General features: G+C 71.6%; 49 protein-coding genes, 1 tRNA gene, 1 pseudogene and 1 riboswitch (2 of these 52 running past the window's edge). Of the genes and pseudogenes, 36 read left to right on the top strand and 15 right to left on the bottom strand.

What is annotated here, in order from left to right; genetic code table 11:
- From JD276_RS06325 to JD276_RS06315, 3 genes are all read left to right on the top strand, one after another.
- A protein-coding gene (locus JD276_RS06325) for an IclR family transcriptional regulator (RefSeq protein ID WP_200114816.1) crosses the window boundary here: on the top strand, positions 1 to 403 show its 3' end. It extends 428 nt beyond the left edge of the window; 403 of the gene's 831 nt are visible here — the last part of the coding sequence; its start codon lies beyond the left edge, outside the window; its stop codon occupies positions 401 to 403.
- Positions 404 to 466: 63 nt separating this feature from the next.
- Complete coding sequence (locus tag JD276_RS06320; RefSeq protein ID WP_200114815.1) at positions 467 to 889, top strand: RidA family protein; 423 nt, start codon at positions 467 to 469, stop codon at positions 887 to 889.
- Positions 890 to 918: 29 nt separating this feature from the next.
- On the top strand, positions 919 to 2199 hold the full coding sequence (locus tag JD276_RS06315) for an alanine racemase (protein ID WP_233615406.1): 1281 nt from the start codon (positions 919 to 921) through the stop codon (positions 2197 to 2199).
- A 74-nt stretch (positions 2200 to 2273) separates the two neighbouring features.
- Here the strand turns inward: JD276_RS06315 and JD276_RS06310 are convergent, their stop codons facing one another.
- A complete protein-coding gene (locus JD276_RS06310) occupies positions 2274 to 3719 on the bottom strand; it encodes an L-lactate permease (RefSeq protein WP_200114814.1) in 1446 nt (481 codons plus the stop codon).
- A 158-nt stretch (positions 3720 to 3877) separates the two neighbouring features.
- Between JD276_RS06310 and JD276_RS06305 the strand changes: the two genes are divergently transcribed.
- Entirely contained in the window at positions 3878 to 5878 is a 2001-nt protein-coding gene (locus JD276_RS06305; protein ID WP_200114813.1) for a bifunctional copper resistance protein CopD/cytochrome c oxidase assembly protein, read from the top strand.
- Between the two features lie 39 nt (positions 5879 to 5917).
- Here JD276_RS06305 and JD276_RS06300 read toward each other — a convergent pair whose 3' ends face one another.
- From JD276_RS06300 to JD276_RS06285, 4 genes are all read right to left on the bottom strand, one after another.
- Positions 5918 to 7954, bottom strand: a complete 2037-nt coding sequence (locus tag JD276_RS06300) for an NADPH-dependent 2,4-dienoyl-CoA reductase (RefSeq protein ID WP_200114812.1) — start codon at positions 7952 to 7954, stop codon at positions 5918 to 5920.
- A gap of 120 nt (positions 7955 to 8074) precedes the next feature.
- Positions 8075 to 8680 (bottom strand): dCTP deaminase, encoded by a 606-nt coding sequence (dcd, locus tag JD276_RS06295; RefSeq protein WP_200114811.1) that lies wholly within the window; start codon positions 8678 to 8680, stop codon positions 8075 to 8077.
- 35 nt (positions 8681 to 8715) lie between these two features.
- Entirely contained in the window at positions 8716 to 9486 is a 771-nt protein-coding gene (locus JD276_RS06290; RefSeq protein ID WP_200114810.1) for an SDR family oxidoreductase, read from the bottom strand.
- Entirely contained in the window at positions 9476 to 10444 is a 969-nt protein-coding gene (locus JD276_RS06285) for a sugar-binding transcriptional regulator (RefSeq protein WP_200114809.1), read from the bottom strand. The genes JD276_RS06290 and JD276_RS06285 overlap by 11 nt, the downstream gene beginning before the upstream one ends.
- 193 nt (positions 10445 to 10637) lie before the next feature.
- Here JD276_RS06285 and JD276_RS06280 point away from each other — a divergent pair, with 193 nt between their 5' ends.
- The 3 genes from JD276_RS06280 to JD276_RS06270 all read left to right on the top strand — a co-directional run bounded on the left by JD276_RS06280 (position 10638) and on the right by JD276_RS06270 (position 14516).
- Entirely contained in the window at positions 10638 to 12236 is a 1599-nt protein-coding gene (locus tag JD276_RS06280) for a sugar ABC transporter ATP-binding protein (RefSeq protein ID WP_200114808.1), read from the top strand.
- A gap of 1 nt (position 12237) precedes the next feature.
- Positions 12238 to 13251, top strand: coding sequence for an ABC transporter permease (locus JD276_RS06275; RefSeq protein ID WP_200114807.1), 1014 nt, complete (start codon positions 12238 to 12240; stop codon positions 13249 to 13251).
- Between the two features lie 188 nt (positions 13252 to 13439).
- Positions 13440 to 14516, top strand: a complete 1077-nt coding sequence (locus JD276_RS06270) for a substrate-binding domain-containing protein (RefSeq protein WP_307866485.1) — start codon at positions 13440 to 13442, stop codon at positions 14514 to 14516.
- A gap of 181 nt (positions 14517 to 14697) precedes the next feature.
- Here the strand turns inward: JD276_RS06270 and JD276_RS06265 are convergent, their stop codons facing one another.
- A complete protein-coding gene (locus tag JD276_RS06265; RefSeq protein ID WP_200114806.1) occupies positions 14698 to 15069 on the bottom strand; it encodes an RNA-binding S4 domain-containing protein in 372 nt (123 codons plus the stop codon).
- Between the two features lie 60 nt (positions 15070 to 15129).
- Here JD276_RS06265 and JD276_RS06260 point away from each other — a divergent pair, with 60 nt between their 5' ends.
- From JD276_RS06260 to JD276_RS06215, 10 genes are all read left to right on the top strand, one after another.
- Positions 15130 to 15765, top strand: a complete 636-nt coding sequence (locus JD276_RS06260; RefSeq protein ID WP_200114805.1) for a YigZ family protein — start codon at positions 15130 to 15132, stop codon at positions 15763 to 15765.
- A 114-nt stretch (positions 15766 to 15879) separates the two neighbouring features.
- On the top strand, positions 15880 to 17337 hold the full coding sequence (locus JD276_RS06255; protein WP_200114804.1) for a sensor histidine kinase: 1458 nt from the start codon (positions 15880 to 15882) through the stop codon (positions 17335 to 17337).
- Positions 17334 to 18185 carry a response regulator transcription factor gene (locus tag JD276_RS06250; RefSeq protein WP_372432826.1) on the top strand — a complete coding sequence of 284 codons (852 nt, stop codon included), beginning with the start codon at positions 17334 to 17336 and terminating at the stop codon, positions 18183 to 18185. The genes JD276_RS06255 and JD276_RS06250 overlap by 4 nt, the downstream gene beginning before the upstream one ends.
- Positions 18186 to 18503: 318 nt before the next feature.
- Positions 18504 to 19655 (top strand): DNA polymerase III subunit delta', encoded by a 1152-nt coding sequence (locus JD276_RS06245; protein WP_200114803.1) that lies wholly within the window; start codon positions 18504 to 18506, stop codon positions 19653 to 19655.
- Positions 19652 to 21274: an alpha/beta hydrolase gene (locus JD276_RS06240; protein WP_307866484.1), complete on the top strand. Its 1623-nt coding sequence runs from the start codon at positions 19652 to 19654 to the stop codon at positions 21272 to 21274. The genes JD276_RS06245 and JD276_RS06240 overlap by 4 nt, the downstream gene beginning before the upstream one ends.
- A gap of 228 nt (positions 21275 to 21502) precedes the next feature.
- Positions 21503 to 21574 (top strand) — tRNA-Thr (locus JD276_RS06235).
- 317 nt (positions 21575 to 21891) lie between these two features.
- Positions 21892 to 22914 (top strand): metal ABC transporter substrate-binding protein, encoded by a 1023-nt coding sequence (locus JD276_RS06230; RefSeq protein WP_233615405.1) that lies wholly within the window; start codon positions 21892 to 21894, stop codon positions 22912 to 22914.
- Complete coding sequence (locus JD276_RS06225) at positions 22911 to 23771, top strand: metal ABC transporter ATP-binding protein (protein ID WP_200114802.1); 861 nt, start codon at positions 22911 to 22913, stop codon at positions 23769 to 23771. Before JD276_RS06230 ends, JD276_RS06225 begins: the two co-directional genes overlap by 4 nt.
- Positions 23768 to 24640, top strand: a complete 873-nt coding sequence (locus JD276_RS06220; RefSeq protein WP_200114801.1) for a metal ABC transporter permease — start codon at positions 23768 to 23770, stop codon at positions 24638 to 24640. Before JD276_RS06225 ends, JD276_RS06220 begins: the two co-directional genes overlap by 4 nt.
- 76 nt (positions 24641 to 24716) lie before the next feature.
- Positions 24717 to 25856: an acyltransferase family protein gene (locus JD276_RS06215; protein ID WP_307866483.1), complete on the top strand. Its 1140-nt coding sequence runs from the start codon at positions 24717 to 24719 to the stop codon at positions 25854 to 25856.
- 301 nt (positions 25857 to 26157) lie between these two features.
- Here the strand turns inward: JD276_RS06215 and JD276_RS06210 are convergent, their stop codons facing one another.
- From JD276_RS06210 to JD276_RS06190, 5 genes are all read right to left on the bottom strand, one after another.
- A complete protein-coding gene (locus tag JD276_RS06210; protein ID WP_200114800.1) occupies positions 26158 to 28161 on the bottom strand; it encodes an ABC transporter ATP-binding protein in 2004 nt (667 codons plus the stop codon).
- A gap of 54 nt (positions 28162 to 28215) precedes the next feature.
- Positions 28216 to 28692 (bottom strand): 6,7-dimethyl-8-ribityllumazine synthase, encoded by a 477-nt coding sequence (gene ribH, locus JD276_RS06205; RefSeq protein ID WP_200114799.1) that lies wholly within the window; start codon positions 28690 to 28692, stop codon positions 28216 to 28218.
- Between the two features lie 72 nt (positions 28693 to 28764).
- A complete protein-coding gene (gene ribA / locus JD276_RS06200; protein WP_200114798.1) occupies positions 28765 to 30024 on the bottom strand; it encodes a GTP cyclohydrolase II in 1260 nt (419 codons plus the stop codon).
- Entirely contained in the window at positions 30021 to 30731 is a 711-nt protein-coding gene (locus tag JD276_RS06195) for a riboflavin synthase (RefSeq protein WP_200114797.1), read from the bottom strand. The genes ribA and JD276_RS06195 overlap by 4 nt, the downstream gene beginning before the upstream one ends.
- On the bottom strand, positions 30731 to 31993 hold the full coding sequence (locus JD276_RS06190) for a bifunctional diaminohydroxyphosphoribosylaminopyrimidine deaminase/5-amino-6-(5-phosphoribosylamino)uracil reductase RibD (RefSeq protein ID WP_200114796.1): 1263 nt from the start codon (positions 31991 to 31993) through the stop codon (positions 30731 to 30733). Before JD276_RS06190 ends, JD276_RS06195 begins: the two co-directional genes overlap by 1 nt.
- A 66-nt stretch (positions 31994 to 32059) precedes the next feature.
- Positions 32060 to 32205: riboswitch (FMN riboswitch) on the bottom strand.
- A 211-nt stretch (positions 32206 to 32416) separates the two neighbouring features.
- Here JD276_RS06190 and JD276_RS06185 point away from each other — a divergent pair.
- Complete coding sequence (locus JD276_RS06185) at positions 32417 to 33457, top strand: zinc-binding dehydrogenase (protein ID WP_200114795.1); 1041 nt, start codon at positions 32417 to 32419, stop codon at positions 33455 to 33457.
- A gap of 94 nt (positions 33458 to 33551) precedes the next feature.
- Here the strand turns inward: JD276_RS06185 and trpS are convergent, their stop codons facing one another.
- A complete protein-coding gene (trpS, locus tag JD276_RS06180; RefSeq protein ID WP_200114794.1) occupies positions 33552 to 34562 on the bottom strand; it encodes a tryptophan--tRNA ligase in 1011 nt (336 codons plus the stop codon).
- 10 nt (positions 34563 to 34572) lie between these two features.
- Positions 34573 to 35430, bottom strand: a complete 858-nt coding sequence (locus tag JD276_RS06175; RefSeq protein WP_200114793.1) for an exodeoxyribonuclease III — start codon at positions 35428 to 35430, stop codon at positions 34573 to 34575.
- Between the two features lie 238 nt (positions 35431 to 35668).
- On the opposite strand from JD276_RS06175, the gene JD276_RS06170 reads away from it, so the two are divergent.
- The 16 genes and pseudogenes from JD276_RS06170 (at position 35669) to JD276_RS06095 (ending at position 55283) form a co-directional block, all read left to right on the top strand.
- Positions 35669 to 36769, top strand: a complete 1101-nt coding sequence (locus JD276_RS06170; RefSeq protein ID WP_200114792.1) for a sugar ABC transporter substrate-binding protein — start codon at positions 35669 to 35671, stop codon at positions 36767 to 36769.
- Positions 36770 to 36935: 166 nt separating this feature from the next.
- A complete protein-coding gene (locus JD276_RS06165) occupies positions 36936 to 37943 on the top strand; it encodes an ABC transporter permease (RefSeq protein ID WP_200114791.1) in 1008 nt (335 codons plus the stop codon).
- Entirely contained in the window at positions 37940 to 39457 is a 1518-nt protein-coding gene (locus JD276_RS06160; protein ID WP_200114790.1) for a sugar ABC transporter ATP-binding protein, read from the top strand. The genes JD276_RS06165 and JD276_RS06160 overlap by 4 nt, the downstream gene beginning before the upstream one ends.
- Before the next feature lie 3 nt (positions 39458 to 39460).
- Positions 39461 to 40480 carry an ABC transporter permease gene (locus JD276_RS06155; RefSeq protein ID WP_200114789.1) on the top strand — a complete coding sequence of 340 codons (1020 nt, stop codon included), beginning with the start codon at positions 39461 to 39463 and terminating at the stop codon, positions 40478 to 40480.
- Positions 40481 to 40526: 46 nt separating this feature from the next.
- A complete protein-coding gene (locus JD276_RS06150) occupies positions 40527 to 42020 on the top strand; it encodes a DHA2 family efflux MFS transporter permease subunit (RefSeq protein ID WP_200114788.1) in 1494 nt (497 codons plus the stop codon).
- Between the two features lie 208 nt (positions 42021 to 42228).
- A complete protein-coding gene (locus JD276_RS06145; RefSeq protein WP_200114787.1) occupies positions 42229 to 42549 on the top strand; it encodes a thiamine-binding protein in 321 nt (106 codons plus the stop codon).
- Between the two features lie 49 nt (positions 42550 to 42598).
- Positions 42599 to 44491 carry an ABC transporter ATP-binding protein gene (locus tag JD276_RS06140; protein ID WP_200114828.1) on the top strand — a complete coding sequence of 631 codons (1893 nt, stop codon included), beginning with the start codon at positions 42599 to 42601 and terminating at the stop codon, positions 44489 to 44491.
- A 153-nt stretch (positions 44492 to 44644) separates the two neighbouring features.
- Positions 44645 to 45748 (top strand): histone deacetylase-like amidohydrolase, encoded by a 1104-nt coding sequence (locus JD276_RS06135; RefSeq protein ID WP_200114786.1) that lies wholly within the window; start codon positions 44645 to 44647, stop codon positions 45746 to 45748.
- Positions 45749 to 45797: 49 nt separating this feature from the next.
- Positions 45798 to 46913, top strand: coding sequence for a histone deacetylase-like amidohydrolase (locus tag JD276_RS06130; protein WP_200114785.1), 1116 nt, complete (start codon positions 45798 to 45800; stop codon positions 46911 to 46913).
- A 98-nt stretch (positions 46914 to 47011) separates the two neighbouring features.
- A complete protein-coding gene (locus JD276_RS06125) occupies positions 47012 to 47974 on the top strand; it encodes a sugar ABC transporter substrate-binding protein (RefSeq protein ID WP_233615404.1) in 963 nt (320 codons plus the stop codon).
- 30 nt (positions 47975 to 48004) lie between these two features.
- Entirely contained in the window at positions 48005 to 49516 is a 1512-nt protein-coding gene (locus tag JD276_RS06120) for a sugar ABC transporter ATP-binding protein (protein ID WP_200114783.1), read from the top strand.
- Entirely contained in the window at positions 49513 to 50544 is a 1032-nt protein-coding gene (locus tag JD276_RS06115) for an ABC transporter permease (RefSeq protein WP_200114782.1), read from the top strand. The genes JD276_RS06120 and JD276_RS06115 overlap by 4 nt, the downstream gene beginning before the upstream one ends.
- A pseudogene (locus tag JD276_RS06110) lies at positions 50541 to 52223 on the top strand (amidase); the annotation flags it as partial. The gene JD276_RS06115 and the pseudogene JD276_RS06110, both read left to right, overlap by 4 nt.
- 447 nt (positions 52224 to 52670) lie before the next feature.
- On the top strand, positions 52671 to 53897 hold the full coding sequence (locus JD276_RS06105) for a pyridoxal phosphate-dependent aminotransferase (RefSeq protein ID WP_200114780.1): 1227 nt from the start codon (positions 52671 to 52673) through the stop codon (positions 53895 to 53897).
- 138 nt (positions 53898 to 54035) lie between these two features.
- The gene (locus tag JD276_RS06100) at positions 54036 to 54302 is read left to right on the top strand and encodes a Rho termination factor N-terminal domain-containing protein (protein ID WP_200114779.1); all 267 of its coding nucleotides are present in this window, start codon (positions 54036 to 54038) and stop codon (positions 54300 to 54302) included.
- 99 nt (positions 54303 to 54401) lie between these two features.
- Entirely contained in the window at positions 54402 to 55283 is an 882-nt protein-coding gene (locus JD276_RS06095; protein ID WP_200114778.1) for an SDR family oxidoreductase, read from the top strand.
- 35 nt (positions 55284 to 55318) lie between these two features.
- Here the strand turns inward: JD276_RS06095 and JD276_RS06090 are convergent, their stop codons facing one another.
- Positions 55319 to 56443: a carboxylate-amine ligase gene (locus JD276_RS06090; RefSeq protein ID WP_200114777.1), complete on the bottom strand. Its 1125-nt coding sequence runs from the start codon at positions 56441 to 56443 to the stop codon at positions 55319 to 55321.
- 6 nt (positions 56444 to 56449) lie between these two features.
- Complete coding sequence (locus tag JD276_RS06085; RefSeq protein ID WP_200114776.1) at positions 56450 to 56662, bottom strand: hypothetical protein; 213 nt, start codon at positions 56660 to 56662, stop codon at positions 56450 to 56452.
- Between the two features lie 349 nt (positions 56663 to 57011).
- Here JD276_RS06085 and JD276_RS06080 point away from each other — a divergent pair, with 349 nt between their 5' ends.
- Both JD276_RS06080 and JD276_RS06075 read left to right on the top strand, forming a co-directional pair.
- Positions 57012 to 57275 carry a GlsB/YeaQ/YmgE family stress response membrane protein gene (locus JD276_RS06080; protein WP_200114775.1) on the top strand — a complete coding sequence of 88 codons (264 nt, stop codon included), beginning with the start codon at positions 57012 to 57014 and terminating at the stop codon, positions 57273 to 57275.
- A gap of 1 nt (position 57276) precedes the next feature.
- Positions 57277 to 57450: the 5' portion of a hypothetical protein gene (locus JD276_RS06075; protein WP_200114774.1), read on the top strand. It continues 66 nt past the right edge of the window; the window shows 174 of its 240 coding nt (coding positions 1–174); it begins with the start codon at positions 57277 to 57279; the stop codon falls past the right edge of the window.

Raw genomic sequence — 57450 nt, 5'->3', positions numbered from 1 at the left:
GCGCATGGTGTCGCGCGTCGGCGGCACGAACCCCGCCCTCACGACGGCGATCGGGGTGTCGATCCTCGCCGCATCCGATCAGGAGACGATCGACCGCACCGTCGAGCTGTCGCGGGTGCAGTACGCCGACGCGATCTCGCCCGACCGGTTCGAGGCCGCCCTCGACGCCACGCGCCTCCGCGGCTACGGCACCGACCTCGAGGTGAACGAGCCCGGCATCTGCTGCGTGGGGGCCGCGATCTTCGACATCACCGGGGCTCCCGTCGCCGGCATCAGCGTCTCCACGCCCACGCTTCGCTTCGACCGCGACCGGGTGGAGGATCTCGGGCGCACGGTGAGCGGGGCGGCGGCGGAGATCTCCCGACGGCTGGGGTACCGGCCGCCGACCGGAGAGTCGGCCTGACCCGGGCGCACCGGCAGGGCCGCACCCTCGAAGACCACTGGAATAACAGGAACGGAGCACACGATGAACGAGCAGCGCAGCGGCAAGAGCGAGGTCTCGACGCAGAACGCCCCCACCCCGATCGCGCCCTTCTCGCAGGCGGTGAGGGCGGGCGACCTCGTCTCGATCTCGGGTCAGGGCCCGCAGGATCCCGCGACCGGGGCCTACCTGCACCAGGGGGACCTCGCCGCGCAGACCCGGAGAACCCTCGACAACATCCGCGCCATCGCGGAGGCCGCGGGCGGCGGCTTCGACGACATCGTGTCCCTGCGCGTGTTCCTGACCGAGCGCGAGCACTTCGCCGGTATGAACGAGGCGTACGGCGAGTACGTGCGGGAGTTCTGCCCCTCGGGGGTGTTCCCCACGCGCACCACGATCTTCGTGACGCTGCCCCACGAGGACATGCTCGTCGAGATCGACGCCCTGATGGTGCTCGAGGCGCGGTAGCGACCAGGACCGACCCGAAGGAGATCCCCATGCCGGTCATCGTTCCCGACCCCGTGATCACCCCGGCCGCCAAGGGGTTCCCCGAGGAGCTCTGGGGCCGGCGCCTCTCCCGGGTGGGGGAGGCCGGCCTGCGGCGGTCGCGGTTCCAGACGCCGGTGATGACGCTCGACGTCGCGGCGGTGCGGCGCAACGAGAGGCGCCTGCTCGACTGGGTCGGCGAGCACGGCGCGCAGCTCTTCCCGCACGGCAAGACGACGATGGCGCCCGCCCTCTGGGCGAGCGCCATCGAGGCCGGGGCACGGGGGATCACCTTCGCGACGCCCTGGCAGGCGCGCGCCGGCTTCGAGCACGGGGTGCAGCGCGTGCTGCTCGCCAACAACCTCGTGGACCCGGTCGCGATCCGCGGTCTGTCACGCTGCCTCGACGAGTCGCCGGACCGCCGGCTGACGGTGTGGGTCGACTCCGAGCGCGCGGTCGGGATCCTCGAGGAGGAGCGCCTGCGCGCCGGGGCGCGGGCCCCGATCGACGTGCTCGTGGACGTTGGCGGCCCCGGCGGCCGCACCGGGGCCCGCGCCCTCGACGAGGTGCGCGCCGTCGCGGCGGCCGCGGCGGCGAGCTCGACGCTGCGTCTAGCGGGGGTCGCGGGGTGGGAGGGGCACTTCGGGGCCGACCGCGCCCCGGCCACGCTCGAACGGGTGCGCGGGTACCTGCGTCGCGTCGGGGAGGCCGCCTCGCGGGTGGTCCGGGACGGTCTCGTGCGCGACGGCGTCCCGATCGTCTCGGCCGGGGGCAGCGCGTACCCCGATCTCGTGCTGGAGGAGCTCTCGGCGCTGGTGCCGGAGGCGACCGTCGTGCTGAGGTCGGGCGCCGCGCAGATCCATGACGACGGGCTGTACTCGCGGGTCTCGCCCCTGCGCGGGGGCGGCCGCGCGCTGACGGCGTCGATGCGGGTCTGGGCGCGCGTCCTCAGCGTTCCCGAGCCGGAGCTCGCGCTGCTGGACGCGGGCAAGCGCGACCTGGCGTTCGACGTCGACCTGCCCGTCCCGCTCGGGATGGCGGCGGGCGCGGCGCCGGGGGCGGAGCCGGGCTCTTCCGCGGCGGGCGTCCCCGCCCTGAGCGTCTCGGCGCTGAACGACCAGCACGCCTTCCTCCGCGGCGCGGGGGTCGCCGATCTGCGCCCGGGAGACGTCGTGCCGCTCGGCATGTCGCACCCCTGCACCGCCTTCGACAAGTGGCCGATCATCGCGACCGTCGAGGGCGCCGACGATCCGGATCCGCTGATCACGGGCGCCATCGCCACGCTCTTCTGAGCCCCGGCGCGCCCCGGCGGTGAGCCCCGGCGAACCGCCGAGCCCCGGCGACTCGGCGAGTAGGGCGCCGCCCGCTAGAGCAGCCCGGCCGCGAGCGCGGTGGCGGGGGCGAGCAGCACCGCGACGCCGACGTTCGCGAGGAGCACGATGCGCACCACCCGGGGCACGTCCACGGCCCGAGCGCCCGCAGACCCCGAGAGCTCGCTCACCTTCGCCGCGAGGGCGACCCTGGACGGGGAGGCCATGATGGACGCGCCCGAGGAGGCCGTCATCGATCCCACGACGAGACCCGGGTCGAGCTGCAGCGAGCCCGCGACCGCGGCGAGCCCGGGTGTGGTCAGCGCCGCCGTCGCCGTGGTGGACGCCGTGATGTAGCCGACGAGCGCGCCGACGACGGGGATCAGCGGGAGGAACCAGCCGCGCAGGCTCGCGGCGGCGGCCGCGAGCGCGTCGCTCATCCCGTTCGAGGCCAGGAGGGCCCCGAAGACGAGGAAGAGCGCCGTGACGAGGAACACCGGTGCCCACTGGGTCACGCCGCGGCGGAGACTGCGGCGGAGCGCCGAGCCGGAGAGGCCCGTGATCCGCGGAGCGAGCGCCACCGCCACGCCGACCCACGGCGCGGGGTTCCCGAGGAGCCAGGCGAACGCCTCGAGCAGCGGAAGCCGGGCCGCGGTCACGCCGATCAGGATGGCGCCGACCAGGATCCCGTAGGGCGCGAGCGCCCGCGCGGCGACGCGATCGAGTCGGGGGAGCCCCCGGCTCGACGCCGCGGCGAATCCCAGCAGGCAGGCGATGCCGGCGAAGGAGGCGAGCACGCCGCCGAGCGCGGGCGCGATCCAGGCGTTCGCCGCCGTGAGGACGAGCCACATCGCGAGCACCGCGCAGAGGAACTCGGCGAGCAGGCGCCCGGAGCCCCGACGGCCGAGGCCGACCGCGAAGATCGCGGAGCCCATCACGAGGTACACCGGGAGGTTGAACACCGCGACCCATGGCCCGAGCTCGGCCAGCGGGAGCCCGCCGAGCTCCGCGACGACGAGGAGGCCCGTTCCGAGAGTGCCCCACGGGCACACGAGGAGGCCGAGCAGGGCGACCGCGCACGCCCGGGTCGGACTCAGCCCGGCCCTCACGAGCAGGGGAGCCCCCACGATCACGCCGACGCCCCAGCCGATCACCGACTCCACGAACGGCGTGATGCCGAGGCCGATGAGCAGCACGGCGCGGCCGGGATCGGCGGCGGCGCGGTTGAGCCACTCGCTGATGGCATCCTGCGCGCCGGACGCCGTGAGGATGTTGGAGAGCAGGATCCCGCCGAGCATGATCGCCGCGACCGTGAGCGTCACCCCGGCGAGCGAGGCGCCCGCCGCGGCGAGGGCGGGGCCGTCCAGGGGGAATCGGAAGCTCAGCGCGAGGGTGAGGAGCAGGGCGATGGCCACCGCCCGCAGCGGAGGCACCCGCAGCGCGAGAGCCGCGATCAGCGCCGCGACGGGCAGCGCGGCGAGGACGAGATCGAGGGGATCCATCGGCCTCCTTCGCGGTCGGGTGTCGCTGCCGCGGGCCGCTCCTGCGCCGGGCTCGTCCGTTTATGAAAGACTATTCCATAAAATGGGCGAGTCGGGGCCACCGAGCTGCGCGGCCGCGCCCCAGCGCTTCCCCACCGGCCACGGCGTAGGCTGGAGCGGTGCCTCGTTTCCTCCGCGTGATCGCCCCCGCCGCGCTGCTCGCGGCGACCCTGGCGGCGCTCCTGCTCGGCCTCGGGATCGGCGGCGCCTCCGCCGAGCGGGCGGTGCTCGATCCGGGAGCCGTCGTGCGCTTCGGCATGCCGATCGGGCGCACGCTCGTGAACCTGACCATGGCCGGCCTCATCGGATCGCTCGTCATGACGGTGTGGGCGCTGGCCTCGGAGAAGACGGAGTCGCGGGTCGCGCTCGACTTCGCCGCGGCGTCCTCCGCGGCGCTCACGGTGGCGAGCGCCGCGACGCTGATCCTCACCTACGTCGACGTGTCGGGGCAGCCGTTCTCGGGCGACGCCGCCTTCGGGGCCGGTCTCGCCATGTTCGTCACCGAGATCGAGTTGGGGCAGCTCTGGCTGATCCAGCTGCTGCTCGCCGCCGTCACCACGGTGCTCTGCTTCGCGGTGCGCGGGCGCCGTCTGACGCTGCTCGTGCTCGTCGCCGGTCTCGCGACCGCCCTGCCGCTGGCGCAGCAGGGCCACGCGGCCGGCGCCTCCGGCCACGCCCAGGCGGTGAACTCGCTGCTGGTGCACCTCATCGGCGCGGGCGTGTGGCTCGGAGGCCTGCTCACGCTCGTCGTGCTGGTGAGGGTGGTCGACCGTGCGCGGCTCGCCGTGCTGGTCTCCCGCTACTCCTCGCTGGCGCTCTTCGCCTTCGTCGGCGTCGCCGCCTCGGGGGTTGTGAGCGCGTGGCTGCGCATCGGCTCGCTCGACGCGCTGCTCGGCACGGGGTACGGCCGGCTGGTGATGCTGAAGACGGCCGCGCTGCTGGTGCTCGGCGCGTTCGGCGCGCTCCAGCGCCGGCGGCTGATCCCGCGCATCGCCGGCGAGGATCGCGGCGGCCGCGTCTTCGCCTGGTTCGTCGTCGCCGAGCTCGCGGTCATGGGCGTCGCGAGCGGGATCGCGGGAGCCCTCGGTCGAACCGAGACGCCGGTGGCGCTCGAGCCGGTCAGGGATCAGGGCGGCAGGATCACCCCGGCGGAGTGGCTCACGGGCGATCCGCTCCCGCCCGAGCTCACGACGACGAGCTACTTCACAGAGTGGAAGTTCGATCTGGCCTGGAGCCTGGTGTGCCTCTTCGGGGCCGCACTGTACGTCGCGGCCGTGATCCGGCTCGCGCGGCGCGGCGATCGCTGGCCCGTCGGCCGCACGATCGCGTGGCTGCTGGGCCTCGCTCTGCTGTTCTACACGACCAACGGGCCGTTCAACGCCTACGAGCAGTACCTCTTCAGCGTGCACATGCTGGGGCACATGATGCTCACCATGCTCATCCCGCTGGTGCTGGTGCTGGGAGCCCCCGTCACGCTGCTGCTGCGGGCCGTCGAGAAGCGGCGCGACGGATCCTGGGGCGGTCGCGAGTGGGTGCTCTGGGCGGTGCAGACCCCCTACTCGAAGGTCATCACGCACCCCGCCGTCGCGGCGGTCGTCTTCGCCGGATCGCTGTGGGTGTTCTACTTCACGCCCGTCTTCCGCTGGGCCATGGTCGAGCACCTCGGGCACCAGTGGATGATCGTGCACTTCCTGATCTCGGGCTACCTCTTCTCGCTGTCGATGATCGGGATCGACCCCGTGCCCTACCGCTTCCCCTATCCGCTGCGGCTCGTCACCCTGTTCGCCACGATGGCGTCGCACGCCTTCTTCGGGGTGACGATCATGACGGGCGACAACCTGATGCTCGCCGACTGGTTCGGGGCGATGGGGCGCACGTGGGGGCCGCCGCCGCTGGAGGATCAGATGACCGGCGGCGGGATCGCGTGGGGCATCGGCGAGCTGCCGACGCTCGCGCTCGCGCTCATCGTCGCGGTGCAGTGGTCGCGCAGCGACGCGAAGGAGCAGAAGCGGAAGGACCGGGCGGCGGATCGCTCCGGCGAGGCGGAGCTCCAGGCGTACAACGAGATGCTGGCCTCGCAGGCCGAGCGGGATCGGCGGCTGGACACGCGACGCCGATAGGCCAGCCGGGCCGGGGTCGCCCCGTCTCCCGGGCCGCTCCTACAGGGCCGCCGCGACCTCGGTGCCCTCGCGGATCGCGCGCTTCGCGTCGAGCTCGCCCGCCAGGCGCGCGCCGCCGATCACGTGCGCGGCGATCCCGATCCCGTCGAGCTCGTCGGCGAGCCCCCGCACCGACTCCTGGCCCGTGCACAGCACGACCGTGTCGGCCGGGATCAGCCGGCTGGAGCCGCCGACCGAGACGACGACCCCCTCGGGCACGATCTCCTCGTAACCGACCCCGACGACGGTCTCGACGCCGCGCCTGCGCACCTCGGTGCGGTGGATCCACCCCGTGGTGAGCCCGAGCCCCGCGCCGGCCTTCGAGGCCTTCCGCTGCAGCATCGTGACGCGGCGCGCGCTGGGCTCCGCGGCGGTGCCGACCAGCGCGCCGGGGATCCTCCCGTCGTCGGTCACGCCCCACTCGCGCATGAAGCGCGAGACGTCGAGCGAGGCCGGCGGCAGATCCTGCGTGAGGAAGGTCGCCGTGTCGAAGCCGATCCCGCCGGCGCCCAGGATCGCGACGCGCTCGCCCGCCTCGTGCTCGCCCCGCAGGATCCGGGCGTAGTCGGCGACGAGCGGCAGGTCGACGCCCCGCAGCGCCGGCACCCGGGGAGCGACGCCGGTCGCGACGACGACCTCGTCGAAGCCCCCCTCCGCCAGCTGCGCGGCGCTCGCCGCGGCCCCCAGGCGGGTCTCGACGCCGAGCCGGTCGAGCTCGCCCCCGTAGTAGCGGAGCGTCTCGGAGAACTCCTCCTTGCCCGGGATGCGCCTCGCGAGGTCGAACTGGCCGCCGAGGCGATCCCGCGCCTCGAAGAGCACGGCCGCGTGCCCCCGCTCGGCGAGGGCGGTGGCCGCGGCGAGCCCCGCGGGGCCGGCGCCGACGACGGCGATCCGCTTGCGCCGGCGGACGGGGCCGAGCACGAGCAGCGTCTCGTGGCAGGCGCGCGGGTTCACGAGGCACGAGGTGATGCGCCCCGAGAGCGCGTGGTCGATGCAGGCCTGGTTGCAGCCGATGCAGGTGTTGATGCGCTCGGGCTGCGCGGCGGCCGCCTTCCGCACGAACGCCGGGTCGGCGAGCAGGGGCCGGGCGAGCGAGACGAGGTCGGCGTCGCCGCGGGCGAGCACCGCTTCCGCGGCGGCGGGCGTGTTGATGCGGTTGGAGGCCGCGACGGGCACGGACACCGCCTCGCGCAGGCGCCCAGCGAAGGCGGCGAAGGCCGCTCGCGGCACTCCGGTGGCGATCGTCGGCACGCGCGACTCGTGCCAGCCGAAGCCCGTGACGAACAGGTCGACGCCCGCGCCCTCCAGCTCGCGGGCGAGGTCGAGGGCCTCCTCGGCCGTGGCGCCGCCGGGTACGAGATCGGCGAGCGAGATGCGGAAGGAGAGGACGGGGGCCGGGGCGTCGACGGCCGCGTCCATGCCCTCGCGGACGGCCCGCGCGACGGCGAGGGGGAACGCCCGCCTGCGCTCCGCGTCGCCGCCCCAGGCGTCGTCGCGGCGGTTCGTCGCGGGCGCGAGGAACTCGTTGACCAGGTACCCCTCCGACCCCATGACCTCGACGCCGTCGTAGCCCGCGTCCATCGCGAGCCCCGCCGCCCTGCGGTAGTCCTCGATCGTGCGCCTGACGTCGGCGTCGTCGAGCTCCCGCGGGGTCAGCTCGGCGATGGGCGCCCGCAGCGCGCTCGGCGCGACGAGCCCGGGGTGCGACGCGTAGCGTCCGAAGTGCAGCAGCTGCAGCAGCACGAGCCCGCCCTCGGCGTGCACCGCCTCGGTGATGAGGCGGTGGTCCGCGAGCTGCGAGGGGTCGTCGAGCACGGCTCCGTGCGGCGAGGGGCGCCCCTCCCGGTTGGGCGAGATGCCGCCCGTGACGACGAGCGGTGTTCCGCCCCGCACGCGCTCGGCGTAGAACTCGGCCATGCGGGGGAAGCCCTCCGGGTGCTCCTCGAGGCCCAGGTGCATGGACCCCATGATCGCGCGGTTCGGGATCGTGCGCGCGCCGATCCGGATCGGTGAGAGGAGGTGCGGGAACGGGTGCATGGGGCTCCAGACGCTGCGTCGTCGCTTCGTGGCGCCACCGACACTACCGCGGGCCCGACGCCGTTCCCAGGCCGTTGTGGCGATCCTCAACTGCCGCGGGATCGCGGGCCGGATCGGCGGCTATCCTCCGATATGGCCGCTGTCGGTGCGGGTGACGTCCGCCCGATGGAAGTTCTGGAACGAGCGGGAGGCCGTCGGGCCGCGCTGACCGAGATAGCGGGAGTGCGTCGCGCCCGAGCCGTAGGGGCGCTCGGCCGAGGAGGAGAGGCGGAAGAAGCAGAGCTGGCCGATCTTCATCCCCGGCCAGAGCCGGATCGGCAGCGTCGCGACGTTGGAGAGCTCGAGGGTGACGTGCCCCTCGAACCCCGGATCGATGAATCCGGCCGTGGAGTGGGTGAGGAGGCCCAGGCGTCCCAGCGAGCTCTTGCCCTCGAGGCGCGCGGCGATGTCGTCGGGGAGCTGCACCTGCTCGTAGGTGGAGCCGAGCACGAACTCGCCGGGGTGCAGGATGAAGCCCTCCGCGGGGTCGACCTCGATGAGGCGGGTGAGCTCGGGCTGCTCCTCGGAGGGGTCGATCACCGCATACTTGTGGTTGTCGAAGAGGCGGAAGTAGCGGTCGAGGCGCACGTCGACGCTCGAGGGCTGCACCATCGAGGACTCGCTCGGGGCGAGTCCGATGCGGCCGGATTCGAGTTCTGCGTTGATATCGCGGTCTGAGAGCAGCACGGGTCCATCCTACGGCCCGCGCTGCTCCCGCCGGATCAGATCGCGGTGTAGCCGCCGTCGATGACGACCGACTGCGCCGTCAGGTACCGCGAGGCGTCGGAGGCGAGGAAGGCGACGAGTCCGTGCAGATCCTCGGGCTCGCCCATCCGCCCCATCGGGATCCTCGAGACCCAGTCGGCCGCGAGCTCGGGGTTCGTCTCGGTGAACTGCTTCGTCATGTCCGAGAGGAAGTAGCCGGGCGCGATGGCGTTGACGCGGATGCCCTTCGGGGCCCACTCGACGGCGAGCGACTTCGCCAGGTGCCCCACGGCGGCCTTCGAGGTGTTGTACGCGGCCTGGTTCTGCGGAACGTTGACGATGTGCGCCGACATCGAGGAGACCAGCACCGCCGAGCCGGGCAGCTCGGCCCGGATGAGCTCGCGCGCGAAGGCCTGCGCGGTGAAGAAGGTGCCGTCGACGTTGATCGACTGCAGCCGTCGCCACTGCTCGGGGGTGATGTCGGTGCTCGGCTCGAGCAGCGTGACCCCGGCCGCGGTGAGCAGCGCCTGGGGGGTGCCGAGCTCCGCCGAGACGCGCGCGAAGGCGGCCTCGAGCTGCGTCGTGTCCGTCACATCGGTGCGGATGCCGAGCGCCGAGACGCCCGAGTCGGCGGCGATCTCCTCCGCCGCCGCTTCGACGCCGTCCAGCACGTCGAGCAGGGCGACGTTCATCCCCTGGGCCGCGAAGGCCTCCGCCAGCGACCGGCCGAGTCCGCGGCCGCCCCCCGTGACCACGGCGGTGCGTCCGCGCAGATCCTCAAACTCCATCTTCCGTGTCCTCCGTAGATCCGTGTGATTCGTCTTCGTCCAATAACAATTGTGTTGCGGTTGCGGCGTCGCACACGAGCGTGGTGACGAGCCCGCTGCGCAGCGCCGCGCGGATGGCCGCAGTCTTCCGGGGGCCGCCGGCGACCGCCACGACCTCCGGGATCCGGCGCAGCGTCTCCCCGTCGATGCCCACGCGCTGCTGCTCGGCATCCGAGATCTCCGCGCCCCGGCCGTCGAGCAGCACGGTGCCCAGCTCGGCCTGGACGCCCCGCTCGAGCAGCCGGTCCAGCAGGCCCACGCGCTGCGCGTTGAGGTACACCTGCGAGTCGGGCGGATCCCAGCTGCCGACGCCGACGTAGGCGCAGGTCACCGTCTCGAACCTCGAGATGGTGTCGCGGACGCCGGGCTCCTCCCTCAGGTGGCGCGCCGCCTCCGGGCTCTGGGTGAGCAGCGGCGTCAGCAGCGGGTAGGGGGTGCCGCCGGAGATCCGGGCGATGCGCCGCACGAGCTCGACCCCGCTCTCCTGCAGGCCCGCGGCCACGCCGCCGAGCTGCACGACGTCCGCCTGGGCGAGCGCGCCGAGCCTCGCGGCCATCTGGCGCAGCGTGCGCCCGGCCGTCACGCCGATGACATCGCCCTCGGCGGTGATCTCGGACATGAGGTCGGCGGCGGCTCGGCCCAGGGCCTGCTGGATCGACTCCGGGGCGGTCGTGGGGGCGAACACGACGACCGCGCGGCGCAGGCCGAAGCGGCTCTGCAGGGCGAGCGACCGCTCGAGGTCCAAGCCCCCGGGCGAGCCGATCTCGAAGCGCACGACCCCCTGCTCCCGGGCCTGGGCGAGCAGGCGGGCCACGACGAAGCGGGAGACGCCCATCTCCTTGGCGATATCGACCCGGGACCGGCCGTCGACGTAGTGACGGCTGGCGACCTCGGCGAGGCGAGTGTCTTCGGTGCTCATCGGGTCTCTTCCGGAGTCTTCGGAGGCGCCGGAGAATCGGCGTCGGACGAACCAGACTCTAACACCGCTCATATGTGCAGACGATTTCCACATGTGAGGGATTTCGTGGTAGACACGTTGCATTCTGGAAACATCCCGGACACACGAGGATCGCGACGCCGCGCTGCGCGTCGCCGGTGGAGAGGACCGAGCTATGGCCGAGCACGGAAGAGACGCTTCCGAAGCTGGCGGTGCGCCGCAGCAGGCGGGAACGGCACTGCTTGAGTGTCGGAACATCACCAAGGGGTTCGGCGGGGTGCCGGTGCTGAAGGGCGTCTCGCTGCACCTCGAGCCGGGGACCATCACGGCGCTGGCGGGCGAGAACGGCGCCGGCAAGTCGACGCTCATGAAGATCGCCTCGGGCCAGTACCGTCCCGACGGCGGGGAGGTCTTCGTCGGCGGCCAGCTGCTGCCCGCGGGCAACCCGCAGGCCGCCCACAAGCTCGGGGTCGCGATCGTGCCGCAGGAGCTCGCCTCGATCCTCGAGCTCTCGGTCTACGAGAACCTCTTCGTGGGGCGCGAGCTGCGGGGTCCCTTCGGCCTCCGTCGCAAGGCCATGATCGAGGAGGCGCGGAAGCAGCTCGAGGTGTTCGGCCTCGACCTCGACCCCCGCAAGCGCATGGGCGACCTCGCCGTGGGTGTGCGGCAGATCATCGAGATCGTGAAGGCCACCAACACGGGCGCGGGCGTGATCCTGCTCGACGAGCCCTCCAGCGCGATCTCCGAGCGCGAGGTCGGGCGCCTCATGGCCGTCATGCGCAAGCTCCGCGAGGACGGCGTCGCCCTGCTCTTCACCACGCACAAGATGGAGGAGATGCGCGCGCTGGCCGACCGGGTCGTCGTGCTCCGCGACGGCAACCTGGTGGTCGACCTGCCGCTCTCCGAGCTCAGCGACGACGACATCGTCACCGCCATGATCGGGCGCGAGCTCGAGGACCTCTTCCCCGATCGCGGCGGCCACTCCGACGAGGTGCTGCTCGAGCTCGACGAGCTCCAGGTGCCGGGCGCCTCCGAGCCGATGTCGCTCACCGTCCGCCGCGGCGAGATCGTGGGCCTCTCGGGTCTCGTGGGCGCCGGTCGCACCGAGCTCATGGAGACCATCTTCGGCGTCCGCACCTCCCAGGGCGGCTCCGTCAAGGTGCGCGGCAAGAAGGTGAAGCCGGGCGAGCCCGCGGCCGCGATCGGCGCGAACATCGCCCTCGTCCCCGAGGACCGCAAGGGATCCGGCGCGGTGCTCACCATGTCGGTGCTCGACAACGCCACCCTGCCCGACCTGCCGATGTTCTCGACGGCGGGCATGCTGCGCGGCGGGTTCCGGCGCTCCAAGATCCGCGAGGTCATGGACTCGGTGCGGCTGCGCAGCCGCGGCCTCGACCAGAGCATGGGCACCCTCTCCGGCGGCAACCAGCAGAAGGTCGTCCTGGCCCGCTGGCTCACCTCCGACGTCGACGTGCTGCTGCTCGACGAGCCCACCCGAGGCGTCGACGTCGGCGCCCGCAGCGAGATCTACCGCATCATCACCGACCTCGCCGCAGAGGGTATGGCGGTGCTGATGGCGTCGAGTGACATGCCCGAGATCCTGAGCCTCTCGCACCGCGCCCTGGTGCTGCGCGAGGGCGCCGTGGTCGGCGAGCTCTCCGCCGACGACCTCGCCGACAGCGGGGTGCAGGACCGGATCTTCCGCCTCGCCAGCGGGCTCGACTCCGAGGGCAATGAGACCAACGCGGCTGAACCCGCTCGAAAGGACGCGTGAGATGTCGAACCCGACAAACACCCAGGCCATGAAGACCGTGTCGGAGGGGGGTGAGGTCCGCCGCTTCTCGGGCACCTGGTTCATGGATCTGGCGATCCGCTACGCCATGGTGATCGTGATGCTGCTGATCATCGCCTTCTTCCTCTACCGGAGCGCCCGCTTCGGCACCGTGGACAACGTCGTGACGATCCTGGTGGCGGCGGCGCCGTTCGCGCTGATCGCGATCGGTCAGACGCTCGTGATCCTGACGGGCGGCATCGACCTGTCGGTGGGCAGCGTCATCGCCGTGAGCGCGATGGCCGCGGCGGTCACGGCCAAGGAGATGCCCGACTCGCTGTGGCTCGCGCCCATCGTGGCGGTGGCGGTCGGCTTCATCGCCGGATCCATCAACGGCCTCATCGTCTCGCTCGTCAACGTGCCGCCGTTCATCGCGACGCTCGGCATGATGACCCTCGCCAGCGGCCTCGCCTTCGTGCTCGGCGACGGCGCCCCGATCAACGGCCTCCCCGCGGGCTACGGCGACTTCGCGAACACCCGCGTCTTCGGCCTCACTCTCCCCGTGATCCTCATGATCATCGCGATCGTCGTCTTCGGCATCCTGATGAAGCGCTCGAGCTACGGCCTCCGCGTCTACGCGGTGGGCGGCAACCCGCTCGCCGCCGAGATCGCCGGCGTGAAGACCAAGCGCGTGCTCTACAGCGTCTACGCCTTCAGCGGCGCGCTCGCCGGCCTGTCGGGCATTATGCTCTCCTCCCGCGTCATCAGCGGCTCGCCCAACCTCGGCCAGGGCTACGAGCTCGACGCCATCGCGGCCGTCGTCATCGGCGGTGCGAGCCTCATGGGCGGACGCGGCACCATCTGGGGCACCGCCCTCGGCCTGCTGCTGATCCAGACGCTCAACAACGGCCTCGACATCCTGACCGTCCCGGCCTACTGGCAGGACGTGATCAAGGGCGTGCTGATCGTCGCGGCCGTCGCCGTCGACGTCTGGGCCACGAAGCGACGACGATCCTGAACCACCGGTCCGGGTCGGGCCGATCCCCGAACCGGGCCGCACGGCCGGGCTCGGACCGAGCCCCGAGCCGGATCATCCGGTCCGCGTTCGGCCCAGCCCGACCGGACCACTCGACCTCGCTCCGTCGCTCCTCCGACTTCGCGGAGGGGCGGCGGGGCAACGGAACCCCTCAACATAAGGAGAAACTCGTGAAGTTCAACTCATGGGCAGGCCGCACTCTCGCCGGCGTGGCGGCAGGCGCCGCGACGCTGTCGCTCGCTGCCTGCGGCGCAGGCGACCCCAGCGCGCAGGGCGGCGCGGACGAGAGCGGCAAGGAGCGCGTCACCGTCGGCGTGACCGTGTACAACATGTCCTCGTTCATCACCGAGGGCAAGGAGGGCATCGACCGCTACGCGGAGGACAACAACATCGAGATCCTCTGGAACTCGGCCAACATGGACGTCTCCACCCAGGCGACGCAGGTCGACCAGTACATCCAGGCGGGCGTCGACGCGATCATCGTCGTCCCCGTCCAGGCCGACACCCTGCAGCCGCAGGTCGCCGCCGCCAAGGCCGCCGAGATCCCCTTCCTCGACGTCAACGCGACGCTGAACAACGAGGACGTCGCGGGCAGCGTGCAGCCCGACGACGTGGCCGCCGGCGCCCAGGAGGCGCAGATGATGGTCGACGAGCTCGGCGGCACCGGCAACGTCGTGATCCTGCAGGGCCCCCTCGGCGGCTCGGGCGAGATCAACCGCGGCGCCGGCATCGACGAGGTGCTCGCCGAGAACCCCGACATGAAGGTGCTCGCCAAGGACACGGCCAACTGGAACCGTGACGAGGCCGTCAACAAGATGAAGAACTGGATCTCGGCGTTCGGCGACGACATCGACGGCGTCATCTCCCAGAACGACGACATGGGTCTCGGCGCCAAGCAGGCGCTGCGCGAGGCCGGCATGGAGGACGTCCCGGTCGTCGGCATCGACGGCATCGAGGACGGCCTGAACGCTGTCAAGAACGGCGACTTCATCGGCACCTCGCTGCAGAACGGCACCGTCCAGCTGCCGACCGGCGTGGCCGTGGCCGCGGCGATCGCCCGCGGCGAGAACGTCGACACCGAGCTCGTCTACACGATGCCCGCCATCACCGCCGACAACGTCGACGACGCGATCGCCCACGTGGTGACCGAGCGCGACGCGTTCCTCGACGGGCTGTCCGAGCTGATCGAGGGCAACCTCAAGACCGGCAACATCGCCTACGAGGGGCTGCCCGGCCAGGAGCAGTAACGCTCCGCGGCAGCGCTCGCGTCGCGGAGCCGCCGGGCCGAAGCCCCGGGGCGACGCGCGACGGAGACGAGGGGCGCGGGATCCGATTCGTCGGGTTCCGCGCCCCTCGTCGTGTCCGCGTCGTCGCGGGGCCCGCGCTTCGCGGTTCCCGCGTCTCGCCGTCTCCGCGCGGCGGGGAGCGCTACTGCTCGGCCCGGCCGCGCAGGCGGTCGATCTCGCGGCGCTCGCGCTTCGTGGGGCGCCCGGCGCCGCGATCCCGGATCACGGGGGCCGGCCGCTCGGTGCGGGGCGGTGGCGGTGGCGTGAGATCCTCGTAGTGCTGCGCCGCCTCGGACGCGCTGCCGCGTCGCGTCGCGAGCCCCGTCACCCGGTACACCCGGTCGAAGCCGTGCAGGCGCACCCGCACCACGTCGCCGACGGCCACGGGCTGCGCCGCCTTCGCCGTCTGGTCGTTGACCCGGACGTGCCCGGCGCGGCAGGCGGCGGTCGCCTGGCTGCGGGTCTTCGTGAGCCGCACGGCCCAGACCCAGCTGTCGACGCGCACCGAGCTCATGCGTCGATGCTATCGGGCGGCGCGGAGCCGGGTCCTCGCCGCGTGCGGGAGGATGGACGCATGGCGCAGGAGTACGAGACCGTCGCGGGGCCGATCGACACCGAGATCGAGATCAGCCGATCGCGCTTCCTCACCCGCCTGGAGCGCGTCGACGACGAGGAGGGCGCCCGCGCCGTCATCGCGGCGGCGCGGGCGGAGCACCCTCGCGCCCGGCACCACTGCTCCGCCTTCGTGCTCGGCCCCGACGGGCGGGTGCAGCGCTCCAACGACGACGGCGAGCCGAGCGGCACGGCAGGCGCACCCATGCTCGACGCGCTCGTGTCGGCGGGGCTGAGCGACGTGGTGGTCGTGGTGACGCGCTACTTCGGAGGAGTGCTGCTCGGCGCGGGCGGCCTCACCCGCGCCTACCGGGCCGCGGTGGCCGAGTCGGTGCAGGCGGCGACCCGGGTGCGGCGGGGCTTGCGGCGCGAGGCGGCCGTCGCCGCCGCCTACGACGTCGCCCCGCAGATCGAGGCGGAGGCGAGACGACGCGGCCTCGCGGTGGGGGAGGCGCAGTACGGAGCGCAGGTCTCCCAGACGTATCTCGTGCCCGAGGACCGGGTGCCCGAGCTCCGGGCCGTCGCGGCCGAGCTCAGCGCGGGATCCGCCGAGGTGACCCTCGGAACCGCGACCTACGTCGACCTGCCGGTGGGCTGAGCGGCCGGCCGGGGCCCGATTCCGGCACCTCGGTACGACGCGCGGCACGGGCCGCCTTGTCTAGTCTTGAGTGTGCGGTGCGGTGCGGTGCGACCGCCCGCCAGGAGGAGGACGATGAGCGAGCGTGCGGTGGCCCCCGCCGGCGACGCCGAGCTGCGCCTGCCCAGGCCGCCCGGCATCTTCCGCCGCTGGCTGGCCGCGCACCCGTTCGCGGTCGACGTCGCGATCGTCGTCTGCTACCTCTTCGGTTGCGGGCTGATGCTCGTGATCGATGCGGCCGGGGCGACGAGCGCGGGAACCGCCGCGCCGACGCCCGTCGAAGCGGGCCTGCTGGGGTTCTACCTCGGCATGCCGAGCTATCTGCAGTGGCCGCTCGTGCTGCTGTCGCTGCTGCGCACCGGCGCCGTCGCGACGGCCCTGCTGCTCCGCCGCCGCTTCCCGCTGGCCGGGCTCATCGTGACGGTGCTCGCCCTCTTCGGCGACCAGTCGGCGCAGAGCGTCGCCAACTCCGTCGCGCTCGTCTTCCTGCTCTACGCGGTGCCGGTGTACCGCAGCGTCCCCGCGGGGTGGTTGGGCTACGGGATCGCCCTCGCCGGCTCGATCGCGGTGTACCTGCTGCCCGGGGGCATGGACTCCTCGCCTGCGGAGGTGAACTACACGGGCCCCGATGGCGCGATCGTCACGGAGACCATCGGTCCGTTCGCCTTCACCTGGGGCGAGTTCATCGCCGCGAGCGTCATGACGGCGCTCTGGTACCTCGCGATCCTGATGCTCGGGATCAACCTCGGCAATCGGCGGCGCTATCTCGCGGCGATCATCGACCGCGCCCATCAACTGGCCCGGGAGCGCGATCAGTTGGCGCAGCTGGCGGTCGCCGAGGAGCGATCCCGCATCGCCCGGGAGATGCACGACATCGTGGCGCACTCGGTGTCGGTGATGATCGCGCTCTCGGAGGGGGCGTCCCGCGTGGTGGAGGCCGCGCCGGAGGCCGCGAGCGACGCCATGCGCCGCAGCGCCGAGACGGGGCGCACGGCGCTCGCCGAGATGCGGCGTCTGCTGGGAGCCCTGAGCGAGCCCGCCGAGGGCGCCGCCGAGTTCGTGCCGCAGCCGGGGGTGAACGATCTGCCCGAGCTCGTGCGGAACTTCCGCGATGCCGGCCTCGACGCCTCGCTCGTGGTGCGAGGAGACGCCTCCGGCGATCGCGGTCAGGATCTCGCCGTGTACCGCGTCGTGCAGGAGGGACTGACGAACGTGCTGCGCTACGCCGGCCACGGGGCCCGCGCCGAGGTCGCGGTCGAGCGGCTCGCCGACCGCACGGTGGTCGAGGTGCGGGATCACGGCCGCGTCGATTCCGAGCCGGGGCCGGTCGCCGGGCTCGGGTCGGGCCGCGGGCTGCGCGGCCTCGCGGAGCGCGTGCGCGTCTTCGGTGGGACCATCGAATCCGGCCCGGTGCTCGGGGGAGGATGGAGGCTGCGCGCGATCCTCCCGGTGAGCTCCGATGCGCGCGACCTGGGCGCCGCGGGTGGCGGAGGGCCGATCCCGCAGACCGAGAACGAAGGAGAACGGCAGTGAACGACGGACCGATCCGGGTGATGCTGGTCGACGACCAGGAGCTCATCCGCACGGGCTTCCGACTCGTGCTGATGGGGGAGCGCGGGATCGAGGTCGTGGCCGAGGCCGGCGACGGGGCCGAGGCGCTCGCCGAGCTCGAGCGCCTCGACGGGGCCTGCGACGTCGTGCTGATGGACGTGCGGATGCCCGGCATGAACGGCATCGAGGCCTCCGCGGCGATCGCCAGGGACCATCCCGGCACGCGGGTGCTCGTGCTCACGACCTTCGACCTCGACGAGTACGCCACGGCGGCGATCCGGGCCGGCGCGAGCGGGTTCCTGCTGAAGGATGCCCGGCCGAGCGAGCTGGTGGACGCGATCCGGCGGGTCGCCGGGGGCGACGCGGCGATGGCTCCGAGCGTGATGCGCCGCATGATCGAGCAGATGCGGACGCTCGAATCCGGCGAGGGCGGCTTCCCTCCGCTCGACGGCGCCGCGGAGGGGGACTCGGCCGCGACGCCACGCCCGTTCGGTTCGATGGGCATGGGCTCCGCAGGTGCGGGCTCCGCGGGCTCCGCAGGTGCGGGTTCCGCGGGTGCTGCGGTCTCTCCGGGTGCAGGCTCTGCGGGCGGCGGGTCGACCGGCGCGGCGGTGCCGGACGCCTGCGACGCGGAGGCGTTCACGGCGCTCACCGAGCGTGAGCTCGAGGTGCTCCGCCTGATCGCGGAGGGGCTCAACAACGCGGAGATCAGCGCGAAGCTGTTCCTGTCCGAGTCGACGGTGAAGACCCATGTCGGCCGGGTGCTCGCCAAGCTCGAGCTGCGGGATCGCGTGCACGCGGTGATCTACGCCCGTACGCACGGGCTCTGACCCCCTGCGGCGGCCCCTCAGAGCGCCGGGGGCACCCGGAGGGGGACGCCTCCCGGCGCGGTGACTTCGGGGGGAACCGAGCCGGGAGGCGGAGTTCAGACCCCCGAGGGGGCCGGAACGTCGATGCGGCTTCCGGGGGGACCGATGCGCCGCGTTGAAGAGACTATGCCGCCTCGTGCGGAGGGAGCACGTCCCCGCTCCGAAGATCACCCGCGCTTTCACCCTCCGCGCTTTCCCCTCCGAGATTCCTCTCCGGGGGTCACCTCGGGCCAGCCTCTCGTGCGGCTGTTCGTCAGTGGCGCGCGATAGCCTGGCCGCATGAACTACTGGGCTGAGATCGTGGGCCAGACCGAAGCGGTCCACGCCCTCGATCGTGCGGCTTCGCCCGAGAGCGAGGGCGACCTCGCCCACGCCTGGCTGATCACCGGCCCTCCCGGGTCGGGCCGCTCGAACATCGCCCTGCGCTTCGCGGGCGCGCTGATCGCCCGCACGCCGGCGGACCGGGACGCGGTGTACGAGCAGGTGAGGGCGCGCACGCACCCCGACCTCGGCGTGCTCACCACCCAGAAGCTGCTCATCGGTATCGACGACGTGCGCGAGATCGTGACGACCGCCCACTACGCGCCGGCGGAGGGCCGGTACCGGGTGATCGTGATCGAGGACGCCGACCGCATGCCCGAGCGCACGTCGAACGTGCTGCTGAAGGCCCTCGAGGAGCCGCCCGAGCGCACCGTGTGGATCCTGTGCGCGCCCAGCGAGGCCGACCTGCTCCCCACCATCCGATCCCGCGCCCGTTCGCTGAGGCTCGTCACGCCCGCGCCGGCCGACATCGCCCGGTTGCTGCACGAGCGGGACGGCATCGACCCCGAGGCGGCCGAGCGCGCGGCCCGCCTCGCGCAGAGCCACATCGGCATGGCCAGGCGCCTCGCGAGCGATCCGGAGGCGCTGGCCCGCCGCGAGCGGACGGTGCAGATCGCGCTCGAGGTCGGCACCCTGGGCGAGGGCATGCGCGCGGCCGCCTCGCTCGTGAAGGTGGCGGAGGCCGACGCCGCCGCGCTCACGGAGCAGCTCGACGCCCGCGAGCGGGAGGAGGCGCTGCGCAACCTGGGCGTGGAGCCGGGGGCCGCGATCCCGCCGCAGCTGCGCTCGCAGATCCGGGCGCTCGAGGAGGATCAGAAGCGGAGGGCGACCCGGAGCCTGCGCGACGGCATCGACCGGATCCTGACGGACCTGCTCTCCCTGTACCGCGACGTGCTGGTGAGCGCGCTCGGGTCGGGGGCCGACCTGGTGAACCTCGAGCGGGCGGATCTCGTGGCCGACCTCGCGGCGCGCTGGTCTCCCGAGCGGGCGCTCGCCGCGGTGAGCGCGGTCGAGCGGGCGCGCGAGCGGCTGAGCCGCGGTGTGACGCCGGGGCTCGTGCTGGAGTCGCTGTTCGCCTCCATCGCGGTCGAGGCGGCGGAGGCGGTGTGAGCGGCGCGGAGCGGGAACCGTCGGCGGCGTCGGAGTCGGCGGCCCCCGAGGCGGGCCGGCGGCGTCGCCGGGTGCTCGTGTCGCTCGGGGTCGTGGTGGTCGTCGCCATGCTCGGATACGCGCTCTCGCCGGTGTTCATGCCTCTGCTCCGCGGCGGTGCCTCGGCCGCTTCCCCCGAGCCGCTCCCGCTGCCCGAGGCGCCGGACGGCACCGTCGAGAGCTTCGGCGGGCAGCAGCCCGAGTGGCAGCCCTGCGACGACGGCAAGCAGTGCGCCGACGTCTACGCCCCCGTCGACTGGGATGATCCGGCCGGCGAGCGCCTCACGCTGCGGCTGGTGAAGCAGCCCGCTTCGGGGGGATCCCCCCTCGGCACCCTCTTCGTGAATCCGGGCGGCCCCGGGGCATCGGGCGCCCAGTACGTCGCCGACGGCGTCGAGCGGGCCGTGAGCGCGACGGTGCGCGAGCGCTACGACGTGGTCGGCTGGGACCCGCGCGGCGTGGGCGCGTCGTCCCCGGTCAGCTGCCTCGACGCCGCCGGGCTCGACGACTACCTCTTCGGGGACGACGAGGCGGAGGAGCTCGAGCGGGGCAGCGACGAGTGGATCGAAGCCGCGGTCGCCGAGTCGGCCGAGTTCGGCGAGGCCTGCGCCGAGCGGACGGGGGAGCTGCTCGCTCACGTCGGCACCGACTCCACGGTGCGCGACCTCGACATGCTCCGCGCTATCGTGGGCGACGCGAAGCTCAACTACCTCGGGTTCTCCTACGGCACCTACATCGGGGCCAGGTACGCCGACGCCTTCCCCGAGCGCGTCGGCAGGCTGGTGCTCGACGGAGCCATGGATCCCGCGACGAGCGAGTTCGACGTGGTCCGCGAGCAGACGCGAGGCTTCGAGACGGCGCTGCGCGCCTACGTCGCCGACTGCCTCACCCGGGAGGACTGCCCGCTCTCGGGCACGGTCGACGAGGCCATGGCGCAGATCGGGGCGCTGCTCGACGGCGTCGACGAGCGGCCGCTGCGGGCCTCGGACGGGAGAACGCTCTACACGAGCACGATGCTGACGGCGATCATCACCCCGCTGTACTCGCAGGACTCGTGGACGGCGCTCGACCAGCTGTTCGCCTCGGTCGAGAAGGGGGAGGCCGACACCGCCTTCTGGCTCGCCGACTTCTACTACGGCAGGGAGGACGGCCGCTACACCGATAACTCGACGGAGGCGTTCATCGCGATCAACTGCGCCGACTACCCGAACGACCTCGAGCCCGAACTCATGCGGCATCAGGCCGCGGAACTCGAGCGCGCGGCCCCGACCATCGGGCGCTTCCAGGGGTACGGCGACGTCGGCTGCGCCGACTGGCCGGTGACGGCGGTGAGCGAGCGCGGACCCGTCACGGGCGCGGGCGCGGATCCGATCCTCGTGGTGGGCACGACGGGGGATCCGGCGACCCCGTACCGCTGGGCGGAGTCGCTGGCGGAGCAGCTGGAGAGCGGAGTCCTCGTCACCTATCGGGGCGAGGGGCACACCGCCTACGGGGAGAACGCGTGCGTCGACGAGACGGTCGACGCGTACCTGGTCGATGGGACGGTCCCGGCCGCCGATCCCCAGTGCGCGGGCTCGTAGGCGGCACCGAGCGCTCACGCCCGCAGTTCATCGGTCACGAATGTGCGGTATCGGCGCGAATATCGCACTTCTGCGACCGAAATGCGCGATCTGCGGCGGCGAGCCCGGAGGGGCGGCGGAGGGAGGCGGCGAAGAGGCGGAGCCTTCGGGCTCCGGGTGTCGAGTCGGCCCCCGGAAGCGTGATAAGCTGATTTCTCGTTGCAGGAACTCCGTGAGTTCCGAATACACGCCGCCTTAGCTCAGGGGTAGAGCAGTTCCCTCGTAAAGAACAGGTCGTCGGTTCAAATCCGACAGGCGGCTCTCCCGGCCCCCGTTGACTCCTCAACGGGGGCTCTTACTTTCCCCGGCCGGCCTCGCCGCTCCGCCCGCGGGTCGCGGGTGACCGACTGCGGAGTGCGGGCGGGTCGGCCGTGCTGCTCCGCCGTGCTCCGCCGTGCCGTCCGCTCGCGGTTCGGCCGTCCGTTCGCGGCTGCGCCGGAGTGCTCCCACCGTTCACTCGTGCCGGCGGCTGGGCCGCTGTCCTCAGAAAAGTTCGACAAGGCGAACTTTAAGATTCGGTGCTACTATTCCTGTATCCATCACGGGCGAATACGCAGGGACCGATGGGAGGCCGACACATGCGGGGACTGTTCTCGATGCTGCTGAGTGCGACTCTCGTCGTCGCACTCACCGCGTGCTCTGGTGCGGGAGCGGAACAGGGGCCGAACGACCCGAACGCTCAGACGAACGCTCGGTCGGGTGATCAGGGGGAGGCGCTGTCCGGGGAGCGGGCAGGCGAGCGGGCGACTGCCCAGGCCGACGACCCGAGACCCCTCGTGCTCACCACCTTCACCGTGCTGGCCGATATCGCGCGGAACGTCGCCGGCGAGCACCTGCGCGTCGAGTCGATCACCACGCCGGGCGCCGAGATCCATGGCTACGAGCCGACGCCCGGCGACCTGCGCCGAGCCTCCGGCGCCGATCTCATCGTGGACAACGGCATGCACCTCGAGGCCTGGTTCGAGCAGTTCGTCGCCGATCTCGATGCGCCCCACCGCGTCGCGACCACGGGCATCGACGCGATCGAGATCGCGAGCGGCGAGGCGGCGGGCACCCAGAACCCGCACGCGTGGATGAGCCCGCTCGCCGCGCAGCGATACGTCGACAACCTGGTCGAGGCGTTCGCCGAGCTCGATCCCGAGCACGCGGCCGACTACCGGGCGAACGGCGAGGCCTACAAAGCGGAGCTGCGCGCCGTGCACGAGGAGCTGGTCACCGCGGTCGAGGAGCTCCCGGAGTCGCAGCGGGTGCTCGTCACCTGCGAGGGGGCGTTCAGCTATCTCGCACGCGACGCCGGCCTCGAGGAGCGCTACCTCTGGGCCGTCAACGCCGAGCGCCAGGCGACGCCCCGCCGCGTCGCCGCGGCGATCGACGCGGTGCGCGAGCAGCGGGTGCCGGCGGTGTTCTGCGAGTCGACCGTCTCGGATGCTCCGATGCAGCGGGTGGTCGAGTCGACCGACGCCGTGTTCGGCGGCACGCTCTACGTCGACTCGCTGTCGGCGGCCGACGGGCCGGTGCCCACGTATCTCGAGCTGATCCGGCACGACGCCGATGTCATCGCGACGGCGCTCACGGGCGCTTCGGAAGGGGAGAAAGAATGACGAGGGCGCGTGTTCCCGCGGTGCGGGTCGACGACGTCACGGTGCGCTACGGAGAGGTGCTCGCGCTGGAGGGCGCCACCCTGAGCCTCGAAGCCGGGCGTGTATGCGGCATCATCGGTATGAACGGTGCGGGCAAGTCGACCCTGTTCAAAGCCATGATGGGGATCGTGAGGCCCGACCGCGGGCGGATCGCGCTCGAGGGCCTGTCCACCGCCCGCGCCCGCAAGAGCGGCACGGTCGGCTACGTGCCGCAGAACGAGGCCGTCGACTGGGCGTTCCCCGTGTCGGTGCGCGACGTCGTCACCATGGGGCGCTACGGGCGCATGGGGCCGACGCGCAGGCCACGCCGGGCGGATCGCGCCGCCGTCGCCGAGGCCCTCGACCGGGTCGGCCTCATCGACCTCGCGGAGCGCCAGATCGGCCGCCTCTCCGGCGGGCAGCGCAAGCGCGCATTCGTCGCGCGGGCCATCGCCCAGGGGGCGGGCGTCATGCTGCTCGACGAGCCGTTCGCGGGGGTGGACCGCCGATCCGAGCAGACCATCACCCGCCTGCTGCGCGAACTCGCCGCCGACGGCGCCGCGATCCTCGTCTCCACGCACGACCTGCACGCGCTCCCGCAGCTCGCAGATGAGGCGATCCTCCTGAACCGCCGGGTGCTGCTGCACGACACCCCCGAGGCGGTGCTGCGCCCCGAGAACCTGGCCCTCGCGTTCGGCACTCCGCCGGGGGACGGCGATCTCGCCGACGCCGACCCCTCCGACGCCGGCGCCGGCACCGGCGCCGATCTCGTCCGTACCGACCCCGCGGGCGCCGACGCCGATCCCGAACCGAACACCCCGGGGCAGGAGCAGCGATGAACCCGATCGACTTCCTCATCGAACCGCTCGGCTACACCTTCATGGTGCGGGCGCTGCTCATCACGGTGGTCGCCTCGGTGGTTTGCGCCGTGCTCTCGTGCTGGCTCGTGCTGATCGGCTGGTCGCTGATGGGCGATGCGGTCTCGCACGCCGTGCTGCCGGGCGTGGTGCTCGCCTACCTCGTGGGCGCGCCGTTCGCACTCGGGGCGGTGATCTTCGGCGTGCTCGCGGTGGCGCTCATCGGCGTGGTGCGCGACACGAGCCGCGTGAAGGAGGACGCCGCGATCGGCATCGTCTTCACCACGCTGTTCGCGCTCGGCCTCGTGCTCATATCGGTGACGCCGAGTCAGACCGACCTCACCCACATCATCTTCGGCAACCTGCTCGGCGCCTCCGCGGCCGACCTCGTGCAGGTGGTGGTCCTCGGCGCGATCGTGCTGGCGGTACTGGTCGTCAAGCGGCGCGACTTCACGCTCGCCGCCTTCGACCCCACGCACGCCCACGCGATCGGGCTGAGCCCGCGCGTCATCAACGCGGTCCTGCTGGGCCTGCTCGCGATGACCGCGGTGGTCGCCCTGCAGGCGGTCGGCGTGATCCTGGTCACGGCGATGCTCATCATCCCCGGCGCGACCGCCTACCTGCTGACCGACCGATTCGGTCGCATGCTCTGGATCGCGCCGCTGATCGGCGGGGTGGCCGCCATCATCGGCGTATACCTCAGCTACGGGTTCGACACGGCCTCCGGCGGGATGGTCGTGCTGGTGCAGGGCGCCGCGTTCTTCCTCGTGTACCTGTTCGGTCCGAGGCGAGGGGTGCTCGGGGCGAGGATCCGCTCGCGCCGCCGCGCGGAGGCTGCCGGCCGGGCGTAGCGACGCCCGCCGGGCGCCCCCGCACCCCGCACCGCTCTCGCGCGGGTGCGGTGCGCGCAGCGCTTACCCTTGAGGGGTGTCAACCGCATCCGCACCCCGGCAGCCGAGCGTCAAGCTCGAGGGCCTGCCCGCCGTCTCGAAGACGGAGCGCGTCGCGCTCTGGGACAACGCCAGGTTCGTCCTGATCCTGCTCGTCGTGATGGGGCACACGATCTCGACCGTGCGCATGGACGATGCGCTCGGATGGGGCATCTACACCTACATCTACCTGTTCCACATGCCGGCGATGATCCTGCTGTCGGGCGTCTTCTCGCGGCCCGAGACGACCCCCCGCGCGGTGCGTTCGACGTTCCAGCTGCTCATCACCTGGGCGCTGTGGGAGGGGCTCTGGGCGGTACTGCGGTTCGTGTTCGAGGGCGACGACCTGTCGTCGAAGTTCCTGGTCTCGCCGGCGTGGTCGCTCTGGTTCCTGGTGTCGCTCGCGACGATGCGGATCCTGCTGCCCTACTTCGCCCGCCTGCGGCACCCGCTGCTGTGCTCGGTGCTGCTGGCGCTCGCCGCCGGGGCGAGCCCGGCGATCGGTAGCGAGTTCTCCGCCTCCCGCACCCTCTGCTTCATGCCCTTCTTCGTGGCCGGCTGGCTGGCCCGGGATCGCGGCTGGCTCGCCGGCGACTGGTTCATGCGCCCGGCGCGGCGCACCCGCGCCATCGCGTGGGGACTGCTCGGGATCGTGGCGCTCGGCTTCGTCGCGGTTCCGCAGCTGCGCGAGGTGTGGCGCCTCGACAGCTGGCTGCGGTGGCGCGACGGCTACGCCTACATGCTGGAGGATGCTCCCCTCGGAAGCCTCGAGCCGAGCACCTGGTGGGGGATCCTGCTGACCGGCGCCGGGGTCCGGCTGCTGCTGCTCGGGATCGCGGCCGCGATGATCCTCGCGCTGCTGCTGGTGACGCCGCGCCGCTCGGGTGTCGCGACGGCGTGGGGGGCGCGCACGCTGTACATCTATCTGCTGCACGGACCGATCATCTGGGCGCTGCGCGAGAGCGGGGCCGTCGAGCGGATCTCGGCGCTCGGGGGCGCGGAGGGCTCGGTGCTCGGGATCGCGGTGCTGCTCGGGATCGGAGCCGCGATCACCGTCGTGCTGTCGATGCGCTGGGTGACGAAGGTGTTCCACCCCCTGGTCGAGCCGCGCTTCGAGCCGATGTTCGCGCGGCCGTAGGGGGACGCGGATCCGGGGCAGGCAGGACGTTCGCTCGGTCAGGGAACCCCTCGCCTGTCGCTCCTTCGTCGCGCCATGCGGCCCCGATGCGCTCGCTTCCCGGATACCCGGTCCGTCGCTCACTGATCCGCCCTCCCCCATGCCTCGACCCTCCGCGGTCGCATCGAAACCACCGTGGTTTCGATGCGACCGTGGAGGGTTCGTGCCGGGATACGGGCGTATGTTGCCGAGCACCGGCGCGTCGGGGGGCGGGGTGCGTGAGGCCGAGCGCCGGGGCTGCGGGGCGCGCGAGGCTCAGGCGTCAGGCGTTAGCATCGTCGGGGACGAGCAGCTGGTGCCTGGCGAGCTCCCGGTAGAGCGGCGTCGACGCGATGAGCTCCTCGTGGGTGCCCTCGCCGACCACGCGGCCCTCGTCGAGCACGACGATCTTGTCGGAGTCGACGACGGTGGAGAGCCGGTGCGCGATCACCACGAGGGTGCGGCCCGTCGAGACCGAGTCGAGGGCCTCCCGCATGAGGCGCTCGTTGACGCCGTCGAGGCTGGCGGTCGACTCGTCGAGCAGCAGGATCGGCGGCGCCGTGAGCAGGGCGCGCGCGATCGCGAGCCGCTGCTTCTCGCCCCCCGAGAGCATGATGCCGTTCTCGCCGACCTGGATGTCGAGGCCCGAGGGCGCTCCGTTCGCCGCCCGCCCCGATTGAGCCTGGTCCGACTCCGTCGCCCGACGCGACTGCGCCGCCTGGCGGTCGAGGATCCCGCCGAGGTTCACCGCCCGCAGCACGCGCTCGCACGCCGCATCGCTCGCGTCGGGCGCACCGAGCCTGAGATTGTCGCGCAGCGTGCCGGCGAGCACGGGGGCGTCCTGCTCGACGTATCCGAGCTGGGCGCGAAGCTCGGCGCGGTCGAGGGTGCGCAGGTCGGCTCCGTAGAGCGAGAGCGAGCCGCTGTCGGGGTCGTAGAAGCGCTCGATGAGCCCGAGGATGGTCGACTTGCCGGCGCCCGAGGGGCCGACGAGCGCGACCCGCGCGCCGCGGGGCACCTCGAAGCTGACGCCATGCAGCACCGCGGTCTCCACGACCTCGGCGGGTGCGGCCTCGACGTCGCGCCTCGCCCCCCGGGCGCCGCTGCGCACAAGGTCGCGGGCGTCGGCCCGGTCGGGGGCGGCCGAGCGATAGGTGAAGCGGACGTCGTCGAAGCGGATCGCGGGCGCCGTCTCGTCGCGGACGTCCGCGAGGGGAACGATGCGCCCGGCGGGCGAGAGGCCCTCGTCGCCCGCGGTCTCGGTGGGCAGCTTGGCGATCTCCTGGATGCGTCCGAGCGCCCCGAGGGCCTGGTTGACGGCCGAGATGGCGCCGAAGGCCTGACCGAGCGGCGTGATCATGAGGAAGAGGAAGATGATGAAGGTGACGAGCTGGGCGATCGTGATCGCTCCCGTGGCCACGCGGTAGCCGCCGAGGCCGAGCACGACGAGGAACGAGAGCTGCATCGCCAGGAACGAGACCGGCACGATGAGCGCAGAGATCTTCGCGACCTTCACCCCGAGGGCGTATGCCTCGACGGCGTCGCGTTCGGTGGCGGCCTGCTCGCGCTCGGCGGCACCGGCGGCGCGGATGGTGCGGATCGACGAGATCGACCGGTCCACCTGGGCGGCGAGGTCGCCGACCTTCTCCTGTGCCCTCGCGACGGCAGGTCGGATGCGCCCCGAGACGACGACCACCACGACGAGCGCGACGAGGACGACGCCGAAGGTGATCCCGAACAGCGTGGCGTCGATGACGAGCATGCCGATGAGCGCACCGAAGAACACGAGCAGTCCGCTGGCCGCCTCGACGAGGCCCTGCGTGAGCACCGCGCGCAGCAGGGTCGTGTCGCTGCCGACGCGCGAGACGAGGTCGCCGGTGCGGCGGCGGTCGAACTGCGAGATGGGTAGGTGCAGGATCTTCGCGATCAGCCTGCGCCGCGAGTGCAGCACGACGCCCTCGCCCATGCGCTGCAGCACGTAGTGCTGGAGTCCGTCGAGCACGGCCCCCACGACCACGAGCACGGTCAGCACCGCGAGCAGCGCGCCGAGCGCCTCGCCCGCCTCCACGCGCGAGATGATCTGCCCGAGCAGGGGCGGCTGCACGAGCGAGGCGACCGCGCCGACGACGCCGAGCGCGAGCGCGAGGGCGAGCAGGCCGCGCTGCTCGAAGAGGTACGGGATCAGCTCCCTGAGCGACGCCCGCGGGCCGCGGGGCCGATCGTCGTCCGCGCCGGATCCGGCCCGCCGGGATGCGCGCTTCGTCCGCGCCGCTGAGTCTTCTGCCACGTGAGCCAGCCTATCCGGGCGAGCTGGCGCGCAGCTCGACGCTGGCGCGTCCCCCTATGCGGCCGCGCGGATCGCCCGCAGCTGGACCGCGAGATGCAGCGAGGCCTCGACGGCCTCACGGCCCTTCGACTCGACCGAGCCCGGCAGGCCCGCCCGGTCCAGGGCCTGCTGCTCGGTGTCGGTCGTGAGCACCCCGAATCCGACGGGCTTGCCCGTGTCGAGCTGCACACGGGTGAGGCCCTCGGTGACCGCGTCGCAGACGTAGTCGAAGTGGGGGGTGCCCCCGCGGATGATGACGCCGAGGCAGGCCGCGACGTCGAAGCCGGATCCGAGCGCCGCCTGCGCCGCGAGCGGCAGCTCGAAGGCGCCGGCGACGCGGAACACCGCGTGCTCGGCGCCGAAGGCCGCGGCGGTCTCCTCGGCGCCGGCGACCAGGCCGCCCATCACCTCCTCGTGCCAGCTGCCGGCGATGATCGCGACGCGCAGACCCGTCGCGTCGACCTCGAGATCGGGTGCTCCTGCTCCGCTCATGCGTGTGCTCCTTGCTGGATGTGCAGTGGTATGCGGTGGTCGTGGTGGACGCGCGCGGCGGCCGGGCGGCGCCTAGACCGGCATCGCCCCGGGCAGCTGGTGGCCCATCCGGTCGCGCTTGGTCTCCAGGTAGCGCGTGTTCAGCTCGGTCACGCCCACGAGCAGCGGCACGCGCTCGGAGACCGCCACGCCGTGCGCTTCGAGCTGCGTCACCTTGTCGGGGTTGTTGGTGAGCAGGCGCACCCGGCCGATGCCGAGGTCGGCGAGGATCTCGGCCGCCGCGGTGTAGTCGCGCGCATCGGCGGGGAGACCCAGCTGCAGGTTGGCGTCCAGCGTGTCGACGCCCTGCTCCTGCAGCTGGTAGGCGCGCAGCTTGTTCGCGAGCCCGATCCCGCGCCCCTCCTGACCGCGCAGGTAGACGACGACGCCGCCGCGCTCGCTCACCAGATCCATCGCGGCGTCCAGCTGCGGCCCGCACTCGCACTTCAACGAGCCGAAGGCCTCGCCCGTGATGCACTCGGAGTGCACCCGCACGAGCGCGTCGTCGCCGGGCAGCGCGCCGTCGGGGGTGGCCGCGACGAGGGCGACGTGGTCGACCCCGCTGCGCCGATCCCGGTAGGCCCGGGCGCGGAACTCGCCGTGCTCGGTGGGCAGCAGCGCGTCGGCGCGCAGGCTGACGCGGCGGTGCTGCACCGGCTCGCCCTCGGCGGGGGCGCCCGCCGGGTCGTGCTCGTCGAGGTAGCGGATGAGCTGCTCGATCGTGACGACCGGGATCCCCTCCTGCTCGCCCAGCTCGATGAGGCCGGGCAGGCGCATCATCTCGCCGTCCTCCTGCACGATCTCCGCGATGACGGCGACCGGGCGGAGCCCCGCGAGGCGCATGAGCTCGACGGAGGCCTCGGTGTGCCCGTCGCGCACCCGCACCCCGCCGTCGACGGCCCGCAGCGGGAGGATGTGGCCGGGGCGGTGCACATCGCCGGGCTTGGCGTGCGGGTTCGCGAGGGCCCGCAGCGTCGTCGCGCGGTCGCTCGCGCTGATGCCGGTGGTCACGCCGAACGCGGCATCGACCGTGACCGTGTAGGCCGTGCTGCGGGCGTCCTCGTTGTGCTCGACCATCATCGGCAGTTCGAGCTGGTCGGCCACGTCGTTCGACATGGGCGCGCAGAGCAGGCCCGAGGAGTGGCGCACGGTCCAGGCGATCCACTCGGGGGTCGCGAGCTCGGCGGAGAGGATCACGTCGCCCTCGTTCTCGCGGTGCTCATTGTCGGCGACGATGACGGGGCGGCCCTCGCGGATCGCCGCGACGGCCTGCTCGATGGTGGCGATGCTCATGCGGGCGCTCCTTCGGAATCGGTGGGTCGGCGGGTGGCGGGAGCCGCGGCGCCCGGGTCTGCGGTGCGATCAGTCGCATGCTCCGCATGCTTTGCGAACGCTTGCATGCGCGCGACGTGCCGTGCGAGGATGTCGGTCTCGAGGTTCACGCGGTCCCCCGGCTCGAGCGCGCCGAGCGTGGTCGCGGCGAGGGTCTCCGGGATCAGCGACACCTCGAACCACGGTTCGGGATCCTCGGGGGCTGCGATGCCGGAGACGGTGAGCGACACCCCCGACAGCGTCACGGATCCCTTGTCGACGAGCAGCGGCGCCAGCTCGCCGGGCAGCGAGAACCGCAGCACGCGCCACGCGTCCCCGGGCCGGACCGACAGCAGCACGGCCGTTCCGTCGACGTGACCCTGCACGATGTGGCCGCCGAGACGGCTGTCGACGCGGGCCGCCCGCTCGAGGTTGACGCGGCTGCCGGGCACGAGCTCGCCCAGGGTGGACATGCGGATCGACTGCGCCATGACGTCGGCGGTGAACGTGCCGCCCCCCGCGGCCTCGCCCTGCTCGACGACGGTGAGGCAGACCCCCGAGACCGAGATCGACGCGCCGTGCGTCGCGTCGCTCGTGACGACGGGGCCCCGGATCGTGAGCCGCAGCGAGTCGCCGAGGGGCTGGACGGCGACGATCTCGCCGATTTCCTCGATGAGTCCGGTGAACATCAGTGCTCCTCCGTTGCGGGGATGAGTGCGGGGTCGGGGTGGGGACGGTCGGCGGGGTGCCCGTGATCCGGATCGCGGGGGCGTTCGGCGGGCCGCATGCGATCTGCGGGCCGCTTGCGTTCGGCGTATCGCGGCGGGTCGGAGGAGCTCGCCGGCAATCGGCCGCGCAGCAGCAGATCGCGGCCGAGCGGCAGGGTCTCGGTGATGTCCAACCGTCGGATCCCGGAGATGTCGTCGATCCCGATGTCGCCGATGGCGAGGCCCGGGCCGCCCAGCAGCGCGGGGGCGAGGTAGACGAGCACCTCGTCGGCGAGTCCCCTCGCCAGCAGGGAGCCGATGATCCCGGGGCCGCCCTCGACGAACACGGAGCGGATCCCGTGCCGCGCGAGCTCGGCGAGGTCGGCGGCGAGGTCGTCGCCGCGCAGCCGGATCGGCGCCTCCAGCCCGCGTGCGGCGAGCGCCGGGTGCCGCAGCACGCGCGCACCGCTCGGGATCGGGCGCCGGCCGACGACCACGGGAACCGGCTGCCGCTCCGGATCGACCAGCAGTTCTCCGTCGTGCGCGCGCGCGGTCAGGGCGGGATCGTCGGCGAGCAGCGTGCCCGTGCCGACGAGGATCGCGTCGGCCTCCGCGCGGCGGCGGTGCACGTCGGCGCGTGCCTCGGCACCCGTGATCCACCGGCTCGTGCCGTTCGCTGCCGCGGCGCGACCGTCGAGGGTCTGCGCCCACTTCGCGATCACCCGGGGGCGCGGTGCGGCGGCGGGTGATGCGGCGGGCGGTGCGGTTGCGGACGATGCGGCGGCGGCTCCTGCGCGCTGTCGTGCGAGCCAGGGCCCGAGCAGGGCACGGGCTTCTGACTCGAGCACGCCCCCGAGCACGTCGGCTCCCGCGGCGCGCAGCGACTCGGCGCCGCCCGCGGAGGCGTCGCCGGGATCGTCGAGGGCGAATGCGACGGAGCCGATCCCGAACTCCGCGAGCGCCAGTGCGCACGGCCCGGTGCGCCCGACGTGGTTGCACGGTTCGAGCGTGACGACCGCGGTGAGTTCGCCGGGGCGCGAGCGCCAGGCCTCGGGCACGCGGCCGAGCGCGTCGACCTCGGCGTGCCGGCTGCCGGCGCCGCGGTGCCACCCCTCCGCCACGATTCGGCCCTCGGGATCGAGGATCACGCAGCCGACCTGCGGGTTGGGGTCGTCGGCGGGTCCCCGGCCGGCGAGGGCGAGGGCGCGGCGCATCGCGTCGTCGAGAAGATCGCGCTGCAGCATCTTTCGCTCCCTGTTCCCTGCGTACCGTACGGGTAGGCGTATACCGGGGATCAGGGTCGCTTGCGACCCGCGTTCCTCTCATCCGGACTAGAGAGCGGCCGGGGCCGCGTCCCATCACCGTCGGTTCCGGAATTCCACCGGATCGGCCCCGCAGCGCGGGGTTCGCGGACTGTCACCGCCGGTTCGGAATCACACCGACCCCGGAACACGCTACCTACTCTAACCCGGCCCGCGGAGGAATCATTCCCCCGCCGCGTCGATGACGCTGCGTGACGGGGCGGCGTGCCTCACCCCCGCATCACGAAGGGATCGGCGACGGGCAGGAGTAGCCTGGGGGCAGGACGCCACCCTGACGCCCTGATCACCGGTGCGCGATCGCATCCCGGCGCGCGCCGCGACCTCACGATCGGAGAAGGAGCCCCCATGCGCGCAGTGACCTACGTGAAGAACGACACCGTCGAGGTGCTCGACAAGCCGGTGCCCGAGATCCAGCCGGACGAGGTGCTGCTCCGCGTGGGCGGGGCCGGCCTCTGCCACTCCGACATCGCGATCATCGGCATGGGCGACGACAACCCGCTCATCGGCGGCACGCTCGGCCACGAGGTCGCCGGCACCGTCGAGCAGGTCGGCGAGGACGTGCGGGGCTGGCAGGCCGGGGACGGCGCGATCGTCGCGCTGATCCTCTCGTGCGGGCAGTGCCGAGAGTGCCTCGCGGGGCGCGACAACCAGTGCGAGGTCGCCTACCCGCGCGATGCGCTCGCCCCGCTCTCGCCCGGCATCGGCAGCCCCGGCGGCATGGCCGACTACATCGCGGTGAAGGCGCACCACCTCGACCCGCTCGGCGACCTCGACCCGGTGGAGGCCGCTCCGCTCGCCGACGCGGCCCTGACCCCGATGCACGCGATCAACACGGTTCGGGATCGCATGGTCGGCGACGCGACGGTCGTGACGATCGGCCTCGGCGGGCTCGGCCACATGGCGCTGCAGATCCTCGCGGCGACCACCGGGGCCCGGATCATCGCGCTCGACACCGACCCCGAGAAGCTGAAGTTCGCGGAGGCCCACGGGGCCGACCTCGCGCTGCCGAGCGACGGGAACGCCGCCGCCCGCATCCTCGAGGAGACGGGCGGGAAGGGCGCGGACGTGGTCTTCGACTTCGTCGGCGTGCAGCCCACCGTCGACCTCGCGCTCGCCGTCGTCGCGGGCGGCGGGGCGATCCGCTTCGTGGGGCTCGGCAACGGGGCCTTCGAGTACGTCGCGGGCAGCGGTACGCCGCTGCCGTGGGGGGTCAACATCGAGCGGGCCTACGGCGGCACGCGCTCCGACATGCGGCAGGCCGTCGCGCTCGCCCGTGCGGGGAAGATCGGCGTCGAGGTCGTGCGGTACCCGCTCGACGAGGCCGTGCAGGCCTTCGACGACCTGCACCACGGCCGGATCCAGGGCCGCGCCGTCCTCGTGCCGTAGACGACTCACCGCGCTCGGCGCTCGGGGCCGGGCTCCGACCCCGAGCGCCCGTGAGGGGCCCGCGGCCCGCAGCCCGGTGCCGCGGCGGGAGGGATCAGCGGCGCAGCAGCCCCATCGCGTCGTAGACGCGGTCGAGCGTCGCGGTGGCGACCTCGTTCGCGCGGTCGGCGGCGCCCGAGAGCAGTCGATCCAGCTCGGCGGGATCCGAGAGCAGCTCCTCGGTGCGGGCGCGGATCGGCGAGAACGTCTCCTCCACGACCTCGGCGAGCCCCTTCTTCAGGTCCCCGTAGCCGCGGCCCTCGAACTCGCGCTCGATCGACTCGATCATGCGCCCCGTGAGCACCGAGTAGATGGTGAGCAGGTTCGAGACGCCGGGCTTGCCCTCGTGGTCGTAGCGGATCTCGCCGTCGGCGTCGGTCACCGCCCGCATGATCTTCTTCCTCGTGACGTTGGCGGGATCCAGCACCTTGATGAGGCCGGCCTCGCTCTCGGCCGACTTCGACATCTTCGCCTCGGGGCTCTGCAGGTCGTAGATCTTCGCGGTGCCCTTCTGGATCTGGGCCTCCGGAACCACGAAGGTCTCGCCGAAGCGGGAGTTGAAGCGGGTCGCGAGGTCGCGGGTCAGCTCGATGTGCTGGCGCTGATCCTCGCCCACCGGGACCACGTCGGCCTGGTAGAGCAGGATGTCGGCGGCCATCAGCACGGGATAGGTGAAGAGCCCGACCGAGGTCGCGTCCGAGCCGTAGCGCAGCGACTTGTCCTTGAACTGGGTCATGCGGCCGGCCTCGCCGAAGCCCGTGATGGTGTTGAGCACCCAGGCCAGCTGGGTGTGCGCGGGCACGTGCGACTGCACGAACAGGGTCGACCTGGCTGGATCGATGCCCGCCGCGATGTACTGGGCGGCCGTGCGGCGGGTGCGCGCCGCGAGCTCGGCGGGATCCTGCGGCACGGTGATGGCGTGCTGGTTGACGACGCAGAAGTACGCGTCGAAGCTGTCCTGCATCTGCACCCACTGGGTCAGGGCGCCGATGTAGTTGCCGAGGTGCAGCGAGTCGCTCGAGGGCTGCATGCCCGAGAAGATGACGGGCTTGTGGTTGGTGCTCATTGACGGCTTTCTAGGCGGTGTAATCGACGACGACGGGAGCGTGATCCGACCATCGCGTGTCGTAGGAGGGGTAGCGGTCGATCTGGTAGTCGGCGACGCGCTCGGCGAGAGCCGGGGTGACCACGTGGTAGTCGATGCGCCAGCCGGTGTCGTTGTCGAACGCCTGCCCGCGGTTCGACCACCACGAGTAGGGGCCGTCGACCTCGCCGGCCCAGCGCCGGCCCACGTCGATCCAGCCGAAGCCGACCCCCTCGGAGCCGTCGACGCCGGTGACGACCTCGCCGCGGGCACCGAAGAAGCGGTCGAAGTAGGCGCGCTCGCGGGGCAGGAAGCCGGAGCGCTTGACGTTGCCCTTCCAGTTCTTGATGTCGAGCTCGCGGTGGCCGACATTGAAGTCGCCGACGATCGCCGCGTACTCGCGCTCCGCGGCGAGCTCGGTCATGCGCACGCCCATCGCGTCGAGGAAGGCCCACTTCGCCTCCTGCCGGGGCGTGTCGACCTCGCCGGAGTGCGTGTAGTTGCTCACCACCGTGAAGGGCTTGCCGCCGAGCTCGAAGTCGGCCTCGAGCCACCTGCCCGACGACTGGATCGTCTCCTGCGCCTCGGCGGGGCCGAGGCCGACGCGGTGCGCGGTCGCCGGCACGCGGCTCGCGATGGCGACGCCCGCGCGGCCCTTGATCTGGCAGGGGTCGTGCAGGATGTGCCAGCCCTCGCCGAGCAGGCTCTCGACGTGGGAGTCATCGGCTCGGACCTCCTGCATGGCGAGCACGTCGACGCCGCGCCCGGCGAGCCAGTCGCCCATGCCCTTGCGGTAGGCGGCACGGAGGCCGTTGACGTTGACGGAGGCGACGCGCAGTGTTTCAGCCATGCCCGCCAGTCTACTTCGCGCCGCCGACACCGAGGCGCGGCGCCGCACCGCCGAGACCGAGGACCATACCGCACCGTCGCCTTGTGTAGAAGAACTACTCCAAATCACCGACGCACACCCAATTCTTGCGGAAACGCTTGTGGAAACCCGCTGAGTGCGTAGTATTGCTACGAGCGCGCTCAAGCGGAAGCTCTCCGCGCTCCGTGTCATCACCACAACGAAGTGAGGAGTATCGAGCATGACTCGTAACGCAACGCGACGCGCGCTCATCGGAGTCGGCCTGGCCGCCGCGATCGGCATGACCTCTCTCGCGGGCTGCTCGTCGGCCTCCGAGGATGCGGGCTCCGGTGGCGCCGGCGGGAACGCAGAGGACGTCACCGCGTACCAGGGCGTCCGCAGCCTGTCGAACGCCTACCACGCCAACTGGGTCGAGGGCGGCGAGCTCTTCGGCGAGTGGGCCGGCGTCGAGGTGCACACCATCACCGACGAGGCGGATTCGCAGCGTCAGCTCTCGCAGATCCAGGCGCTCGGCACCTCCGGCGAGATCTACGCCCTCAACGTCGACCCCAACACCTCCTCCGACACCGAGGCGATCGTCAACGCCGTCACCGACGCGGGCGGCTTCGTCGTCACGCAGTGGAACAAGCCCGACGATCTGTTCCCCTGGGACGTGAGCGACAACTGGGTCGCGCACATCAGCTTCGACGGCCGCACCAGCGGCCAAGAGGTCTCGGAGGCGCTCTTCGAGAAGATGGGCGGAGAGGGCGGGGTCATCGCCCTGCAGGGCATCCTCGACAACGTGCCAGCCAAGCAGCGCTTCGAGGGTCTGCAGAACGCGCTCGAGGACTACCCCGGCATCGAGCTGCTCGAGGATCAGACCGCGAACTACAGCCGCTCCGAGGGCCTCTCGGTGACGCAGACGCTGCTCGCGAAGTACGGTGACCAGATCACGGGCGTCTGGGCCGCCAACGACGAGATGGCGCTGGGCGCCGTCGAGGCGCTCCGCGCGGCTGGGCTCGAGGGCGAGATCCCGGTGGTCGGCTTCGACGCCGTTCCCGAGGCACTCGAGGCGATCCAGGAGGGCGATTCGGGTTACATCGCCACGGTCTCGACCGATCCCTGGTGGCAGGGCAGCGCGGCGCTCTCGCTCGCCTACCAGGCGGCGACCGGCGAGATCGACGTGAGCGAGCTCAGCCACGAGGAGCGCGCCTTCTACGGTGAGCAGACCGTCGTCACCGCCGACAACGTGACCGACTTCCTCGAAGCTCCGCCGCTCGAGCAGCTGGTGCCCGACCTCGAGGATCCCTGGGCTCGCAGCCAGGGCCCCATCGAGCCCTGATCGTCTGCCGGCCGTGGGGGGGGGGGGGGGGGGGGGCGCCCCCCCCCCCCCCCCCCCCCCCGCGGCCTGGGTCGGGCCGCGGGGGGGGGGGGGGCCCCCCCCCCCCCCGCCCCCCCCCCCCCCCCCCCACGGCGATCCCGCCTCCGGAGCAGTGATAGAGGAGACCATGACCCAGTCAACCGTGCCCGCCGCGACAGCGGATGCGCGCGTGCCGTCGAAGCTGCCGAAGTGGCTCGTCGACGGCGGCCCGTTCGTCGCCCTGATCGCCATGATCGTGGTGTTCACCGCGGCCAATCCGACGTTCCTGAGCCCGGGCAACGTCGGCATCCTGCTGTCGCAGCTCGCGATCCCCCTCGTCATCGCCACCGGCCTCACCTTCGTCATCCTGCTGGGCGGCATCGACCTCTCCATCGAGGGCGTCATGGCGACCTCCTCGCTGCTCTTCGTCCTGACCGCCGCGAACGACCGCAACGACCTGAGCCTCGGACTGCTCGCCGCGGTCCTCGGCATCGCGGCCGGATCGCTCTTCGGGCTCGCCAACGGCGTGCTCAACGTGCGCTTCGGCATCCCGTCGTTCATGGTTACGCTCGGCATGGGGGCCGTCGGCATCGGCGTCGCGACCGTCCTCTTCGGCGGCCGCTCGCCGCGCCTGCTCGATCCGGGCCTCAAGGCGATCGGCACGGGCAACACCCTCGGCGTCGCGAACATCTTCCTCGTGGCGCTCGCGGTGCTGATCCTCGGCTACCTGGTGCAGCGCTTCACGCGCCTCGGCCGTTACGGCTACGTCATCGGCGGCGACGAGGCCGTCGCGAAGCTCTCCGGAGTGAGCGTCGCGCGCTACAAGATCGGGGCCTTCGTCGTCGGCGGCACGACCTCCGGCATCGCGGGCGTGCTCGTCGCCACGCAGCTCGGCGTCGGCTCCCCGGTCATCGGCGAGGGGTTCCTGTTCACCTCGATCACGGCCGTCGTGCTCGGCGGCACGCTGCTGACGGGCGGGCGCGGCGGCGTGCTGCGGAGCCTCGTCGGCGTCGCGATCATCGTCGCGCTGAGCAACGGCCTGATCCTCATGGGCGTCAACTCCTACGTGCAGATCGCGGTGCAGGGCGTCGTCATCATCGCCGCGGTCGTCGTGACCGGCTGGCGCCTCCGCACTCGAGTGAGGGTGATCAAATGACCGCCGCGTTGGAAGTCCGCAATCTGACGAAGCGCTTCCGGGGCGTGGTGGCGCTCGACGGCGTGAGCTTCGAGGTGCGTTCCCACGAGGTGGTCGGCCTCATCGGCGAGAACGGCGCGGGCAAGTCCACGCTGCTCAAGGTGCTCTCCGGCATCTACCAGCCCGACGAGGGCGAGATCTACCGCAACGGCGAGCGGGTGGCGTTCCGCAGCTCCCAGGAGTCGGCCCGCGCCGGCATCGGCATGGTGCACCAGGAGCAGTCGCTCATCACCAACGTCACCGTCGGGGAGAACATCCTGCTCGGCGCCGAGGGCGACGCGGTGCGCTTCGGCTTCTACAACTGGCCCCGCCTCAACGCCAACGCGCAGCGGCAGCTCGACAAGATCGCCTCGCGGATCCCGCCGACCGCGATCGTCGAGTCGCTCAGCTTCGCCGAGCGGCAGATGGTGGAGCTCGCGAAGGCGCTCTACGTGGAGGAGGGCGCGAAGGCCGAGCCGGTCATCGTGCTCGACGAGCCCACCAGCGTGCTCGAGGGCGCGGAGCTGGAGACGCTGTTCGATCAGATCGACCGACTGCGCAAGATCGCCTCCGTGATCTTCGTGTCGCACCGTCTCGACGAGGTGCTGCGGGTGTCCGACCGGGTCTACGTGCTCAAGGACGGGCGCTCGGTGGGCGAGATGCGCGCCGAGGAGGCCGATGTCGAGACGCTGCACCGCCTCATGGTCGGACGCGAGAGCTCCGCGCAGTTCTACCGCGAGGACGAGCAGCTTCCGGTCGAGGGCAAGGAGGTCGTGCTGAGCGTCGACGGGCTGTCGAGGCGAGGGGCCTTCGACGACGTGTCGTTCGAGGTGCGGGAGGGCGAGGTGCTCGGGATCGCGGGTGTGCTCGGGTCCGGTCGCGAGGAGCTCAGCCGCGTGCTGTTCGGCGCGGAGCCGTTCACCGCCGGATCCGTGCGCCTGCACGGCAAGCCGGTGCGCTTCGGATCGCCCGTCGACGCGGTCACGGCCGGCCTGGGGTACATCCCGGCCGAGCGCAGGATCGAGGGCATCGCGGACGGGATGAGCGTGGAGGAGAACATCTTCCTGGTCGATCCCGACACGGTGTCCTGGGGCCCCTTCCGCAGGGTCGCCGCGGCGAGGGACTCGGCGCGCGAGTGGATCGAGCGCCTCCGCGTGCGCACCCCGGACGAGCGCGCCAACATCGGCAACCTCAGCGGCGGGAACCAGCAGAAGGTGGTGCTCGCGAAGTGGCTCAACTCCCCGAAGCTCCGACTGCTGATCCTGGACCATCCGACCCGCGGCCTCGACGTCGGGGCGAAGGAGGACGTCTACGCCTTCGTGCGCGAGCAGTGCGCGAGGGGGATGGCGGTGGTGCTGCTCGCGGATTCGCTCGAGGAGACCATCGCGCTGAGCCACACGATCCTCGTGATGCGCGACGGGAGGGTCGAGGATCGCTTCGACGCCCGTCCGGGGAGCAAGCCGCTGCCCGTAGACCTCGTAGAGAAGATGGTGTGAGGCATGAGGAACACACGTGACGACCGGACCTCGACGCCGACGAACACGGCGACGGCGCAGCCGAGGACGAGCATCGACCGCTTCGACTGGCGTTCCCGCGCGGTCTCGGTCGTGCCGTTCGCGGTGCTCGTGCTGCTGGTGCTCGTCGTGACGCTGCGGCAGCCCAACTTCCTGGGCGTGGCCAGCATGCGCGGCCTGCTGCTCAGCCTCGCCCCGATCCTGCTGCTCGCGCTGGGCCAGATGTTCGTGATCCTGACCGGCGGCATTGACCTCTCGTTCGCGGCGACCGCGTCGTTCGGCACCGTGCTGCTGGCGCTGTGGCTGCCGGGCATGGGCCCCGGCGGCATCGTGCTCATGCTGCTCGCGATGGCGGCCATCGGCTTCCTCAACGGACTGATCGTGGCCAAAGCGCAGGTGCCGTCGTTCATCGTGACGCTGGGCGCGCTCGGCCTCTACTCCGGTCTCGGCCTGTGGATCTCGGGGGCCTCGACGATCAGGATCAGCGAGGGGTACGAGCCGCTCGCCGCGCTCAAGGATCTGCGCATCGCGCAGATGCCGGCCGTCGGCGTCTTCGCGATCCTCGCGGCCGTGCTGGTCTTCCTGGGGATGCACACGCTCAAGCGGGGCCGCGCCCTGCATGCGATGGGCCTGGCTGAGCCCGCCGTGCTGATGTCGGGGATCTCGACCGTGCGCCTGCGGATCCTCGCCTTCACGACGTGCAGCTTCTTCGCGGGCCTCGCCGCCGTCGTGATGGCCACCGCGCAGCGCTCCGGAGGGCCGACCCTCGCCGACAGCCTCCAGCTCCCGGCGATCGCCGCCGTCGTGGTCGGCGGCACCGCCATCACGGGCGGCGTCGGCGGCGCGATCAAGACGCTCATCGGCGCGCTCATCATCGTCGTGCTGCGCGTGGGGCTCACCGCGATCGGGGTCGATCCGTCCTACGAGCAGATCGTCTACGGCTGCGTGGTCATCGCCGCGGTCGCGCTGACGCTCGACCGCTCGCGATTGCGCGCGATCAAATAGGGGGCCTCGAGGCGTAGGCTGGGCTGGTTGCAGAGAAAGAGGAACCATGCCCCACGCCAATGCGATCAGACCCTGGGCAGCGCTGTGGTCGCTGGTGATCGGCTTCTTCATGATCCTGGTCGACACGACCATCGTGTCGGTGGCGAACCCGTCGATCATGCGGGGTCTCGGCACGACCATGACGGCGACGCTCTGGGCGACGAGCGCGTACCTGCTGGCCTACGCGGTGCCGCTGCTCATCACCGGTCGGCTCGGCGACCGGTTCGGCCCGCGGCGCATCTACCTGTTCGGGCTCTCGGTGTTCACTCTCTCGTCCCTCGCCTGCGGCCTGGCCGGCAGCATCGAGGTGCTGGTGGGCGCGCGCGTGCTGCAGGGCTTCGGGGCCGCCATGATGACGCCGCAGACGATGGCCGTGATCACCCGCATCTTCCCGCCGCGCGAACGCGGATCCGCCATGGCCGTGTGGGGCGTCACCGCGGGCGTCGCGACGCTCGTCGGCCCGATCCTCGGCGGCTTCCTGCTCGACGCGTGGGGGTGGGAGTGGATCTTCTTCATCAACGTGCCCGTCGGGGTGATCGCCTTCGCGCTGGCGCTGCGCTACGTGCCCCGGCTGGAGACGAGCGCGCACCGCTTCGACTGGCTGGGCGTCCTGCTCAGCGCTCTCGGCATGTTTTTGCTGGTCTTCGGCATCCAGGAAGGCGAGAGCTTCGACTGGGGCGTCATCTGGGGGCCGATCTCGGTGTGGAGCATGATCGGCGCGGGCGTCGTGATCCTGATCTTCTTCGTCGTGTGGCAGCGGGTGCAGCGCGGTGAGCCCCTGATCCCGCTGCGGATCTTCCGCGACCGCAACTTCTCCGTGGGCACGGCGGCGATCGTGACCGTCGGGCTCGCGGTGACGAGCATGGGCCTGCCGCTGATGTTCTACCTGCAGCTCGTGCGCGGGCTGACCCCGACGCAGTCCGCGCTGATGATGGTGCCGATGGCGGTGCTCTCGATCGCCCTCGCCCGCCCGGTCGGCCGGCTCATCGACCGGCGGGATCCGCGCCGGCTGCCGCTGCTCGGGCTGCTGCTCGTCGCCTCGGGCCTGCTGCTCTACTTCCTGCTCGCGAAGCCGGACACCCCCATCGGGCTGCTCCTGATCCCGAGCGCCGTGCTCGGTTTCGGCAACGCCTTCATGTGGGGCCCGCTCGCCTCGATCACGACCTTCGGACTCGAGCCCCGGCTGGCGGGTGCCGGATCCGGCGTGTACAACACGAGCCGGCAGGTGGGATCCGTGCTCGGTTCTGCGGCGATGGCGGCGCTCATGGAGTCGCGCCTGACCGCGCAGTTCGGCGAGGAGGCCTCCGCGGCGGGCGGTCTCGGAGGAGCGGGCGCCGCTGGAGCGCTCCCGGAACCGATGCGCGAGGGCTTCACCACCGCCATGGCGCAGTCGATCCTGATGCCGATGGCGGTCATCCTCGTGGGCGCCGCGATCGTCCTCTGGTTCGCTCCGCGCCCGGAGGGCGCGCGGAGCCCGCGGATCCCGGAGAAGCGCGGGTAGCCCGCCACCCGGGATCCGCTGGCGGCCCGCTCGCCGGTCCTGCGCTCGCCGGCCCCGTTCCTCCGCCCGCTCCGGCTCCCGCGCTCGCCGCTCCCGGTCTTCGTCGAGATGCAGCGAGCGCGCACGAAGTGCTGGGATACTCGCTGGGAGCAGCCGTTTCTGCACACCCGGAGAAGGCTCCGGGGCGGCTGAGGAGAAGGGACCGCGCATGATCCTCGCATTTTCCGTCGCACCGAGCGGCGGCGAGAACCCCGACGGTTCGGTGGCCGACGCCGTCGCCGAGGCGGTGAAGGTGGTGCGCGCCTCGGGCCTGCCGAACCGCACCTCGTCGATGTTCACCGAGATCGAGGGCGAGTGGGACGAGGTGTTCGACGTCGTGAAGCGGGCGACCGAGGCCGTGGCGCCGTTCGGGTCCCGGATCTCGCTCGTCATGAAGGCCGACATCCGCCCCGGCTACGAGGGCGAGCTCGACGGCAAGCTCGAGCGGCTCGAGCGGGCGGTCGGGCAGCCGGGAGGGTCGCTCAGCTGACCGGTTCCCCGAGTGTCGGCGGCACCGACTACCCTCGGAAACCATGAGCATGGGCGGGCCGGCAGGAGGACGGGGCACCCGTGTGTCGTCGGCCGACTTCGAGCGTCAGCGCGAGCTGAACCGCGAGGCTCCCCGGATCCCGAACCTGGGCCGCCGCATCGCCGAGCTCTTCACCCCCTATCGCTGGCAGATCGGCGCGATCATCGCGCTCGTGCTGGTCTCGGCCGCGCTCGGCATCGCGCCGCCGCTGCTGACCCAGCGGGTCTTCGACGACGGCCTCTTCCCGACCGACGGCGGGGCGCCGAACCTGCCCGTGCTCGGCTGGCTGGTGCTCGGCATGGTCGTCGCGTTCGTGCTCTCGGGCGGCATCGGGATCGTCCAGACCCTGCTGACGGCGAGGGTCGGCAACCGGGTCATGGGCGACCTGCGGGTGCGGCTGTTCGCGCACTTGCAGTCGATGGAGCTCGGCTTCTTCACCCGCACCAAGACCGGCGTGATCCAATCGCGCCTGCAGAACGACGTCGGCGGCGTCGCCAACGTGCTCACGAACACGGTGTCGAACGTGGTGGGCAACACGGTGACGGTCATCGCCGCGCTCTTCGCGATGCTCGTGCTGAGCTGGCAGCTGACGATCATCGCCCTGCTGCTCATGCCGGTGCTCGTGATGGCCCAGCGGCGCGTCGGCCAGGTGCGCGCCCGCATCGCCGGTCGCACCCAGGAGTCGCTCTCGGAGATGTCGGCCATCACCCAGGAGGCGCTGTCGGTGTCGGGCGTGCTGCTCGCCAAGACGTACTCCCGCCAGCGCACCGAGACGGAGCGCTACGCGGCGGAGAACGCCAACCAGGTGGCACTGCAGGTGCGGCTGACCATGAGCGGCCAGGTGTTCTTCGCGCTCGTGCACGTCTTCCTCTCCGCGGTTCCCGCGATCGTCTACCTCGTGGCGGGCCTGCTGATCGCGCGCTCGGGCGGCGACGGCGCCGACATCGGGATCACGGCGGGCACGATCGTCGCGTTCACCACCGTCCAGTCGCGCCTGCTGTTCCCGCTGACCGCGCTGATGCGCGTCGCGCTCGACCTGCAGACCTCGAAGGCGCTGTTCGCCCGCATCTTCGAGTACCTCGACCTGCAGCCCGCGATCGTCGACGCCCCGGGGGCGCGGCCGCCCTCCGAGGATCCGGCCCTGGTCGGACGGATCGAGTTCGAGAACGTTACCTTCCGCTACCCCGACGCCGAGCCCGGAGAGCGCGCCACCATCGACGGAGTGAGCTTCCGGATCGAACCGGGGGAGTTCGTCGCCTTCGTCGGGGCCTCCGGCTCGGGCAAGACCACGATCGGCTCCCTGATCCCGCGCCTCTACGACGCCACCGAGGGCACGGTCCGCTTCGCCGGCGACGACGTGCGCGAGCTGCGGCAGGAGGCGCTGATGGACCAGATCGGCATGGTCACGCAGGAGTCCTACCTCTTCCACGCCTCGATCGCCGAGAACCTGCGCTACGCGAGACCGGGCGCGAGCGACGCCGAGCTGGAGGCGGCCGCGAGGATGGCGAACATCCACGAGTCGATCGTGTCGTTCGCCGACGGCTACGACACGATCGTGGGGGAGCGGGGGTACCGGCTCTCCGGCGGCGAGAAGCAGCGCATCGCGATCGCCAGGGTGCTGCTGAAGAACCCGCCGGTGCTGATCCTCGACGAGGCGACGAGCGCGCTCGACACCGTGAGCGAGCGGGTCGTGCAGCGGGCGATCGAGGGCGCGCGCAGCGGCCGCACGACGGTCGCGATCGCGCACCGGCTCTCGACCGTGATCGACGCCGACCGCATCTACGTGGTCGACCGCGGGCGCATCATCGAGCAGGGCACGCACATCGAACTTCTGGCGATCGGCGGCTCCTACGCCGAGCTGTACGCGGATCAAGGAGTGGCGGGCACCGCCCCTTCGGCCTGATGCTCGGCCGGCCGCGACGCGGACCGAGGAGCCAACCGTTCGCGAGTGCATCCGTCAAATGACGGATGCTCGGGTGTGCGGCTTCGTCTTGACTGTTGGCAAGCGCGGCACGGGGGCCGTCGGCGGTGGCCCCTATCGAGCAAAGGGGCGGGCATGGCGACTGGTTGGGTGTGGAACGAGGCCTTCAACTGGCACAACACCGGCAACGGCGCCGGCTGGCTGCCCCCGGGCGGCTACATCGAGCCGTTCCACTCGCTCGAGAGCCCGGAGTCGAAGGGGCGCCTCGCGAACCTCGTCGAGGTGAGCGGGCTCGCGAGCCAGTTGCTCCGCATCGACGCCTCGGAGGCGGCCGACGAAGAGATACTCCGCGTGCACACCCCCGAGTATCTGGAACGCCTGCGCGAGCTCGACCAGACGGGCGGCGACACGGGCGAGGTGGCTCACATGGGGCCGGGCGGGCTCTGGATCGCGCGGCTGGCGGCCGGGGCCGTGTCGAACGCGATGCGCTCCGTTCTCCGCGGAGACGTCGACAACGCCTATGCGCTCGTGCGGCCGGCCGGCCACCACGCCGAGGCGGATCGCGGGCGGGGCTTCTGCATCCTGGCCAATGCCTCCATCGCTATCGCGTCGGCCAGGGAAGAGTTCGACGTGGGACGCGTCGCGGTCGTCGACTGGGACGTCCACCACGGCAACGGCACGCAGGCCGCCTTCTGGGACGACCCCGAAACCCTGACGATATCCATCCACCAGGACCGGCTCTACCCCACCGACTCGGGACTGCACGCCGAGAACGGTGGCCCGGGCGCGGAGGGCGCCGCGCTGAACGTTCCCCTGCCTCCCGGGTGCGGAGACGACGCCTATGTCGAGGCCGTCGAGCGCGTGGTGGTGCCGGCGCTGAGGCGCTTCAAGCCCGAAGTCATCCACGTCGCGAGTGGTTTCGACGCCAGCGTCTGGGACCCGCTGGGGCGAATGATGGTGACGAGCGACGGCTTTCGTCGTCTGGCCCGGCTGATGAAGGATCTCGCAGAGGAGCTGTGCGACGGCCGTCTGGTCTTCGGCCACGAGGGAGGCTATTCGGCCCACTACGTTCCGTTCTGCGGGCTCGCGGTGCTCGAAGAGCTCGCCGGCCTCGAGACTCCCGTCGAGGACCCGTTCCTCGAGGGCCTGCTGGCGTACCCGCAGCACCGGCTTCAGCCCCACCAGGACGAGGCGATCCGCGAGGCCGCGCAACTCGTGGCGAGGGTGCCGGGGCGCTGAGACGGCGACCCGTGACCGACCGAACACCGCGAACGAACGAGGGAGAGCGATGAGCAGGAACACGGGATACGTCTGGCACGAGCAGTACGCCTGGCACGACACGGGCACGCACGCGGGGATCGTGCCGTCGGGAGGGTACGTGCAGCCTTACCACAACTTCGAGAGCCCCGAATCCAAGGCGCGCATGGCCGGGCTCATCGAGGTCTCGGGCCTGTTGAAGAGCCTGACGAGGATCGACGCCCGGCCGGTGACCGATGAGGACCTCCTGCGGGTGCACACGCCGGAGTACGTGGAGCGGATCCGCACGCAATCGCAGGGCAGCGGCGGCGACGCGGGCGACGGCTACTCCCCGTTCGCCCACGGGGCCTTCGAGCTCGCGCAGCTCGCGGCCGGCGGCACGTTGGCCGCAGCCGAGGCCGTGCTCCGCGGCGAGGTGGACAACGCCTACGCGCTGGTGCGCCCGCCCGGGCACCACGCCGAACCCGATCAGGGGCGCGGGTACTGCCTCTTCGCGAACGTCTCGGTCGCGCTCGAGAACCTCCGCGCACGGGGGCTCGTCGAACGCGTCGCGATCTTCGACTACGACGTCCACCACGGCAACGGTGCGCAGAAGATCTACTGGGAGGATCCCGATACCCTGCACATCTCCGTGCACCAGGATCGGCTGTTCCCCGTCGACAGCGGGATGATGGACGAGCAGGGCGGGAGCGCCGGGGAAGGGTTCAACATCAACGTGCCCCTTCCCGCCGGTTCGGGCGACGGCGCCTATGCGGACGTGGTGGAGCGGGTGGCCGCTCCCGCGATCCGCGCCTTCGAACCCGAACTCATCGTCGTCTCCAGCGGGTTCGACCCCGCCGCGCTCGATCCTCTGGGGGCCATGAGCGTGACGTCGGACGGCTTCAGGCGCGTCGCGCAGGGGCTGCTCGATGTCGCCGACGAGGTCTGCGACGGGCGGATCGTGTTCTCGCACGAAGGCGGATACTCGCCGGTTCAGGTGCCCTACTGCGGGCTCGCGGTGCTGGAGGCGCTGAGCGGCGTGCGCACGGACGTCGTCGATCCGTTCACGGCGAGCTTCGACCAGTCTCCGACCCGGCAGCTGCAGCCCTGGCAGGACGAGGTGATCGAAGACGCCGCCCGGTTGGCGCGTGCTCTCGGCGTCCGCTGAGACCTGCATCCACATCCGCACCCACACCCACTGAGCGCACCGAGCAACGATGCTCGGCGCCGATCCGAGAGAGCGAGAACACGATGAAGAAGCAACGGATGACGACGGGACTGACGGCGCTCGGCGCGATCGCGGCCCTGGCCCTGGCCGGGTGCTCCGGCGGTGGGGATGGCGGGTCAGGAGGCGAGGACAAGGGCGCGCTCGCGATGAGCTTCGCCGGGCGCGACATCCAACTCTGGAACGACATGCTGCCGTTCATGGAAGACGTCGTGGAGGACGCCGGGTACGAGTTCGTCACCGACAACCCCGAGTGGAACGCCCAGACCCAGGTCGAGAACTGGGAATCCTGGATCGTGCAGGGCGAGGTGAAGGTGATCATGGGGTATCCCGCCCAGTCGGACTCCATGGTTCCCGTGACGCTGCAGGCGCAGGACGCCGGGATCCCCGTGCTGGGATACGGCAGCGAGTGGGAGGGGGTCAGCGCGGCGGTGCTGATGGATCACGAGCGCGACGGGAAGCGGCTGGGCGAGGCCGCCGCCGAGTGGATCCGCGAGACCTACGGGGACGAGTCCGTGGACGTCGCGCTGCTGGCGTATCCCGACACCGATCTCGGTCGATTCCGCGGCGAGGGGATCAAGGCCGCCCTGGATGAGTCGGGCCTCAACCTGAACATCACGGAGCAGCGAGCGCTGAACCTCGACGAGGGCTACGCCGCGGTGCAGAACCAGCTCAGCGCCTTCCCGAACACCAAGGTCTGGCTGGGGATCTCCAACGACCAGACGAGAGGCGCGTACCAGGCGCTGATCGACTCCGGGGTGTCGGGCACCGACCCCACGGTCCTCGTGGGCAACGTCGACGGCACGGACGCGGAAGTGGAGTACGTCATGGAGGAGGGCAGCATCTGGCGGTACCTCTACATGGTCCCCGCACGCGAGATCGCCGAGGCCAACGCGCAGATGATGATCGACGCGGCCGAGGGGAAGGACGTCGAGGACGTCGTTCTCGAGCAGACGCAGGTGACTTCCGAGAACGCGGAGTCCTTCCTGCTCGAGAACCAGTGATGGCTCTTCGAACCCGCGAACGAGGTCACCATGGATGAGCGGCAGCGGGTGCCCGGCCCCCGGCTCGTGTACGACGGCGTGACGGTCGACTTCGGGGCCACCCGCGCTCTGAGCGACGTCAGCCTGTCCGTCGCCCCCGGCGAGATCATCGGCCTGCTCGGCCACAACGGCGCGGGCAAGAGCACGTTGTTCAACGTGACTTCGGGGGCGCTGACCGCGTTCGGCGGCTCCTTCGCCGTCGACGGGAAGAGGATCAGCAGGGGCCTGAGCCCGCGAGAGGCCGCCGCGCTGGGGATCACCGTGATCCATCAGGAGCCGGCCCTCGTCGCCAATCTCAGCGTGTTCGAGAACCTCTTCCTCGCCAGGGACGCCGCCGCGGAGAAGCCCGCGATCAAGCGGCGCCGCGCCGAGGAGGCGCTGGCCTCCGTAGGGGCGGCCCATCTCCCGCTGGACATCCCGGTGGACGCGCTGTCTCTGGGGGAACGCCAGCTGGTGGATCTCGCACGAGGGATGCTCGCGGGTGAGATGAAAGTCCTGCTGCTCGACGAGCCGACCGCCGCGCTCGGACGCGCGGAGACCGATGCCCTGCACCAACTCATCAGGAGCTTCGCGGCCCGCGGCACCTCGGTGCTGTACGTCTCGCACCGTCTCCCCGACATCATGGAGATCTGCACGCGCATGGTGGTGATGCGCGGGGGCGCGATCGTGGTCGACGGGCCCGCACGGGACTTCACGCCCGACGCACTGGCGCGTGCGCTGGTGCCCGAACTGCGCGAGACCCGCCTGATCGAGACGACGCCCGGCGACGAGATCCTGCGGGTTCCACTGGGCGGAGGTTCGATCAGCGTGCGTCACGGCGAGGTCGTGGGGCTCTTCGGCATGGCCGGAGGGGAGCAGTTCAGGATCGCCGCGAGGCTCGCCGGAGCTGACCACCAGTCGAAGTTCGAGTTTCGGGGGCGAACCGTGAAGGTGGTGCGCCCCGCGCAGGCCATCCGGAGAGGGATCTTCTACGTTCCCCCCGACCGTGACGCCGAGGGGCTGATCGCCTCCGAGTCCGCGAAGGACAATGTGATGCTTCCCTGGTACGGGCGCAGTCGCGCGCGCGGATGGTGGGTCTCCCCTCAGACGGGCAAGGACACCTACGCCGCGGCGCGCACGGGCCTGGAGATCCACGGTCCGTCCGGCGAGGCCGAGATCTCCCAGTTCTCCGGAGGCAACCGCCAGAAGCACCTGCTCGCCCGGTGGCTCTACCCGGCCGAACCGGAACTGCTGGTCCTCTCCCAGCCGACGCAGGGCGTCGACGTCGGTGCGCGGGTCGACATCGTCGACGCCGTGCGGTCGACCGCCGCCGCGGGGTCGGGGGTGCTGGTCGTCTCGAGCGAGTCCGACGAGATCGCGATGATGTGCGACCGGGCCTACGTCCTGTTCGACGAGGAGGTGCGCGAAGTCTCTCAGGGAGGGGACTACAACGCCGACCTCCTCTCAACCCTTCTGTCCATGGCCGGTGCACGGCGCCGCGAAAAGCCGGGAGACGAGCTATGAACTCTGAACGCATCAAGATCCTGCTGGCCCGGAACGGCATCTTCGCAGCGCTGATCCTGCTCATCGCTGTCTTCTCGATCCTTCGCCCGAACTTCCTCAGCCTCGGCAACGGGCAGAGCATCCTGCTGCAGGCCGCCGAACTGGGGCTCATCGCCGTTCCCGTGGCCTTCCTCATCATGTCCGGCACGATCGACCTCTCCGTGGGGTCCATCGCCTCGGCCTCCGCCGTCACGGCCGGACTCGTGATGAGCGGCACCGGCTCGACGGCACTGGGACTTCTCGTGGGGGTGGCGACCGGTCTCGTCGCGGGGGCGCTCAACGGCTTCCTGGTGTCGTATCTGGGGTTGAACTCCTTCGTCGTGACGCTCGGCGGGTTGAGCGTGTGGGGCGGGTTCGCGCTCCTGCTCTCGGGCGGCAACACGATTCCGCGCGCGGAACTGCCCGAGGAGTTCCGCACCATCGGCACGATGCGCATCGGGCCGGTCCCGATCCAGATCTGCCTCCTGGTGCTCGTCGTGCTCGTCGGATGGTACGTGCTGAATCGCACCCGGTTCGGCAAGGAGGTGAAAGCGATCGGCGGGAACGAGCGGGCGGCGAGCCTCATGGGCGTCAACGTCAGACGGACCCGGGCGCTGCTGTTCGTCGCCAGCGGCGTGTTCTCCGCGCTCGCCGGCCTGCTGCTCTCCGCGAAGGTCCAGTCGGCCAACCCGAACATCGGTTCCGGGCTGGAACTGGAGGCGCTCACCGTGGTCCTTCTCGGAGGCGTCGCGTTCTCCGGAGGCATCGGGCGCATCAGCGGCGTGCTGGCCGGCCTGCTCTTCTTCCGCGTCCTGCGCACGGGCCTCGTCTTCCTCCAGGCGTCCCCCTTCCTGCAGACGATCCTCGTGGGTGCGACGCTCATCGTCGCGGTCGGCCTCGACCGCAGCGTCCAGAAGGTGATCCGGAGCTCCTGGGCCAAGCTGGGGAAGGAAGCCATCGAGGAGGAGGAGAAGGAACCGGACGGACGGCCGGACAAGGGCGCCCCGTGAGTACGCACGGCCCCCCGAGCGTGCTCGAGTCGAGCATCCGGGAGCTGCACGCGGCGCTCGAGTCCGGAGCGGTCACCTCGGTGGAGCTCGTCGCGGACTGTGTGAACCGGATCGCGTTCTACGACCGCCACGGCATCCTCCTGAACGCCGTACCGGTGCTCAATCCCGATATGTTCGCAGAAGCGCGTGCCGCCGACGAGCGGCGTGAGCGCGGCGAGTCGCGGGGCCCTCTCGACGGGATACCCTACACGGCGAAGGACAGCTACCGCGCACGAGGGCTCACCGTTGCGGCGGGCTCGCCGGCCTTCCGCGAACTCATCGCGAACGAGGATTCGTTCGCGATCGAGCGGCTGCGCGCGGCGGGCGCGGTGCTCATCGGTCTGAGCAACATGCCTCCGATGGCGGCGGGCGGTATGCAGCGGGGCGTGTACGGGCGCGCTGAGAGCCCCTACAACTCCCGCTACCTCACCTCCGCGTTCGCCTCGGGCTCCTCGAACGGCTCGGGAACGGCGACCGCCGCCGGGTTCGGCGTGTTCGGCCTCGGGGAGGAGACCTGGTCCTCCGGCAGGGCTCCCGCGTCGAACAACGGCCTGGTGGCCTACACCCCTTCGCGGGGGCTGATCTCGATGCGGGGCAACTGGCCGCTGATCCCGACGATGGATGTCGTGGTGCCGCACACTCGCACGGTCGCGGACATGCTGGAGGTGCTGAACGTGCTGGTGGCCGATGACGGGGAGCGCCGAGGCGACTTCTGGCGCCTGCAGCCCTGGGTGAGCCTCCCCTCCCCGTCGCGAGTACGGCCTCGGGACTATCGCCGGCTTGCGGATCCCCGGGCTCTCCGCGGACGCAGGCTCGGCGTGCCCCGCCTGTACATCAACGCCGACCACGAGACGACCAGGCCGGTCGAGACCCGACCCTCCGTGATCGAATGCTGGGAGGCGGCTCGTCGCGATCTCGAAGCACTGGGCGCGGAAGTCGTCGAAGTCGACTTTCCCGCGGTCTCCAACTACGAGCGGGACCGGCCGGGCGCCCGGTCGATGATCGACCGGGGCCTCGTGCCGGAAGGGTTCGTCCGGAGCGAGCTCTGGGATCTCGTCGTGATGGCCTGGGACGACTTCCTCAGAGCCAACGGCGACCCTCGGATCCCGTCCCTCGATGCCGTGAACGGGGAACTGATCTTCCCGAGACCGGAAGGGGCGCTGCCGGACCGGTACCACGAGTTCACCCCGGCACCCGACTACCCCGAACACGCCCGGTACGTCGAATTCGCCCGCCGCGGGGTGCCGAGGCTCGAGGAGATCCCGCTGCTGGCGGAGGGGCTGCGCGGTCTGGAGGAGACCCGCAGGAGAGACTTCGAGGAGTGGCTCGACGCTGAAGCGCTCGACGCCCTGGTCTTTCCCGCGGTGGCGGATGTCGGACCCGCCGACGCGGATGTCGATCCGGAGTCGGCGGCCCTCGCCTGGCGCAACGGCACGTGGGTTGCCAACGGCAACCTGGTGCTGCGCCACCTCGGCATTCCCACGGTGACGGCCCCGATGGGGCTCATGTCCGATATCGCCATGCCGGTGGGTCTCACCTTCGCGGGAGGAGCCTACGACGACAGCGCGCTCCTCGGGTATGCATACGCCTTCGACTCCCTGAGGAGGCGACGCACGAGCCCTCCCCGCACCCCTCCGCTGCCCGGGGAGGAACGGCGGGCTCGTGGTACAGCGGGCCCCCGCTCCGGCGCCGGCGCCGGAGCCGCCATGGGGGAGCGCCTCCTCCGCCTTCGAGCCACCGTGGCGGAGGCCGGAGGTCCGGCGGGCGAGGGGATGATCGCCGTCGAGGTGGAGGGGGAGGCGCTCCCCGAGGCGGCGATCCGCGTCTTCGTCGACGGCGTGGAGTTGGAGACGGTGCGCACGGGCTCGGGCTTCCGCTGCCGGAAACTGCTTGCTCACGAGCAGCACGATCGCGTCCACAGCGAGTGGAGGGAGCCCTACGGCACCGTGGTCCTCGCGGTCTCGCGCGATGCGACGGGCGCCTGCGTCGGGGCGTACACGGTCGTCGGCGGTGTCGCGTAACGGGCGAGACCGGCGATGCGGTACGCGTGCCCCGGAAGATGATGTCGTGCGTGAAATAATCGCTCTGTGCGTCCCATCACCCAGTCCAGCAAGCTCAGCGGCGTTCGCTACGACGTGCGCGGCCCCATCCTGCAGGAGGCCGAGCGCCTCGAGCGCGAGGGCTCCGAGATCCTGCGGCTGAACATCGGCAATCCGGCGGCATTCGGGTTCGAGGCGCCCCCCGAGATCCTCGAGGCGATGCGCGCGTCGCTGCCGCACGCGCAGGGCTACAGCGACTCCCGGGGCATCCTGCCGGCGCGCGAGGCGGTGGCCGAGCACTACGCGAGGCTCGGGGTGGAGGGGGTGCGCCCCGACGATGTGCTCATCGGCAACGGGGTGAGCGAGCTCATCTCCCTCGTGCTGCAGGCGCTGATCAGCCCGGGTGACGAGATCCTCATCCCCTCCCCCGACTATCCGCTGTGGACCGCGCAGGTGACCCTCGCCGGCGGCCACGCCGTGCACTACCCCTGCGACGAGCAGAACGGGTGGATGCCGGATCTCGGGGCGCTCGAGCAGCTCGTGACCGAGCGGACCAAGGGTGTCGTGCTCATCAACCCGAACAATCCCACCGGCGCGGTCTACTCGCCCGAGCTGGTGCGCGGCTTCGCGGGGTTCGCCGAGCGGCACGGCCTCGTGCTGATGGCCGACGAGATCTACGACCACATCCTCTACGACGGCGCGATCCACGAGCACGCCGCGAGGCACGCGCGCGACACGCTGTGCCTCACGTTCAGCGGACTGTCCAAGATCCAGCGGGTCGCCGGCTATCGGACCGGGTGGGTCGTCGCCTCCGGCGACCGCTCCGTCGCGACCGACTTCCTGGAGGGGCTCGCGCTGCTCGCGAACATGCGCATGTGCTCCAATGTCCCGGGCCAGCACGCGATCCCCGTGGCGCTGTCGAGCGCGTCGAACTGGTCGGGGATCGCGGATCTCTGCGCCCCCGGCGGTCGGTTCTGCGACCAGCGCGACACGGCCTACCGCCTGCTCACCGGGATCCCGGGGGTCACCTGCGAGCTGCCGGGCGGGGCGATGTATCTGTTCCCCCGCCTCGACCCCGCGCGCTACGACATCCACGACGACCAGCACTTCGTCATCCAGCTGATGCGCGCGACCCGCGTGATGATCACGAACGGGCGGGGCTTCAACCTGCCGACTCCGGATCACGTGCGCTTCGTCACGCTGCCGAGCGTCGAGGTGCTCACCGAGGCGATCGGCCGCATCGCCGAGTACCTGGAGACCGTCAGGATCGACTGAGCGCGGCTCACGATAGCGGGGCGCGCGCCGCTTGTCGAGGGGCTCGCAACGGCACGGCCCCGTTCCTAGTGTGAATCGCACACGAACGGGGCGCGCGTCCGCTGCGCGCTCCGGCAATTCGCCAAGGGAGGTCGCATCATGCCGAGGTCACGTCGCCCGCAGCTCAAGGATCCCGAGCTCTACGAGAGCCTCCGCGAGGACGGGGCGTCGGAGGAGAAGGCGGCTCGCATCTCGAACGCGGCGGCCCGGGACGGACGCAGCAAGGTGGGCAAGCGCGGCGGCAAGGCCGAGGACTACGAGGAGCGCACCGTCCCGGAGCTGCGGGAGCGCGCGAAGGAGCTGGGCCTCTCCGGGTACTCGCGTCTGCGCAAGAAGGAACTCATCGACCTCCTGCGCAACCACTGATCCGCCGCTGCGCTCCGCAGCCGTCGCCCGCATCCCGACGCCCCGTGCCCGCCTGACGGGCACGGGCGCGGGGGAAGATCCGCAAACCGAGGAGGAGCCATGTCACCGAACGTCGATCCGAGAACGAAGTACACGCGTCCGCCGATGCCGCTGCAGCACCAGAGCGGGCAGCCGGGCACGACCGAGCCGATGCAGCCGCGGCCCGACCACGGCGAGGAGAGCTACCGCGGCTCGGACAGGCTGGCGGGTCAGCGGGCCCTCATCACGGGAGGCGACTCGGGCATCGGCCGCGCCGTCGCGGTGGCCTTCGCCCGCGAGGGCGCCGACGTCGCGATCTCCTACCTGCCCTCCGAGGAGGAGGACGCCCTCGAGACCGAGCGCCTCGTGACCGAGGCGGGACGGCGCTGCGTGCGGATCCCCGGCGATCTGCGCCTCGAGGAGCACTGCCGCGAGGTCGTGGAGCGCACGGTCGCGGAGCTCGGCGGCCTCGACACGCTCGTGCTCAACGCGGGCACGCAGTCGAAGCGGGATCCCGACGCCGCGATCGAGCGGGAGGAGATCCTGCGCGTGTTCGAGACCAACCTCGTCGCCCCCATTCTGCTGATGCGCGAGGCGGCGCCGGATCTCCGGCCCGGCGCCAGCGTCATCGTCTCCGCATCGATCCAGTCGTTCTCGCCGAGCCCCGACCTGCTCGACTACGCGATGACCAAGGCGGCCCTCGTCGCCTTCACCCGCGCCCTCGCCGAGGAGCAGGGCGCGCGGGGCGTGCGCGTCAACGCCGTGGCTCCCGGCCCCATCTGGACGCCCCTGATCCCCGCGACGGGGTGGACCGAGAAGGTCGAGCACTTCGGGGAGGACACGCCGCTGGGCCGACCCGGTCAGCCGGCCGAGCTCGCCGGAGCATACGTCTACCTCGCCTCCGAGGAGGCCTCGTACGTCTCCGGCGCGGTGCTCCCGGTGACCGGCGGCAAGCACCTGTAGGCCCCAGCACCTGTAGCCCGGCGAGTCGCCCGGGCCTACGAGGCGGCGGCGTCGCCCGCGCCGAACTCGGACCCGTACAGGTCGAGGAGGCCGGCCAGGCCGCCGTGCTCGAAGGCCCGCACCTGGCGCCTCGCCCCCGAGCCGTGGGCGCGGAGCCGCGACACGAAGTCGCTCACCCGCTGCTCGTCTCCGAAACGGGCGAGCTCCTCGCCCACGGCGTCGACCAGCAGATCCACGAACTCGATCGCGGGCAGCTGCTCGCCGCCCACGACGTCGAGGATGCCCTCGTCCAGTCCGTCGCGCGACGCCATCCAGTTCGCGCCGGTCAGCATCTCCGGCAGCACGCGCGGCCGGGGGAGCCCCGCCTCGCGATCCCGCAGGCACCGGTCGACGAGCGCGCGCACCAGCACCGCGAAGGCCACCGAGTCCTCGGCCCACAGCTGGGAATCGCCGATGCGGAGCTCGATGGTGGGGAAGCGGTTCGAGAGCCTGGCCGTCCAGGTGACGGAGCCGTGGTCGAGCAGGGTGCCGCTGGCGATCAACCGGCTGAGCCGCTCCTCGTACTCCTCCCCGCTGGCGAACTCGGGAGGATACCCGCAGAGGGGCCAGGACCTCCCGAGCATGTGCCGCCAGCCCGCGAACCCCATCACCTGTCCCTGCCAGATGGGGGAGTTCGTGGTCATGGCGAGGAGGATCGGGGACCAGGGCGCCATCCGAGCGAGGACGTCCACTCCGGCGTCCGGCGAGGGCACCTCGACGTGAACGTGCAGGCCCGTGTTGTAGCTGTGCGCGGAGGCACGGCGCATCGTCGCGTTGAGCTCGAAGTAGCGCCGTTTCGGGGTGACGGAGCCCGCGCGCTCGCCGCCGACGGGCGGCACACCCGTCCCGGCGACGATGACCCCCTGCTCCTCGGCCGCCTCCGACGCGCACTGCCGGAAGTACCGCAGCTCCCGTTCGGCATCCTCAGCGCTGCGGCAGATGGAGGTCGCCGTCTCCAGCTGGCTCGCGAAGTATTCGCGCTCGGCGCGTTCGCGGAGGGCGGGCATGGATCGGATGAGATCGGCCGCACGGTTGCTGGGGGTGCCGGATTCGGCGTCGAGGATGAGGTACTCCTCCTCGACGCCGAAGTTTCTGAGCTCGGAGTCGATGCTCGAGGTCATGGCGCGCTATCCCTCGTCTTCGACGTCGTGGCCGCGCTGAGCGGGCGACGAGGAGACGTCCTCCCCGAACTCGTCGAGCACGTGGCGACCGTCCTCCTCCGTGGTCTCCTCTCGGAGCTCCTCCGGGTCCGGCTCGGGGCCGGCATCGTCCCGGTGCTCGGTGACGGCGAGCTCGTCGTCCGCGCCGAGCTCCTCGTTCTCTTCCCACATGCGGCTCATGGTGGACCTCCCCCGCATCTCTTCCGCCGGCCGACCGGCCGACTCCGTCTCGGAGGCTCGCGGCTCCCGTCGCGGACGGCGTGCGCAGGCCCCGACGGGTGCGTGCCCGTGCATCGACGGTAGCCTGCCGCCGAGGGGCGAGTCAGGGGGTCGACACGGCGCCTCCGGCCCCGCTACGATTCTGGAACCGAGCGGCCTGGCATGAGCTCGGCGCCGCCCGCTCCGCGGGCGACTACCTCACCGGGCTCGGTTCGCGCAAGCCCCTAGGGGGCGGAACGCGATCCTCGTAACGTCGGGAACACATCTCCTCGCAATTCATGCGGGGGTTCGACTGAAGGGAGACGCGGAGATGGGATTTCTTGCATTCCTGCTCCTGGGACTGATCGCCGGTGCGATCGCGAAGGCCATCTTGCCCGGGCGCCAGGGCGGGGGCTGGATCGCCACCCTCCTGCTGGGCGTCGTGGGCGCCATGCTGGGCGGCTGGCTCGGCTCTCTTCTCTTCGGGGCCGACCTCGGCAGCTTCTGGTCGCTCGAGACCTGGCTGCTCGCCATCGGCGGCTCGATCGTGGTGCTGCTGATCTACGGCCTCATCGTGGGCCGCAGGAGGGAGTGATATGACCGAGGAACGCCGCGAGGAAGGCCGGAAGGACACCGCTGAGCCGGCCGTGGAGAGCACCGACGCGCCCCCTGTGGAGAGCGATGTCGTGAGCGATCCGGCTCGCAGCGACGACGTCGGGAGCGACTGGTCGACCGAGGGCGGCGCGACTCCCGACGGGCCCGCGACCGCC

The sequence above is a fragment of the Leucobacter chromiisoli genome (assembly GCF_016522505.1).
GTDB lineage: Bacteria > Actinomycetota > Actinomycetes > Actinomycetales > Microbacteriaceae > Leucobacter > Leucobacter chromiisoli.
The sequence above is the reverse complement of the archived record's forward strand: the minus strand, read 5'-3'. Positions and strand labels throughout refer to the sequence as shown.

Excerpts from the sequence above, each read along its gene's own strand:
- JD276_RS06320 (WP_200114815.1), top strand. The coding sequence starts at position 467 with ATGAACGAGCAGCGCAGCGGCAAGAGCGAGGTCTCGACGCAGAACGCC.
- JD276_RS06315 (WP_233615406.1), top strand. The coding sequence starts at position 919 with ATGCCGGTCATCGTTCCCGACCCCGTGATCACCCCGGCCGCCAAGGGG.
- JD276_RS06310 (WP_200114814.1), bottom strand. The coding sequence starts at position 3,719 with ATGGATCCCCTCGATCTCGTCCTCGCCGCGCTGCCCGTCGCGGCGCTG.
- JD276_RS06300 (WP_200114812.1), bottom strand. The coding sequence starts at position 7,954 with ATGCACCCGTTCCCGCACCTCCTCTCACCGATCCGGATCGGCGCGCGC.
- JD276_RS06290 (WP_200114810.1), bottom strand. The coding sequence starts at position 9,486 with ATGGAGTTTGAGGATCTGCGCGGACGCACCGCCGTGGTCACGGGGGGC.
- JD276_RS06285 (WP_200114809.1), bottom strand. The coding sequence starts at position 10,444 with ATGAGCACCGAAGACACTCGCCTCGCCGAGGTCGCCAGCCGTCACTAC.
- JD276_RS06280 (WP_200114808.1), top strand. The coding sequence starts at position 10,638 with ATGGCCGAGCACGGAAGAGACGCTTCCGAAGCTGGCGGTGCGCCGCAG.
- JD276_RS06275 (WP_200114807.1), top strand. The coding sequence starts at position 12,238 with ATGTCGAACCCGACAAACACCCAGGCCATGAAGACCGTGTCGGAGGGG.
- JD276_RS06265 (WP_200114806.1), bottom strand. The coding sequence starts at position 15,069 with ATGAGCTCGGTGCGCGTCGACAGCTGGGTCTGGGCCGTGCGGCTCACG.
- JD276_RS06260 (WP_200114805.1), top strand. The coding sequence starts at position 15,130 with ATGGCGCAGGAGTACGAGACCGTCGCGGGGCCGATCGACACCGAGATC.
- JD276_RS06255 (WP_200114804.1), top strand. The coding sequence starts at position 15,880 with ATGAGCGAGCGTGCGGTGGCCCCCGCCGGCGACGCCGAGCTGCGCCTG.
- JD276_RS06245 (WP_200114803.1), top strand. The coding sequence starts at position 18,504 with ATGAACTACTGGGCTGAGATCGTGGGCCAGACCGAAGCGGTCCACGCC.
- JD276_RS06230 (WP_233615405.1), top strand. The coding sequence starts at position 21,892 with ATGCGGGGACTGTTCTCGATGCTGCTGAGTGCGACTCTCGTCGTCGCA.
- JD276_RS06225 (WP_200114802.1), top strand. The coding sequence starts at position 22,911 with ATGACGAGGGCGCGTGTTCCCGCGGTGCGGGTCGACGACGTCACGGTG.
- JD276_RS06220 (WP_200114801.1), top strand. The coding sequence starts at position 23,768 with ATGAACCCGATCGACTTCCTCATCGAACCGCTCGGCTACACCTTCATG.
- ribH (WP_200114799.1), bottom strand. The coding sequence starts at position 28,692 with ATGAGCGGAGCAGGAGCACCCGATCTCGAGGTCGACGCGACGGGTCTG.
- ribA (WP_200114798.1), bottom strand. The coding sequence starts at position 30,024 with ATGAGCATCGCCACCATCGAGCAGGCCGTCGCGGCGATCCGCGAGGGC.
- JD276_RS06195 (WP_200114797.1), bottom strand. The coding sequence starts at position 30,731 with ATGTTCACCGGACTCATCGAGGAAATCGGCGAGATCGTCGCCGTCCAG.
- JD276_RS06190 (WP_200114796.1), bottom strand. The coding sequence starts at position 31,993 with ATGCTGCAGCGCGATCTTCTCGACGACGCGATGCGCCGCGCCCTCGCC.
- JD276_RS06185 (WP_200114795.1), top strand. The coding sequence starts at position 32,417 with ATGCGCGCAGTGACCTACGTGAAGAACGACACCGTCGAGGTGCTCGAC.
- trpS (WP_200114794.1), bottom strand. The coding sequence starts at position 34,562 with ATGAGCACCAACCACAAGCCCGTCATCTTCTCGGGCATGCAGCCCTCG.
- JD276_RS06175 (WP_200114793.1), bottom strand. The coding sequence starts at position 35,430 with ATGGCTGAAACACTGCGCGTCGCCTCCGTCAACGTCAACGGCCTCCGT.
- JD276_RS06170 (WP_200114792.1), top strand. The coding sequence starts at position 35,669 with ATGACTCGTAACGCAACGCGACGCGCGCTCATCGGAGTCGGCCTGGCC.
- JD276_RS06165 (WP_200114791.1), top strand. The coding sequence starts at position 36,936 with ATGACCCAGTCAACCGTGCCCGCCGCGACAGCGGATGCGCGCGTGCCG.
- JD276_RS06160 (WP_200114790.1), top strand. The coding sequence starts at position 37,940 with ATGACCGCCGCGTTGGAAGTCCGCAATCTGACGAAGCGCTTCCGGGGC.
- JD276_RS06155 (WP_200114789.1), top strand. The coding sequence starts at position 39,461 with ATGAGGAACACACGTGACGACCGGACCTCGACGCCGACGAACACGGCG.
- JD276_RS06150 (WP_200114788.1), top strand. The coding sequence starts at position 40,527 with ATGCCCCACGCCAATGCGATCAGACCCTGGGCAGCGCTGTGGTCGCTG.
- JD276_RS06145 (WP_200114787.1), top strand. The coding sequence starts at position 42,229 with ATGATCCTCGCATTTTCCGTCGCACCGAGCGGCGGCGAGAACCCCGAC.
- JD276_RS06140 (WP_200114828.1), top strand. The coding sequence starts at position 42,599 with ATGGGCGGGCCGGCAGGAGGACGGGGCACCCGTGTGTCGTCGGCCGAC.
- JD276_RS06135 (WP_200114786.1), top strand. The coding sequence starts at position 44,645 with ATGGCGACTGGTTGGGTGTGGAACGAGGCCTTCAACTGGCACAACACC.
- JD276_RS06130 (WP_200114785.1), top strand. The coding sequence starts at position 45,798 with ATGAGCAGGAACACGGGATACGTCTGGCACGAGCAGTACGCCTGGCAC.
- JD276_RS06125 (WP_233615404.1), top strand. The coding sequence starts at position 47,012 with ATGACGACGGGACTGACGGCGCTCGGCGCGATCGCGGCCCTGGCCCTG.
- JD276_RS06120 (WP_200114783.1), top strand. The coding sequence starts at position 48,005 with ATGGATGAGCGGCAGCGGGTGCCCGGCCCCCGGCTCGTGTACGACGGC.
- JD276_RS06115 (WP_200114782.1), top strand. The coding sequence starts at position 49,513 with ATGAACTCTGAACGCATCAAGATCCTGCTGGCCCGGAACGGCATCTTC.
- JD276_RS06100 (WP_200114779.1), top strand. The coding sequence starts at position 54,036 with ATGCCGAGGTCACGTCGCCCGCAGCTCAAGGATCCCGAGCTCTACGAG.
- JD276_RS06095 (WP_200114778.1), top strand. The coding sequence starts at position 54,402 with ATGTCACCGAACGTCGATCCGAGAACGAAGTACACGCGTCCGCCGATG.
- JD276_RS06090 (WP_200114777.1), bottom strand. The coding sequence starts at position 56,443 with ATGACCTCGAGCATCGACTCCGAGCTCAGAAACTTCGGCGTCGAGGAG.
- JD276_RS06085 (WP_200114776.1), bottom strand. The coding sequence starts at position 56,662 with ATGAGCCGCATGTGGGAAGAGAACGAGGAGCTCGGCGCGGACGACGAG.
- JD276_RS06080 (WP_200114775.1), top strand. The coding sequence starts at position 57,012 with ATGGGATTTCTTGCATTCCTGCTCCTGGGACTGATCGCCGGTGCGATC.